Origin of the sequence: Actinoplanes sp. DH11 (assembly GCF_020873875.1) — a bacterium.
Taxonomy (GTDB): Bacteria; Actinomycetota; Actinomycetes; order Mycobacteriales; family Micromonosporaceae; genus Actinoplanes.
Map to the genome: position 1 here is coordinate 111,340 of NZ_JAHWGU010000022.1, position 52,687 is coordinate 164,026.

Here is a 52,687-nt window from a genome sequence, read left to right on the forward strand (position 1 = left end):
CACCCTGGATCTGCGGCTGCACACCCTTCGGGCCCTCATCCCGGATCTTCTTGCTGATCGCCTTGGCCTTGTCCGAGTCGATGCCCTCGACAACCTTGAGATCAATCTTGTACGTCTTGCCGGACTGCCGCGGCTCACCGGCATCCAGCGACTTCAGGGAGATGTTCCGCTTCACCAGCTTCTCCTTGAAGACGTCGAGCGCGGCCGTGGCCCGCTCCTCGGTCTCCGAGGTGATGGTGAACGCCTCCCCCGACTTGGCGACGACGGTGCCGGTGCCCCGGAAGTCGAACCGGGTGCTGAGCTCCTTCTCCGCCTGGTTGAAAGCGTTGTCGACCTCCTGCCGGTCGACCTTGCTGACGATGTCGAACGACGGGTTGGCTGCCATGATCAAACTCCTGCGGCTGGGCTCGTGTCCTCTTGATCCGGGGGCTCAACGTCCCCCGCGACATGCCGACCGTACCCGGTTGCGGGGGCCGCCTGCGGGACCGCTATCCTTATGTCCGCTGCTGCGGGAGACCGCGGTGGTTCCCAGGCGGGTTGCCCGAGCGGCCAATGGGAGCGGACTGTAAATCCGTCGCGAAAGCTACAGAGGTTCGAATCCTCTACCCGCCACAGGGAAATAGACGGCCCCGAGAGCTGCGGAAACGCGCTCCGGGGCCGTTCTCGTTGTGATCCGCTGAGCACAGCAGGATTGGCCGTCCAAGCGTCCTCCAAACTCCACACATGACTCGTGGATGGCTCTGCTGTGCCGGATGGGAGACAACCGCCTGGTTCGGGCGGGCGCGGTGGCGGAGGGTTGGCGGGAAGGGTCAGCCGTTGCGTCTGGAGGTGTCCTTGAGCGTCGCCGGGCCGTTGATCGCTCTTGCCGGGGTTGTTGTCGGCGCCGTGCTGTCGTATGCGTTCGCGCTGCTGGGGGAAAGCCGGCGGGAGCGGTGGGCGCTCGGCCGTGAGTGGCGGGAACGCCGTCTCCGGGCCTACGGGGATTTCCTTGCTGACGTGAAGCGGATGCGGAGCGTTGCCGCACGTATCGCTGCGGGGGTCGGCCTCGACGAGCATGCGCCTCCGCTGGCTCGGGACGAGGGGTTGGGCCTGCTGGCGGAGGCCAACATGGCGCGTGGCGGATCGTTCGAGGCACTGGCGCTGATGGCGGACCGTGATCTGGTCGAGGCGGCGCGGGCGCTGAATCGGGCGGTCTGGCGGCTGGAGTGGTTCGCCCGGGGGTTGCTGGATGACAGCGACGTCGAAGGCTGGCACGTCGGGGTTCGGGACTACTTCGAGGCGATCAACCGCTTTCACGAACTGGCCCGCGAGGAACTCGGGGTGACCGGGAGCTTTTCACCCCGCGAGGCTGAGGGGTCGCCCCGGGAGCTGTACGAGCGGGAGCGACAGGCCCGGACCGGGGGTTCACGGGCCGGTGGGTGAGAAATCGATACAACCTGTTCTCCTCGGTTCGCGTCTATCTGGTGACTGCGGACGGGGAACGGGATGGATGACGACTATCTGGCTTATGTGAACGGGCGGCTGCCGGCGCTGCGCAGGTTGGCGTTTCTGCTCAGTGGGGACCGGGACCAGGCGGACGACCTGGTGCAGGAGACGATCACGAAGTTGTATGCGCGCTGGCCCCGGATCTCGCGGGCGGAGAACGTGGACGCCTACGTGCACACGATGATCGTGCGGGCGTTCCTGGACGAGAAGCGGCGCGGGTGGTGGCGGGTCGGGTTGTTCGGGTCGGCGCCGGAACGGGCGGCCGCGGCGGGGCCGGCGGTGGAGGACCGGACCATGGTGCGGGCCGCGCTGTCGCGGGTGCCGCCCCGGCAGCAGGCGGTGCTGGTGCTGCGGTTCCTCTGTGATCGGCCGGTGGCGGAAGTGGCCCAGATCCTGGGGTGTTCCGAGGGCACGGTGAAGAGCCAGACGTCGCACGGCCTCACCGCACTGCGCCGCATCCTCGGCGAACCGGTGGCACTCAACCAACGAAGCGAAGGACCCGGCGGAGGGGGAGCTCGATGAACGACGAGGAGTACGGGGCCCTGCTGCTGCGTCCACTGGACAGCGGCACCCCGGACGGGCCCAGCGCGGTCGACGTGCGGAAGGCGATGCGGGACGGGCTGCGGGTTCGCCGGGTGCGGACGTGGTCGGCGGCGGCGACCGTCACCGCCGGGGTGGCCGCGGTCGTCACCGGCGGGGTGCTGGCGCTGGCGCCGCCCCGGACGCCGGACCGGCTGCCGCCGGTGCTGCCGGCGGACCCGGGGGTTCCGGCGGCCTGCACGCCCGCGGCGCTGCCCACCGGTGCGGCGGGTTCGGCGGGTGTCACCGGCGGCGACCCGACCGGGGTTTACCTGGTCGGGACCACCGAGCCGGTCGCCGGCGGCGCGCACGGTGTGCTGGTGTGGCGGGACGGGAAGCTGGTCGAGGAGATCGCGTCGACGAGTCCGAAGGTGTCGATGACGGACATCAACACGTCGGGGACAGCGGTCGGTGCCACCGTCGAGGGCACCACGACGCCGTTCGCGCTGCACGACGGGGCGGTGAAACGGATGAAGGGTACGGGCAGCGCGGTCGCGATCAACGAGGCCGGCACGATCGCCGGCGAGACGGAGTCACGCTCGGGAAGGCTTCCGCAGCGCTGGGCGTCGTGGGACGCCGAACCGCAGATGATGCCGATGCCGGACGGGATGACCGGGGGGCAGGCGTACGACATCACCGAGGACGGCACCGTGCTGACCTCGGTCGGCGACGGGACCCGCAACCGGGCATACCTGTGGCACGCCGACGGTTCGGTGGAACCGATCGACCCGCCAGACCTGGGGCCGGACCAGGAGTTCGTCCAGCCACTCGCGTTCCGTTTCGGCTGGGTCTACGCCCAGGTCAACACGCCGGCGGTGAGCCGCACCGGGCCGGGCGGCCTCGGTCAGTCGATCTACCGATACGAGCCGGGCAGCCGGACCTGGCAGCAGCTCACCACCGAGTCGTACGCCGTGCAGGTGTCCGGCCCGCACCGGATGGCGAACATGTTCATGCAGGACGAGCCGGCCGTCTACGTCGGCAAGGAGGTGCTTCGCCTGCCGCCGCTGAAGTTGCACGACGACGACTCGTTCAGCGTCACCGTGGTCAGCGACAACGCCCGTGTGGTGGCCGGGGCGAACCTGAGCGGCATCGCCGCCGAACGGCCGGTGCACCCGGTCATCTGGCGCTGCCGGTAGCCCGGGCCAGGCGCTTCTCGATCTCCCTGCGCGTCGACGGGGGCAGGGAGTCGGCGACCAGCAGCCGGGGCAGCCGGTCCTGGTCGTGCATGTAGATGTCGAACGCCTCGGCCACGGTGAGTCCGTGGCCGGGGCGGTCGGTCACGTCCACCCGGTCACCGGCGCGGATCTCGCCAGGTTCGAGGATCCGCAGGTAGGCGCCGGTGCGGTTGGCCTCGGCGAACCGGCGGACCCAGCGCGGCTCGCCCATCCGATGCTGGAACGTGGCGCACGGGATCCGGCCGAACGTGCACTCCAGGACCACGCCGGACGGGAAACGCCACCGTTCGCCGATCACCGCGCCGAGCAGGTCCAGCCCTTCGGTGGTCAGGTTCTCGCCGTAGGTGCCGTTCGGCAGCTCCCGGCCCAGCTCGGCCTCCCACCAGGTGTAGTCCTCACGGGAGTACGCGTAGACGGCCTGATCGTCGCCACCGTGGTTCTTGGTGTCGCCGATGTGGTCGCCGACGACGCCGCTGTGCAGGCCGGTCGTTTTCGGGCCGGGCGGCCGGACCGTGATCGGGCCGTCGACGGGCCGCTTGCCGATGCCCGTCGACGGGGCACCCTTGGCCGGGTTGGGTTCGGACGCGCCGACGTTGACGGTCAGGACGATGCCACTGCTCATGAGGAGAACTCCACCACCGCTCGGTCTTCGATCGGCCGGTAGCCCAGCCGCTGGTAAAGGGCATTGCTCGTCGGGTTGGCCACGTCGGTGAAGAGGGCCACGTCGGCGGCGCCGTCGGCCAGGGCGGCCCGGGTCGCCGCGGCCGTCACCGCGCCGCCGTAACCCTGCCGGCGGTGCTCGGGCGGGGTCCAGACATGCTGGATGCGGGCCATGCCGGCCCGGACCCGGGTGCGGGCGGCCATCGCGACGGGCACTCCCCCGGCCTCCCAGAGCGTGATGCCGCCGTAGGCGAGACGGGCACCCACGAAGTCACCGGCCGGTCGTTCCCCGATCGACTCGTGGAACGCCTCGACCCAGCCGGCGAGCAGGGAACGGTCGGCGTCGGTCGCGGTGCGGGCCGCGCCGGCCGCCGGGAGCGGGGTCAGCGCGGCGAGGCGGTGGAGCCGGGTCCGCATGCCGACGGTGAACGGACGGCCCGCGGTGAGCGCCGGCACGTCACGCTCCAGCAGGTTCACCGCGGCCGGCCGGCGATCGGCGAGGGCTTCGGTCAGGGCCGGGATCGCCTCGGCGGGGACCTCGCTGAGTATCAGCGGGTGCGGCGGTGTCCGCATCAGCACGCCGGAGACCTCGCCGGCGTCCGGGCCCCACCAGCCGAAGAACGGTTCGCTCCGCCCGTACACCTGGGGGCCCTGCAGGCGCAGGGTGTCGATCAGGGTGAGGAAGACGGTGTGCCGGACCGGGTCGGAGAGCAGGAAAGTCGCGGAGATCTCCGCGAATCGCTCGATGTCCGTGGTCAGGTGCCAGCGCATCCGGCCATCCTAGAGAGCCTTACCGCCCCCACGCCTTCGCAATTCGCGCCAGGCTGTCCTGCCGGGTCGCCGGGTCGTAGGCCGAGCCCGCCAGGATCAGCTCGTCCGCCCCGGTCCGCTCGACAAGGGCGTCCAGGCCGGCGACGACCTCCTCGGCGGTGCCGGCGAACTGGGTGCCGGGCAGCGACTCGAGCACGGCGCGATCCAGGTCGGTGAGCTCGCGGGCGGCGGCGGTCTCCGGGGAGACCATCGGGCCGAGCCGGCCGGTGCGCAGGCTGAGCGCCATCACCCGGCTCGGGCCGGCCAGGTGATCGGCCTCCTCGGTCGTCTCCGCGGCCAGCACCGAGGCGCTCACCATCAGGTGCGGCTCGGGGAAGCGCGGCGACGGCTTGAACCCGTCCCGGTAGAGCCGGACCGCGGTGTCCACGTCCGAGCTCGTCGCGAAGTGGTAGGCGTAGCAGAACGGCAGGCCCAGCGCGCCCGCGAGCTGCGCGCCGTAGGTCGACGAGCCCAGCACCCAGATCTCCGGGTGCGTCTCCGGCGCCGGGGTGGCCCGCAGCCGCGACGAGTCGGGCACCCGGGAGTCGCCGAGCAGGCCCATCACGGTCTGGAGGTGGTCGGGGAACTGCTCGACGGTGAGGTACGGCGAGACGCCCCGGAGCGCGGCCGCGGTGGCCTGGTCGGTGCCCGGCGCCCGGCCGATGCCGAGGTCGATGCGGTTCGGGTAGAGCGCCTCCAGCAGGGCGAACTGCTCGGCGACCACGAACGGCATGTGGTTGGGCAGCATCACACCGCCGGAACCGACCCGGATGGTGCGGGTGTTCGCGGCGACGGCGCCGATCAGCACGGGCGGGCTGGTGGAGGCGACGGCCGGCATGTTGTGGTGCTCGGCGACCCAGAACCGGGCGTACCCCAGCTCGTCCGCGGTCTTGGCGATCTCGATGGTGCCGCGCAGGGCGTCGGCGCTGCCGTGCCCCTCCCGGACCGTGGCGAGATCGAGGACGGAGAGGGGTACGCGGTTCGGAGCGCTCACGTCTCGAACCTAGCGCGACGGCCGTTCAGTGCGCATGTGACGCCACCAACTCCGCCGCGGCCCGGTCGGCACGCGCCATCGCACCCTCCGGAACCGCCGCCACCAGGGCCGCGACCGCCACCACGGCACCCGCGAAGGCGAACGCCCACGGCAGGCCACCCGGCTGGTCGACGATCACCCCGGCGAGCGCGCCACCGGCGGCGCTGCCGCTCACCGAGACGGTGACCATCCAGGTGTACGCCTCGTTCATCATCGCGGCCGGCGCGAGCCGTCCCACCAGGTTGTTCTCCACGGTGAGCGCGGGGGCGATCGCGGCGCCGCCGATCACCAGGGCGGCACCCAGCGACACCGGGCCCGGCATGAACGCCAGCACGCCGAAACTCGCCGCCACCCCGCCCAGCAGCCAGGCGAACTGCCGGGTCAGCGGCATCGCCGGACGTCGCGTGCCGAACCAGATCCCGCCGATCGCGCTGCCCACACCCCAGACGCCGAGGAGCACGCCGCCCAGGGCGTCGCCGCCGCCGTGCTCGGACGCGTACGCCGGGACGATCACGCCGGCCGCGCCGAACGCGACGCCGAGCGCGGTCACGCAGACCAGCAGCGTCGGGAAGCCACCGGCCCGCAGCGGGCCGAGTCCCTTGGTGACGTGCCCGGCACCGGCGCCGGCGCGGTGCCGCATCACCGGCAGCCGGGCGATCCACCCGGTGCCCACCAGCGTCGCCACCCCGGCACTGGCCAGCGCGGCGGCCGGCTCACCGGTGACCACCATGAACGCCGAGACAAGCATCGGGCCGAGCACGAAGACCAGTTCGAACAGCGACGTCTCGGCGGCCATCGCGGCGCCGCGCAACAGGTGCCTCCCGGTGCCGACGGCGGTCATGTCGGTCCAGGCCCGGCGGATCGCCGCGGTCAGCGGAGGGTACGTGGCACCGGCCGCCGCCGATGCCGCGAAGATCCACCCCAGGGCGCCCGCGCCGCCCCGGCTGGACAGGATCAGGGCACCGAGTGCGAGCGGGTGCAGGACGGCCGTGGCGAGCAGGATGGGTGCGGCCCCGATCCGGTCGGCCAGGCGGCCGGCGATCGGGCTCACCGCCGCGCCGGCCAGCGCGTAGACGCCGCCGGCGAGACCGGCTGCCGCGTACCGCCCGGTGGCCTGCTCGACCAGGAGCAGCAGGGCGAGCGGGGTCATGCCGATGCCGAGCCGGGCCAGGATGCCGACCACCAGCAGGGTGCGGCCGCCCGGCAGGTGCAACACGCCAAGGTACTGACGCAACGCGGTCACAGGCGGAACCTCCGGCAGCTTCGAGAACGGGCTCCACCCTGGCTCGGGTAATGAGCGGAACGCGTTCCGCTGGTGACAGACGGAACGCGTTTCGAGGCTAACGCCGGAGGTTCGTCAGCAGAACCGGATCAGGGCCGTGGTGGCACGGCTCACCGCCTGGTCAGGGACGCCTGCTCGTGCAGCCGGCGGATCCGCTCGGCCATCGGCGGGTGCGTGCTGAACAGCGCCGACAGGCCGCCGCCCGCGAACGGGTTGGCGATCATCAGGTGGGCGCTGCTCGTCAGTTGCCCGTCGGCCGGCAGGGGCAGCCGCTGCGTACCGTAGTGAATCTTCTCCAGGGCACTGGCCAGCGCCAGCGGGTCGCGGGTCAGCGTGGCGCCGGAGGCGTCCGCCTGGAACTCACGGTTGCGGCTGATCGCCAGCTGGATGATCGACGCGGCGAGCGGACCCAGGATCAGCATCAGCAGGGTGCCGGCCGGGTTCGGGCTGTCCTCGTCGTCGGACCCCAGGAAGGGCAGGAAGAACGACAGCTGGGCGAGCATCGTCACGATGCCGGCCAGACCGGCCGCCACACTGGAGATCAGGATGTCGCGGTTGTAGACGTGCGACAACTCGTGCCCGATCACGCCGCGCAGCTCACGCAGGGTCAGCAGGCGGGTGATGCCCACGGTCACCGCGACCGCCGCGTGCTCCGGGTTGCGCCCGGTCGCGAACGCGTTCGGCTGCATCGACGGCGAGACGTACAGGCGTGGCATCGGCTGTCCCGCCTCCGCGGCCAGCTCCCGGACCATCCGGTGGAGCTCAGGGAACTCGGCCTCGCTCACCGGCCGGGCACCCATCGACCGCAGGGCGATCTTGTCGGACCAGAAGTAACTGAAAGCGTTGGTGGCCAGCGAGACGAACACGGCGAGCACCAGGCCGCCGCTTCCACCCAGCCAGTAGCCCACGGCCAGGATGAGGCCGGTGAGCAGTCCCAGCAGAGCCGCCGTCTTCAGGCCGTTGTGATGGCTGGACAACGTTCACTCCTCACGTCGCGGACTCGTGATCCGCACCTGGAGGAACGCCGCCGGCCTGCGCTTTCATCCACTCACACCGGTGAGTTCGCTGTGCGCCAGCTGGGCGCGAGCTGGGCGTCAGGAGAATGCGTCGAACAGCACCTGAGGGGCGAAGCCCAGCACCACGGCCACCGCCACGGCACCCGCCAGAGCCACCGCCACCGCCCGCGGCACCGGCAGGCTCGGGTGCACGGCCTCGTCCAGCAGCACCGGGTCCGTCACCGAGATGCCGATCCGGGCCGGCAGGGTGTAGAGGGTCGCCGACACGCGCACGTAGTACGCCAGGGCGATCACTGCGTTCAGCACCACGACGCCGGCCAGCCAGATCCAGCCGGCGTCCACCAGGGCGTCGACCACCGACACCTTCGCGAACAGGCCGGCCAGACCCGGCGGCAGACCGGCCAGCCCGGCGAAGGCGAGCACCAGCGCGGCACCCAGCCACGGTTTGCGCCGACCGGCACCGCGGTAGTCGGCGATCTCACCGCCGTCCGCACCCGGCAGCCGCAGCGCCACCACCGCACCGAACGCGATCAGCTCGAGGACCACGAAGAAGGCGGCGTAGACCAGGGCCGCCGCGACACCGGGCTCGCCGGGCGCGAGCGCGGCCAGGATGTAACCGGCCTGCGCCACCGACGACCACGCGAGCAGCCGCACCATGCGGGTCTGCCGGAGCGCCACCAGGTTGCCGATGGTCATCGTCAGGACGGCGAGCACCACGACGACGGCCCGGGTGTCGAGACGGGACACCACTGCCGCCAGGGCGAGGACGCCGCCGAGCTTGGAGGCGGTCGACAGGTACGCGGCCACCGGCACCGGAGCACCGTCATAGGTGGCCGGCGCCCACGCGTGCAACGGCACCGCCGCCACCTTGAACGCCAGCCCGATCACCAGCAGCGCCGCACCCACCCCGGCCAGCTGGGCGAACGGTCCCGGCCCCGGCCCGAGCGACGCCAGGTGCACGGCACCGGTCGCCGCGTAGTTGAGCGCGACCCCCAGCAGGGCCACCGCCGTGGAGACCACACTGACCAGGAAGAACGTGACCGAGGCGGACGCACCGGCGGTGGTGACCCGTTCGCCCGGCGCGAAGCGGCGCAGGCCGACCAGCACGTACAGCGGCAGGGTGAGCGTCTCCAGGCCGACGATCAGGGTGATCAGGTCACCGGCGTAGGCGACTGTCACGCCGCCTGTCATCGAACAGGCCAGCAGGAAGCAGAACTCGCCGGCCGGTGCGATCCCGAGCCGCAGCGCCGGCAGCGAGAACGCGAGCACACCGGCGGTCAGGCCGGCGAAGAGCACGGCCGTCGTCGCGGCCGGCCAGCTGGGGATCCAGGAACAGCCGCCGGTCGCGCAGAACGTGGGGTCGGCGGACACGGCGACGAGCGCGGCGGCCGCGGTGGCGAGCGTGCCGAGCAGGGTGGCGCCGGCGATCACCGCGCGCCGGCCGGTGACGAGGTCGGCGAGCAGGGCGAGGATGGCGGTCCCGGCGGCGGCATAGAGCGGCAGGAGCGCGAGGTGCCCGACGGCCTGACTGCTCACGGACGGCCTCCGTCGCGAATGGCGTTCACCGGGAGCCGCCCAGCAGGTCGACGATCGGCAGGGCGGTCCCGGACAGGATCAGCGCCGGCGCCAGGCCGACGACCAGGGTGAGCAGCACCAGCGGCGCCCAGGCGAACCACTCGGCGGCGGCGATCGACGGGCGCATCGCGCGGACCACCGGGGTGGCCGGACCGTGCGTGACCCGGCGCAGCAGGCGCAGGAAGTAGGCGGCGGTGAGCGCACCACCGACGGCGGCGAGCGCCGCGCAGGTGAGCCAGAACGGCCCGCCGGCCTGGACCGCGGCCACCACGGCGAACGCCTCACCCCAGAACCCGGCCAGCCCGGGCAGGCCGAGCGACGCGACGGCGGCGAACCCGAGCAGGCCGGCCAGCCGCGGCGCCTGCTCGCGCAGGCCGCTGAGCTGGTCGATCGAGCCCGTACCGGTCCGGTCCTTGATCGTGCCGACCAGGAAGAACAGCAGGCCGGTGATGAGACCGTGCGCGACGTTGCCGATCAGGGCCGCCTGGATGCCGGTGACCGTGAGGGTGGCGATGCCGAGCAGCACGAAGCCCATGTGCCCGACACTGGAGTAGGCGATCAGCCGCTTCAGCTCGCGCTGCCGCAGACAGATCAGCGAACCGGCGAGGATCGCGACGACGGCGAGCACGCCGAGCACCGGCGCGGCCCACGCGGCGCCGTCCGGTGCGACGCCGACACCGACCCGGATCAGGCCGTACGTGCCCATCTTCAGCAGCACGCCGGCCAGGATCACCGAGCCCACCGTCGGCGCCTCGGTGTGCGCGTCCGGCAGCCAGGTGTGCAGCGGCCAGAGCGGCGCCTTCACCGCGAACGCGACCGCGAGCAGCGCGAACACCAGGCATTGCGTGCCACGGCTCAGCGGCGGCGAACCGGTGAGCACGATCAGGTCGCCGGTGCCCGCCCGGGACACCACGATGATCACGCCGAGCAGCAGCAGCACCGAGCCGGCGAGCGTGTAGAGCACGAACTTGCGCGCCGCCCGCCGCCGGTCCGGGCCGCCCCAGCCCGCGATCACCGCGAACATCGGCAGCAGGACGACCTCGAAGAAGACGAAGAAGAGGATCAGGTCGAGCGCCAGGAAGGTGCCGAGCACCCCCACTTCGAGGACCAGGAGCAACGCGGCCAGGGTGCGCCCGGCGCCGGCTTCCGGGACCTTCTTGACGGTGTACGCGCAACAGAGCAGCGTGAGCAGCCCGGTCAGCACGATCAACGGGTACGAGACCGCGTCCACGCCTAGGTGGAAGTCCAGCCCCAGGGCCGGCACCCACGGCAGATCCAGGTTGACCCACGGGATCAGTTGCGGCACGTCGCCGAACGCCGACCAGCCGCCGGCCCGGTCCCGGAAAAACACCGGCGCGATCGTCAGCAGGAACGTGACGGCGGCGAAGACCGTCGCGACGATCCTGGCCTGCCGGTCCCGGGACGCCGGGAGCAGCGCCACCACGACGGCGCCGAGGGCCGGGACGCCGAGGATCACGGCCAGCAGGAACGACCAGGAATCGGCTGTCGTGGTGAGGGTCATGCGGCGACTCCCAGCCACGCGACGACGCCGAGCACGAGAGCGCCCAGGCAGACCAGGACCACGGCGCCCGGCAGGGCCACCCGGTGCACGTCGGCGAAGTGCCCGCCGAGGCTGCGGGTGCCGGTTCCCGCGCCGGTCACGGCGGCGTCCACGACCCGCTCGTCGCCGGCCGTCACCCACCTGGCCAGGGATCGCACCGGCGTCACCACGAGGCGGTGCTGCACGGCGTCGAGGTGGAACCCGGCGGCGAACAGCGGGCGCGCCCGGCCCAGCGCGAGCGCCGGGTCGACGCCCGGCACCGCCCACCAGATCCACCAGGCGAACCCGGCGCCCGCCACGAGCAGGAGCATCGGCAGCGCCACGGCCACACCCAGGTGCGGGTCCTCGAGCTCCAGCGAGGTGCGGAACCCGGGCGCGTAGGCGGCCAAGCCCAGCAGCGCCGACGGGACCGCCAGCACGATCAGTGGCAGGCGCATCGGGGCCGGCGGGTCGTGCGGCGCGGCCGGCACCTGGTAGCGGCCGTCGTCGAAACCGACCTCCCAGTCCGGGCCGGCCGGTCCGTGCGCCCGGTACGCCCCGAAGAAGGCCCGGAGCAGGAGGCGGGTCGCGTACCAGGCGGTGATCCCGACCGCGAACAGCGCCGCCAGCCAGACCACCCACCCGGCCCAGACCGGCACCGGCTCGCCGCCCTCGGTGGCGTGCGCGGCGGCGGTCAGCACCGTCTCCTTGGACCAGAAACCCGCCAGCGGCGGCAGGCCGGCCAGCGCGCCCAGGCCGATCACGAACGACCAGAACGTGACAGGCATGTGCGCGCGCAGCCCGCCCATCCGGGACAGCAGGTTGGTGCCCACCGCGTGGATCACCGCACCCGCCGCGAGGAACAGCAGCGCCTTGAACGCGGCGTGGGTGAGCAGGTGGAACAGCGCGGCGGCGGGTGAACCGACCGCGAGCGCCGCCGTCATGTAACCGATCTGGGAGACCGTCGACCAGGCCAGCACCCGCTTCAGGTCGTCCTGCGCGGTCGCGGCCAGCGCACCCAGCAGGATCGTGATCGCGGCCAGCACCGCGAGCACGGCCAGGGCCACCGGCGACCGCGTGAAGAGCGGGTAGAGCCGGAAGACCACCCAGACGCCGGCCGCGACCATGGTGGCGGCGTGGATCAGCGCGGAGATCGGGGTGGGGCCGGCCATCGCGTCCGGCAGCCAGGTGTGCAGCGGGAACTGGGCGCTCTTGCCGGCCACACCGGCCAGGATCAGCAGCAACGCGGCGGTCAGCGTGGCCGGGTCGTAGGGGCTGTTCAGCACGACGTCCAGATGTGCGTCGCCGGCCTCGACCACCAGCACCGCGATGCCCAGCAGGAAGCCGACGTCACCGACCCGGGTGACGAGGAAGGCCTTCACCGCGGCGGCGGGCGCCTCCGGCAGCCGGCGATCGTGACCGATCAGCAGGTAGGAGCAGGCGCCCATCACCTCCCAGCCGATCAGCAGCACGATCAGGTCGTTCGACGTCACGACCAGGAGCATCGCGCCGGTGAAGAGGCTGACCTGGGCGGCGTACGGCGCGTACCGCGGATCGTCGTGCAGGTAGGTGATCGAGTAGATCTGCACGAGCAGCGCGACCAGGCTGACCGCGAGCGCCACATAGACCACTGCCGGGTTGATCGCCACCCCGAAGCCGACGGTGATCAGCGACTCGTCCGGCAGCCCGCCGAAACTGACGATCTCCAGCCCGGTCTCGAACGACGCGCCGTCCCACAGCAGCCGCAGTGACAGGAGCAGGGCCAGTGCGGCACCCGCCACACCGAGACCCGCCGCCAGGCGCCTGCGTGCCCGGCCACCGTCGCCCGGCGCGAGCAGGAGACCGAGCAGACCGGCAAGCAGCGGTACGAGGGGAAGCAGCGGCCCGGCGACGTCGACGCTCACCCGGCCACCCGTTCCCCGTCGGCGTCCAGCCGTTCCCTGCCGATGCCCGGCTCCTCCCCGTCGGCGTCCAGCCGCACCTCGTCGGTGATCACGGCGCGGCGCATCCGGTAGTACTGCAACACGATCGCGAGCCCGACACCCACCTCGGCGGCGGCCAGCACGATCACGAAGAGCGCGAAGACGCCGCCGGTGCCGGGAGCGGCCGCGCCGGGCCGGGCCCACGCCTCGATCGCGACACCCGTCAGCGCCGACCGCAGGCTCACGTCGGCGGTCACCAGGATCAGGTTCACCGCGTTCAGCATCAGCTCGACGGCCATCAGGACCAGGATCGCGTTGCGGCGGCGCAGCACGCCGTAGACGCCGAGGCCGAAGAGCAGCGCACCGACGACGTACGGGATGACCACGTGCATCAGGCCTTCACCTCGCCGCCGGCGGTCGCCGGATCCGGGTTCGCCTGGTCCGGGTCCGGCTGCTCCGGTGTGCTCCGGCGGGCGCCGATGTCCGGGCGGGACAGGACGATCGCACCGACGAGCGCGGAGAGCAGCAGGATCGACAGCACCTCGAACGGCAGCACCCAGGCCCCGAAGATCTGCTCACCGACCCGCTCGGCGGTGCCCGGCTCCGGTTCCGGGTAACGCACCCAGCGGAACGCGTCCGCGAAGAGCACGGCCAGGCCCAGGCCGGCGCCGCCACCGATCAGCACGGCCGGGAAGGCCGGGCGGTCCAGGCCGGCGGACGGGCCGATCGGGGCGCGGGTCAGCATCACCGCGAAAAGCAGCAGCACCACCACGGCACCGACATAGACCAGGATCTGCACCCACGCCACCAGTTCGGCGCCGAGGACCAGGTAGAGACCCGCGATCGCACCCAGGCTGACCACCAGGTAGAGGCCGGCGCGCACCAGGTGGCTGCTGGTCACGACGAGCGCGCCGGAACCGACCGCGAGGGCGCCCAGCGCGAGCAGCAGCACGTCCGCGACGGTCACCGCGCCGGCTCCCCGGGGCTGGAGCCGGCGGTGTCCTCCGGGTCCGCCGGCGGCGATGGCCGGGGCGGGACGGGCTGCGCTGCGGTTGGCGGCGGAGCAGCCCGTACAGCTGCCGGTCTTGCCGTCTTCGCCGCGGTGGCCGCGCCCGGGCCCGCCGCCTTGCGCGCCGCCGTGGCCTCCTCCTTGCTCGGCTCGCCGAGCACGTCGTGCGCCGGCGGCGGAGGCACCGTGCGCATCCACTCCCCCAGCCGGTCCTTGTCGTGCAGCAGGGAGAGGACGTCGGTCTCGGCGTACTCGAACTCGGGCGTCCAGTGCAGCGCGTCGAACGGGCAGACCTCGATGCAGATGCCGCAGTACATGCAGAGCGCGAAGTCGATGTCGAACTTGTCGAGCACGTTGCGCTGCCGGGGCCGCGCCGCGCCGGGGACGACGACCTCCTCCTTGTGCGAGTCGATGTAGATGCACCAGTCCGGGCACTCGCGCGCGCAGAGCATGCAGACCGTGCAGTTCTCCTCGGACAGCGCGATCACGCCGCGGGAGCGTGGGGGCAGGTCGGGCTCGACATCCGGGTACTGCTGGGTGGTGGAGCGCCGGGTCATCGTCTTGAAGGTGACCGCCAGCCCGTCGAGCAGCCCCTTGCCGGGCACGTCTCGCTCGCCGTTATCCGTCACAAGGGCCTATCCTGCCCGGTCCGGACGGGTGACGCGACCTCGGGCTCGCCGAAATCTGGGGTACCGTCGGTGCCACGGGTGACATGACCCTCTTCCGGAGGTTCGGATGACCGCTGCGATCGAGTTCTTTCCGCGCGCCAGCGGCTGGACTACCGATGATCTTGAAGACCTTCCCGACGACGGTTTGCGCCGAGAGTTACTCGATGGAGTGCTGCTCGTGTCGCCTTCCCCCACGGACATCCACCAGATCATCGCCATGCGTCTCGGCGTCGCGCTCGAGGAGACCTGCCCGAGCGACCTCCAGGTGACACAGGGCGTCGAGATCAGGATCAGTCCCACCCGGTCGTTCATCCCGGACGTGCTGGTGGCGACGGACGAGGCCGCTCGGCGCCGCGGGCGCTACTACACCCCCAAAGAGGTCGTGCTCGCCGTCGAGATCGTGTCGCCGACCTCGCTCGCCATGGACCGGGTGATGAAACCCGCGCTCTACGCGTCGGCGGGCATCCCGTACTACTGGCGGATCGAGACGACGAACGGCATCGCCGTGCACGCGCAGGAGCTGGATCCGGCGCTGGGCGTCTACCGGCCGGTTGAGCTCTTCGACGCCCGGATCCGCACCCTCGAACCGTGGCCGATCGACATCCCGGTCAAGCGGCTCACCCCTCGCCACATGCTCTAGGTCAGGGCCTTCACGGCGGCCGTCAGGACCAGTTGGGCCAGGGCGGTCGGGACCAGGACCAGCCAGCAGAGGCGTTGCAGCTGGTCCTCGCGCAGGCGGGGGTAACTCACCCGCAGCCAGATGATCACGAAGGACAGGGCGAAAATCTTCAGCAGGGTCCAGAGCCAGCCGAGCTGGTCGGGGTTGGGGCCGTGCCAGCCGCCCAGGAAGAGGACCGTGGTCAGGGCCGCGATCACGACGATGCCGACGTACTCCGCCAGCAGGAAGAACGCGAAGCGCAAGCCGGTGTACTCGGTCATGTAGCCGAACACCAGCTCCGAGTCGGCGATCGGCATGTCGAACGGCGGGCGGCGGATCTCGGCGAGGCCGGCGATGAAGAAGACGAGCGCGGCCGGGGCCTGCCAGATCAGCCACCACGGCTGCCACGCCTCGACGATGCCGGGCAGGCTGAGCGTGCCGGCGGCCATCGCGACACTCGCCGCCGACAAGACCAGCGGCAGCTCGTAGCCGAGCAGCTGCGCGGCGCCGCGGACGCCGCCGAGCAGGCTGTACTTGTTCGCCGACGACCAGGCGGACATCAGCACCGCCACCACGCCGATCCCCATCACGGCGAGGACCAGGAACAACCCGATGTCGAGACGCTGGGCGACGAGGCCGCCGGGTCCGAGCGGGATGGTCAGGAAGATGACGAGGTACGGGAAGAGGGCCACGATCGGGGCCAGCCGGAACACCGCCCGGTCCGCCTCCCGCGGGGTCACGTCCTCCTTCTGCACGAACTTCACGCCGTCCGCGACGAGCTGGGCCCAGCCGTGGAAGGCGCCCGCGTACATCGGGCCGAGCCGGCCCTGCATGTGCGCCATCACCTTGTGCTCGGCCTGCCCGACGACGAGCGGGAGCACCAGGAACGCGGCCATCACCGCGACGACCCGGATCAGCAGGTCCAGCCAGAGCGGCATCAGTCGGTCCCCTCACCGGTCCGCGGCGGGCGCTCGGTCGCGGGACGAGCCGGGCGCTCTGCGCGGGGCGGGCGGTCCGCGGCCGGGCGGGCTGGGCGTTCGCCGCGGGCCGGACGCTCCGGTGGCGGGACCTTGCCTTTCAGCGGGCCCCACTCGTTCGGGTCCGGCACGCCGGGCGGGCGCATCGGCGCACGTTTCGCGGCGCCGCCCTCCGACTCCCCCGGCTCCTTCGCGCCCGGCCACGGCTTGGCGACGCGCGAGGCCAGCACGAACTCCTTGCGCAGCGGATGCCCCTCGAACTCCGGCGGCAGCAGCAGCGGCCGCATGCCGGGGTGGCGGGCGAACGTGATGCCGAACATCTCGTACGTCTCCCGCTCGTGCCAGTCCGCGCCCGGATAGAGGTCCACCAGCGACTCGATCTCCGGGTCGGCGCGCGGCACCCGGGCGCGCAGCAGCACGCCGTGCCGGCGCCGGGTGGACCAGAGGTGCGCGATCACGGTGAAACCGTCGTCCAGCTCGTCCACCGCGGAGAGCCAGTCGAAGAAGTCGCAGCCGATCGCGCCCGGGTCGCGGGCCACCTCGGCGGCGTGCCACCATCGGGCCGGCGGCACGTCGACGACGGCGCGGGCGTGACCGGGGCCGCCCCCGGTGACACCTGTCGCGACGGCACCGGTCGCCGGGTCGTCCGTCGCCAGCAGCGCGGCCAGGCGGTCACCGACCTCTTCGGGCGTCATGCGCCACATCCTATGGGCCACCCGGGCCGCGCAACGTTCCGCCGGGCACGGACGTGTATTCCGCGTGACCGCCATCGCCGAACCGGAGACACCCATTCCCGCCCGAGACGAACCGCCCAGCTTCGACGAGGTCTACGCCGCTCACTACACCGATCTCGCCGTGCAGTTGTACGCGTACTTCGGCGATCGGCAGGAGGCCCAGGACGTGGCCCAGGAGGCGTTCTGCCGCGCGCTGGCCCGATGGAACACCCTCATCGGGTACGACGACCCGGTCGCCTGGATCCGCCGGGTCGCCGGGAACCTGGCGGTCAGCCGCTGGCGCCGGGCCCGGACCGCGATGAACTTCCTGCGCCGGCAACGCCCGGGCGAACCGCAGACCGACGGCCCGAACCCAAAACGGGTCGCCCTGCTCGCCGCGCTCGGCACCCTGCCGCCGGCACAGCGCCGGGCGATCGTGCTGCGGTACCTGGCGGACCTGCCGGTGGCGGAGATCGCCCGGCGGGAACGTGTCGCCGAGGGAACCGTCCGGCCGGGTGACCACCGCGGCAGCCGCGGCGGGCGCGGTGAAGGTTTTCCGGCGGCCTGCGCAACCGGCCGCCGGGTCCGGGCGTGTAGTGGCCGTGACAGCCATCGCCGGAGCCGGAACGGAGACGCGGATCGCCGTGCGCCACGAACCGCCGTCGTTCGACGAGGTCTACGCCGCGCACTACGCCGACCTCGTCGTGCAGCTCTACGCCTACTTCGGCGACCGCCAGGAGGCGCACGACGTGGTCCAGGAGGCGTTCTACCGGGCGCTCCTGCGGTGGAAGACCGTCACCGAGTACGACGACCCGGTCGCCTGGATCCGCCGGGTGGCCTGGAACCTGGCGGTCAGCCGGTGGCGCCGCGCGCGGACCGCGTTGAGCTTCCTGAGCCGGCAACGCCGGGTGGAGGCGCAGACCGAGGGGCCGGGCCCGGAACGGGTCGCGCTCGTCGACGCGCTCGCCACGCTGCCGGACACCCAGCGCCGGGCGCTGGTCCTGCATTACCTGGCGGATCTGCCGGTGGCCGAGATCGCCCGGCGGGAACGCGTCGCCGTCGGGACCGTGAAGTCCTGGCTGCACCGGGGCCGGGCCGCACTCGCGACCCGGCTCGACGTCACCGACAGCGCCGGAGGTGCGCGATGAGCGACAAGATCGAGCAACTCTTCGCGGATCTGCGGGCCGAGACGCTCACCACCGTGGTCCCGCCCGGCACCGGGCCGCTGCGCCGGGCCGCGCGGCGACGCCGGACGGTCCTCCCGGTCACCGCCGCGGCGGCCGTGCTGGCGGTGACCGGGCTCTCCCTGGTGGTCCGCCCGGGCGACTCCCCGGCACCGCCTGCCGCACCGGTCGGCGCCGGCCCTGGCCACGACAGCCGGACACTGGAGGAGGAGGTGTCCCGGAAGCTGGGTCTCGACCCCGCGTTGCGGACGCTGGGGAACGTCGCGGTCAGCACGGCGAACGGCCCGCAGGAGGAACGCCGCACCCTGCCCGGCGGCAGCTACGACGTGCGCCTGGCCTGTTTCGGCACCGGCTCGATGCACGTCACGGTGACCGCGGGGCGGCCTCCCGCCACGTCCCCGGCATCGGTGCCCTGCGACGACGCCGACCGGTCCACCGTGATCACGGTGCCGATCACCGTCCCCGGCGGCGGCGCCGTGACCGTGCGGGTCGTGCCGGAGGTGAGCGGACCGGGCCGGGCCGGCTTCGGGTACGCCATCGAGATGGCGCAGGCGGACCGGCTCCGCCTGCAGCTCCGCGCCCGGGACGCGCTCGCCGGCACCCCGCGGCACGCCTTCCTGGCGATGGAGGGCGGGATGGCGTACGAGGACCCGGGCGACGCCGACCGCCGGCGGATCCGGGCCGTCTGCGTGGGACTGGGCACCGCCACCCTCCGGGTCGGCGCCGCCGGGGGCGAGGCCGTCAGCGAGGCCCCGATCCGGTGCGCGACCGACAACCCGCCGGTGACCACGCTGGACTACGACCGGGCCGGGCCGCTCATCGCCGGTGTGGTGCCGGACGCCGAGACGATCGGGCGGGCGGCGGGGGCGCTCACCGTCGAGCCGTCCTGACCGGGCCGCCGGTGGATCACAGGCCGGGCAGGCGGCCGTTGCGGAACACGTCGACGAAGTCCTGGTGGTCCTCGCGGGCCTGGTCGCCGTACCGGTGCGCGAACTCCACCAGGTGCCGCACGAAACCGGCCTCGTCGGCGTCCACCACCGCGACGATCGCCTCCTCGGTGGAGAAGTCGACCAGGTCGTGACTGGACTCGTCGTCGGCGACCGAATGCATCCGGGCCACCGCGCGGCCCAGGTCGGCGACCACGCCGGTCAGGTCCTCCGGCTCGTTCACGTCCGACCAGTCCAGGTCGGCGGCGTACGGCGAGACCTCGGCGACCAGCTGGCCGACCCCGTCCAGTTCGGTGAAGCCCAGCCACGGGTCGGCGTGGGCCTGCAACGCCCGCTGCGACTCGGCGGTCCGGTGGCCCTGGTGCCGGAAGTACGACCGGACCCGTTCGTCGTCGATCCAGCGCGCCACCGCCGGCACCTGCGCCTGCTTCATGTAGATGATCACGTCGTTCTCGAGGGCCTCGGTGTGCCCTTCGAGCAGCAGGTTGTACGACGGAAGCCCGGCCGAACCGATCCCGACTCCCTTGCGCAGCTTGATGTCCTTGATGTTGGTGGAAATCGGCCGGCTGCGCCCGGGCACCGTGTCCAGGTAGTTGTCGAAGGCCGCCCGTACCACTGCCTCGGTGTCCGGGTCGACGTCGTGGACGCCGTCGCCGAGCGAGAACCGCCGCTCGAAGTCGTCGATCGTGGTCTGCGTCGCCAGCAGATCCACCCGGGTGTTCAGCCGCGCCCGCTGCAGCACCCGGCGCAGCACACCGTCCGCGTTCGCCAGGGTGATCGAGCCGATCGCGTCGTCGCCGCCGTGCGCGATCGCCCGCAACTCGGTCAGGTAGGCCCCGGCGAACGCCGTGACCAGCGCCGTGATGTTGTCGTCGGAGAGCGCCTTCGAGTAGCCGATCAGGGCCACGCTCGCCGAGAACCGCTTGAGGTCCCAGCTGAACGGGCCCACATACGCCTCGTCGAAGTCGTTGACGTTGAAGACCAGGTGGCCGGACGAGTTCATGTAGGTGCCGAAGTTCTCGGCGTGCAGGTCACCGTGGATCCACACCCGGCTGGTCCGCTCGTCGAGGAAACTGTCGTCGCGGTACCCGCCGGTCAGATCCGCGTAGAACAGCGAGGCGCTGCCCCGGTAGAACGCGAACGGCGACGCCGCCATCTTCCGGAACTTGCGGCGGAACGCGGCCGGGTCGACCGCCATCAGCGCACCGAACTCCCGTGTGAGCACGTCGACGATGACATCGGCACGGGACTCGGAGGCCATGTCGATCACGCTACTCACCCGTCGCACCCCGGGTCGGTCATCCGCTCGGAGCAGAACCGCTACCCTTTCCGCTATGTCCGCTTCACGCTTGCTGCGTATCGGCACCCGTTCCTCACCGATGGCCCTCGCCCAGGTCGAACGGGTGCGCCGGATGCTCGCCGAGCGCCGGCCGGAAGTGACCGTCGAGGTGCTGCCGCTCTCCACCAGCGGCGACCGGTGGCAGGGCTCGCTCGCCGACCTCGGCGGCAAGGGGGCCTTCACCAAGGAGGTCGACCAGGCGCTGCTGGCCGGCCGGGTCGACCTGGCCGTGCACTGCGTCAAGGACGTCCCCGGCGACCGGCCCGCGCCCGCCGGCACGGTGCTCGCCGCCTACCTGGCCCGCGACGACGTGCGCGACTGCCTGATCTCACCGAGCGGCCGGCGGCTCGACGAGTTGCCCGCCGGGGCCCGGGTGGGCACGTCGGCCGTACGCCGGGTCGCTCAGCTCGCCCTGCACTTCCCGCACCTGACCGCGGTGCCGATCCGCGGCAACGCCAACTCCCGGCTGGCCAAACTCGACGCCGGCGAGTACGACGCACTGCTCCTCGCCGTCTCCGGCCTGCACCGGATCGGCGCGCCGGAGCGGATGACACACCCGATCGACGTGGACACCTTCGTGCCGGCGGTCGGCTCCGGCACCCTGGTTCTCCAGTGCCGCGACGACGACCCGGCGACCCGGGAACTGGCCGAGGCCCTCGGCGACCGCGCGGCCGGCCGGGAGACCGAGGCCGAGCGCACGATGCTGCACATCCTGCAGGGCAGCTGTCATTCGCCGATCGCCGGTTACGCCCGCACCGAACCCGACGGCCGGATCGGGTTGCGCGCCCGGGTGCTCAGCCTGGACGGCAAGACCGTCCTGGACGCCCACGAATGGGCGACCGACCCGGTCGTGCTCGGCACCTCGGTCGCCGCGGCCCTGCTCCGGCAGGGCGCCCGCGACATCCTGGCCGGCTTCGGCCGCTGACCCCACGACGCGCCGACGTCTGGTCGTGGACAAACCGCCCACGGGAACTCCGCGCGGCCGTGTTGATCTGCTAGCGGTGCGAAATCGCGGTTTTGGCCCCTTGATCACAGCGTTTTCGTAGCGCTGGCAGATCAACATTTTGCCGGGGCGGGCACGCCGGGCGTAGCTCGTGCGTCAGGACGCCGGCGGCTTCACGATGGGGGCGGTCAGGGCGAGGGCGTCGGGACGGGAGACGCCGCCCACGCCGGACTGCTCGGCGGCGATTTTTTCCTGGAGGCGCAGGATGCCGTGCAGCAGGGCCTCCGGGCGGGGCGGGCAGCCGGGCACGTAGACGTCGACCGGGATGATCTGGTCGACGCCCTTGGTGACCGAGTACGAGTCCCAGTAGGGGCCGCCGCAGTTGGAGCACGAACCGAACGAGATGACGTATTTCGGCTCGGGCATCTGGTCGTACAGCCGCTTGATCGCCGGGGCCATCTTGTCGGTGACCGTGCCCGAGACGACCATCAGGTCCGCTTGGCGTGGGCCGTGCGCGAACGGGATGACGCCGAGGCGCATGAAGTCGTGCCGGGCCATGCTGGACGCGATGAACTCGATCGCGCAGCAGGCCAGACCGAAGTTGAACACCCACAGGGAATAGCGGCGCCCCCAGTTCAGCACGAACCGGATGGGTTCACCGAGCACACCGGGGAGGGCCATCAGGTCAACTTAACCCATCCGGATAGGGCGCGGTCAGCGTCATCGGCGCGCGTGCCACTTCGAGCACCCGCTCCGGGAACCGCGAGCCTTCTTTGTAGAAGCGCGCCCGGGTTCTGCCCACCGGCTCCAGCAGATCCGCGGCGGCCAGGTCGCGCAGGTCGCGCTGCGCCTGCTGAAGGGTCAACCCTTCGGCCTGTTCATATCGGGCACGGCGGATTCGCCCGACCATCGCGACGTCGTGCAGTGCGGAGGCCATCCGCTCGTCCAAACCGGCGGCGCGGAGGAAAGGAAGGAGAAGTTCCCACACCGCTACCGACTGGTTCGTCCGTGCACGCACGGATTGCGCTTGTTGGTGGTAAGCGGTCAGATTGAAGCGAATCCAACTCGACACATCCTGGTCGGGCTGATATTCCGCGCCCCTGCGTTGAAGCTCTCGGTAGTAATCCCAGGTGTTACCGGGCTCTCCCAACCAAGCTTCGATCGAAGAGAACTCCGGGGAGAGCACGCCCTCACGCGCGATCATCAGCGTCTGGAGCGAGCGGGACATCCGGCCGTTGCCGTCAGCCCAAGGGTGAATGGAGACCAAGTGCAGATGTGCCATGGCCGCGCGAACCAACGGATGCTCACCGTCCTCGGCGTTGAGCCAGTCCACCAGCTCACCGATCAAGTCCGGCACATCTGACGCATCGGGCGCCGTGTAAGCAACGAGCCGCGGATTGCGGACGCTTGTGACGTACACCGGGCCGCCCCGCCACTGCCCGGCTGGTTTGCGGCGACTGTGGCGATGCCCCTGCAGCATCCAGTGCAGGCCGTTGAGCATGCCCTTGCTGTAGGCGAAGTCAGGAGCGTCGTGCAAGGTCTGCACGTAGGTCATCATTCGCTGATAGGCGAGGGTTTCTTCGCGATTCTCCTCCGAGACATCGACGTCTCGCTCGCCATCCATCAGGTCCTGGACGTCCTCCGTCGAAACCTTGAAACCCTCGATGGAGTTCGACGCGGCCACGGCATCAGCCGTCAGGAACTTCCGCAACCCGAGCGTCCACTTGGCGGGATTGCCCTGGATCTGGTTCCGCAATCGCTGGCGCATGTCGTCGATGCCGATCAGTACATCCTGGTCGATTGCTCTCAGACGCGGGGACGGGTACAGCATGGGCCAACGCTACTCTTAATGACGCAAAAATTGCGTCATCGTTTGGGTGGACGTTGCAGGTGGCTCAGGAAGCCGGTCAGCAGGGCTTCCCGCAGGGCCGGCGGCGCCGCGTTCAGCACCGTGTTCACCACGGCCATCCGGGAGAAGTCGCCGCCACCGAGACCCAGGCCCTGGGCCAGGCCGGCGATCAGCTCGGGCGTGATCATCTCCGGGGTGAGCGGCGGCAGTTCCGGCACCTCGACCGGGCCCCGGGCCTGCGCCGCCGCCACGGCCTCGGCCAGGTCCGCGGCGAACGCGGGGGCGGTCGGGCGCACGGAGGCCGTCACGGTGAGGTGGATGGTGGGCGGGAGGTCGCCGTACGCCATCTGCGGCTGGGTGTGCCAGTCGCGCGCGGCGAGTTCGTCGGCGAGCACGAACAGGTCCACCCCGTCCGAGGCCAGGCAGACCACGCTTGTGGTCGCGGGCGCATACAGGCGGACCCCGTCGGTTTCGGTCACCGCCGCGGCGAGAATTTCCACGGCTTCCCGGGTACGGGCGGCCAGGTCCAGATAGCCCGCATCGCCGATCGAGCGCATCGTGGCGACCGCCGCCGCGATCGGCCCGCCCGAACGCGTCGACGAGATGACCGGATTGATCATCGTGTAGCCGGGCCAGTCCGCATAGGCGAAGTACTGCGGCCGGCGCAGCGCCTCGTCGCGGTGCAGCAGGACCGAGACGCCCTTCGGCGTGTAGGCGTATTTGTGCAGGTCGGCCGAGATGCTGGTGACGCCCGGTACGGAGAGGTCGAAAGCGGGCAGGTCGGCGCCGAGCCGCCGCAGGTAGGGCAGGATCCAGCCGCCGAAGCAGGCGTCGACGTGGAGACGCACGCCGCGTGCGGCCGCTGCCGCGGCGAGCTCGGGGATCGGGTCGATCACGCCGTGCGCGTACGACGGTGCCGAGGCCGCGACCAGGACCGTGTCCGGACCGATCGCCGCGGCCATCGCGGGCGGGTCCGCGGTGAGCCCTTTCGTCGGTACGACGTCGAGCTCGACCCGCAGATAGTGCGCGGCCTTGGCGAACGCGGCATGTGCCGTGGACGGGACCACCAGGCGCGGGCGCGTGATCTCAGGGTGGGCGTCGCGGGCCGCCTTCACCGCGAGGATCAGTGACTCGGTGCCGCCGCTGGTGACGCTGCCGACGGTGTCCGCGTCGCCGCCGAGCAGCCGGGCGGCCGCGCCGACGAGCGCGTTCTCCATGGCGAGCAGGGACGGGAACGCGGTCGGGTCGAGGCCGTTGACCGAGGCGGAGACGGCGTGCGCGGCGCGGGCCAGCTCGTCCAGGCCGTCCACGGCCGGGTCGTAGACGTACGCGAACAGGCGCCCGCCATGTGTCGGCAGGTCGGCCCCGCGCAGTTCCCGCAGCTCGGCGAGGACCTGTTCGGCGGGCACACCCTTCTCCGGCAGCGCATCGATCACGACGGAACCTCCGATCGGGTCAGTTCCCGGTAGCCGCGGAGCAGCACCAGCGCGGCGCCGACCAGGACGGCCGGTACGACGGTGAAGCCGAGCAGCACGCCGAGCCGGGCGGTGCCGGTCTGTGCCGCGGACTCGCCGGTGGCCGAGGAGGCGTACCCGGTGAGCTGCAGCATCACGGCGTAGATGCCGGGGCCGAGCGCCAGGCCGAAGGTCTCCCCCGCGGTCCACAGGCCGGTGAAGACGCCGGCCTGGCGGCGGCGGGTGCGCTCGGTGTCGTACGCGATGCAGTCCGGGAGCATCGACAGCGCGAAGACTTGCTGGCCCGCGTAGCCGGCGCCGATCACCGCGACGATCAGGTAGACCGCGACCGGTGGCAGGGCCGGCGCCGAGAGCAGGACGAGAGCGCCCGCCGCGAAGAGCAGTGACGAGGCGATCAGGGAACGGAGCTTGCCGTACCGGTTGCCGACCGCCGTCCACAGGGGCATCACGAGCAGCGCCGGTCCGACGAACGCGGCGAACAGGAAGGTCGCGCCGGAGGGTTGTGCGAGCACGTGATCGGCGAAGTACTGGACGCCGGCCAGCATGGTGCCGATGCCGGCGGCCTGCACCACGAAACAGATCAGCAGGGCGCGGAACGGGCGGTTGCCGGAAGCCACGCGCAGCTGCGCGCGGAGGCTGGGCTCGGACTCCGCCGCGGTGCGGGCGCCGGCGTTGCGCGTACCCCAGAAGGTCGCGAGCGTGCCCACGACGATGAGCGCGCCGACGAAGGCGCCGGACCACCGGTGTCCCTCGCGGCCGCCGCCGGTCAGGTCGACGACGAGGGGCGCGAGGGCGCCGGAGACCAGGATCGCGCACGCCAGGACGGCGACCCGCCAGGTCATCAGGCGGGTGCGTTCGGCGTAGCCGTCGGTCAGCTCGGCCGGCATCGCGACGTAGGGGACCTGGAAGAACGCGTAGGCGGTGGCGGCCGCGAGGAACGCGACGGCGACGTAGGCGCCGGAGGCCGCGCCGCCGCCGAACGGCGCCGCGAAGATGGCGGCGAAGAGCACGCCCAGCAGCAGGCCGGCGACCAGCAGGAACGGCCGGCGGGAACCGCGCGCGTCGGAGATCCGGCCGGCCACCGGATTGACCAGGACGTCCCACGCCTTCGGCAGCAGCACCAGGAGCCCGGCGACACCTGCCGCCACACCGAGCGTGTCGGTCAGATACGGCAGAAGAAGCAAACCGGGCACTGCCCCGAAGGCGCCGGTGACCAGAGAACCCAGCGCATATCCAGCCAGAACTCCGCGGGGCAGGGCGCCCGTCCGGGGTACCACTGGAGAGGGACCAGGCATCGTCATCGACGCGCATCGTAACCATGATCGGGCCCTGCCGCCTACGCTCGGCCGCATGAAAAGCGTTGCGTCCGGCGTCGCCGCAAGCCACCCGGCGACCGCTCGCGCCGGCGTCCGGATCCTGGAAGCCGGCGGCACCGCGGCGGACGCCGCGGTCGCGGCCGTGCTGGCCTGCTGCGTCGCCGAGACCGTCTACACCGGCCTGGGCGGTGGCGGGTTCGCCACCTACTTCGACGCCGGCACCGGCGAGGTCACCTGCCTCGACTTCTTCGTCGCGGTGCCCGGCCTGGACGGCGACCGCAAGGCCGAGCCGATGGTCGCCGTCGACGTCTTCTTCGGCGGGCTGCCACAGATCTACTCGATCGGCGGGGCGAGCGTCGCGGTGCCCGGTGTGCCGGCCGGTCTCGGCGAGGTGCACCGGCGGTGGGGACGGCTGCCGTGGGCCGAGGTGGTCGCGCCGGCCGCCGGGCTGGCGCGGACCGGGGTGCTGCTGCCGGCGGCGCACGCGCGCACGCTGGAGTCGTGCGCGCCGGCGCTCGCGTACGGCGAGGGCGCCGAGCCCTACCAGCCGGGTGGCCGGCTGCTCCAGGGCGATGAGTTGCTCTTCCATCCCGGCCTGGCCACCGCGATGGACGTCCTCGGCGAGCGCGGGCCGGACGTCTTCTACACCGGCGCGTACGCGGACGTGCTCGTCGACACGGTTCGGGCCGCCGGTGGCGCGCTCGGCCCGGCCGACCTGGCGAGCTACCGGGTCGAGTCGACCGCTGTGGACCGCGCGATGCTGGCCGGGCACCGCGTCTACGCCCGGCACGACCTGAACCGGACGATCGACACCATCGCGGCCCTGCCCGACGACCTGTCCCGGCCGAAACGGGCGCCCGCGGTCGCGGCCGCGCTGCGTAACCGGGGGGCGCAGCGGCTCGGGGACACCACGAACGTCTCGGTGGTGGACGCCGACGGGAACGCCTGCGTGGTCACCACGACGCTGGGGCTGGGTGCCGGGGTCTGGCTGCCCGGGCTCGGGATCAACCTGAACTCGATGCTGGGCGAGGGTGAGCTGCTCACCGAGGAGTTGCTCCCGGGCCGGCGGATGGCGTCCTACATGTGCCCGCTCGTGGTGATCGCCCCGGACGGCGGCCTGGCGGTGGCGGCCGGTTCGGCGGGAGCGTCGCGGATCCGGACCGCCCTGGTGGACACGCTGCTCGGCCTGCTCGTCGACGACCTGACCGTGCCGGAGGCGATCGCCCGGCCGCGCTGTCACGTGGTGGAGGACACCGTGCACGCCGAGGCCGGGTGCCCGCCGGACGAGCTGGCGGCCCTCGTCGACGCGGGATGGCAGGTGGTGGAGTGGCCGGAACTCAACCACTACTTCGGCGGGGTGACCGCGGTGGGCCGGGCCGGCGCCGCCGGGGACCCCCGCCGCGGCGGGGTCGGCATCCTGATCTGAGCGCTGTCACATGGTGCGGGCCGCGGTCTCGTCGGCGGCGGCCGCGGTTTCGCGCAGGGCCACGTCCAGGTCGGTGGGCGCCAGGCCGAAGGTGCGCTCGGTGAGCGAGCTGTCCATCACGAAGGGCGCGTAGAACTGGTAGTCCATCTCGGCCAGCTCGCGGGCGATCGGGACGACCAGGCCGGCCGTGCGCATCACGAACCGGGGCAGGCTGTGCACCGTGAGCCGCGGCTGGCCGGTGAGCGCGCAGTAGCGCTCGGCCATCTCGCGGATGGTGAGCGGCGGGGGCGACGGGACGTGCCAGGGCTTGCCGAACGACCTGTCGTCGCGGGCCAGCGTGACAAGCGTGCGGGCCATGTCGCCGGTGTACGTGAACGTGTGCGGCACGTCCATCCGGGCCGGACCCCAGGCGGCGCGGCCCTTCCGGATGGCGGGCAGCAGCACCGTCGAGAAGATCCCGGCGGTGCCGGCGCCGACGTAGTCCGAACCGCGGGCCTCGAACGTGCGGACCCCGCTGTCGAGCGCGTCCTGCCACATCCGGTTGCGGATCCGCCCCTTGCGGCCGGTGGCGGCGAGCGGGCTGGACTCGGTCATCCGGCCGCCGGGCTGGGGGCCGTACCCGTACAGGTTTCCGGTGATCGCGTAGACCGCGCCGGCCGACCTCGCCGCGGCGATCATCGCGTTGTTCAGCGGGAACCAGAGCTTCGCCCACTCGGTGTACTTCGGGTTGGCGCAGTTGTAGAGGACCTCGGCGCCCTCGGTGAGCTCGGTGAGCCGGCGGGCGTCGGAGGCGTCGGCCGCGACGCGCTCGACGAGCGGGTGCTCCGGGCCGCTCCCGCTGCGGGTCACGATCCGGACGGTCTCGCCCCGCTCGGCCAGGAGACCGGCGACCTTCGAACCGATCGGGCCGGAGCCGACGACGACATGCTTTGCCATGGTGTTCTCCTTTGCGAGCAGCGCTCTCTTACAGGAACAACCGTCGCACAACGATGCGGCGCTTGCAAGAGCAGTGCTCTCGTTGTGACACACTGGGCGCATGAGTGCCGCGAACCTGCGGGCCCGGGTTCGGGCCGAGATGACCGAAGAGATCAAGAAGGTGGCCCGCCGACACCTCGCCACCGACGGCGCCGACCTCTCCCTGCGCGCGGTCGCCCGCGACCTCAAGATGGCCTCGTCCGCCGTCTACCGGTACTTCGCGAGCCGGGACGAGCTGCTCACCGCGCTGATCATCGACGCGTACAACGAGGTGGGCCACTCCGCGGAACAGGCCGCGGCCTCGGCGGCGGCCCCGATCGACCGGTGGCTGGCGGCCTGCCACGCGGTCCGCGACTGGGCCCTGGACAACCCGCACCAATGGGCGCTCATCTACGGCAGCCCGGTGCCCGGCTACCAGGCGCCGAAGGACACCGTCATGCCGGCCACCCGAGTCCTGCTGCTGCTGGGCGGGACGCTTGCGGACGCGTACCAGAAAGGGCTCGTCCCGCGGCGGGAACCGCTCACCGGTGGCTTCGCCGACGAGCTGGTGCCGGTCGCCGAGACATTCCTGCCGGACCTGCCGCCGCGGGTGGTAGCCGACACCATGGCCGCGTTCTTCCAGCTCTGCGGCGCGGTCAGCGCCGAACTCTTCGGCCAGCTCAACAACACGGTGGAGCGGGACCGGCGCGGCTTCTTCGAATACCAGATGCGGTCGGCCGCGACCCTCGCCGGGCTGGCCTGAACCCTCAGGGCCGCTCCGGCGGAACGGAACCGCCGGGCACCCATCCGGCCTCGCTGATCAGCACCCGGTCACCCCGCAGCGGTACGCCCTCGGCCAGCAACCGGGCCCGCGCCTCCCGCTCGTGACCGGGCGGCAACCGGCCGCTGCTGCTCACCACCCGATGCCAGGGCACACCGCCGCCGTGCCTGGCCATGATCGTGCCCACCTGACGCGGCGAATTACGGCCGGCGCGGTCGGCGAGCACGTCGGCGATCGCCCCGTACGACATGACCCGGCCCTCCGGGATGCTCTCCACCAGCGTGAGGACCTCTTCGACGTACTCCTGGAGTGTCATCGGTCGCCACCATATGGGATCTGGCCGCGATCGACGGCGCCCGGCCGAGCAGAATGGGCCGAGTGCGAGAAGTGGTGACCGGTGCGCGCCGGATCGTGGTGAAGGTGGGCTCGTCCTCCCTCACCACCGCGACGGGCGGCATCGACGAGCAGCGGGTCGACGCCCTCGTCGACACCCTCGCCGGCCTGGCCGCGGCCGGGCGCGAGGTGGTCCTGGTCTCCAGCGGCGCGATCGCCGCCGGACTGGCCCCGCTGCGACTGCGCCGCCGGCCGCGCGACCTCGCCACCCAGCAGGCCGCCGCGTCGGTGGGCCAGGGCCTGCTGATCGGGCGGTACACGACGGGCTTCGCCCGGCACGGGCTGACCGTCGGCCAGGTGCTGCTCACCGTTGACGACGTGACGCGGCGGGTGCACTACCGGAACGCGTACCGGACGTTGCGGAAACTGCTCGACCTCGGCGCGGTGCCGGTCGTCAACGAGAACGACACGGTCGCCACCGAGGAGATCCGGTTCGGCGACAACGACCGGCTGGCCGCCCTCGTCGCCGCCCTCGCCGACGCCGACCTGCTCGTCCTGCTCTCCGACGTGGACGCCCTCTACACCGGCAGCCCGGCGGACCCGGCGTCACGGCGGATCGGCTTCGTCGGCGACGAATCGGACCTGGCCGGCATCAGCATCACGACACCCAGCAGATCCGGGGTCGGCACCGGCGGCATGGTCACCAAGGTGGAGGCCGCCCGGATCGCCACCGGGTTCGGCATCCCCGTGGTGCTCACCGCCGCGCCGCTCGCCGCACCGGCACTGGCCGGCGAGGACGTCGGCACCCTCTTCCAGGCGGCCGCCACCCGGCCGGCCGCCCGGCTCTTCTGGCTGGCGCACGCCACCGCGCCGCGCGGCCGCCTGCACCTGGATGCCGGGGCGGTCGCCGCGGTGGTGGCCCGGCGCAAGTCGCTGCTGCCGGCCGGGATCACCGCGGTCGACGGCTCGTTCGCGGCCGGGGACCCGGTCGACCTGGTTGACGCCGGGTCCGGGGCATCGGTGGCGCGCGGCCTGGTCAACTACGACGCGGTGGAGTTGCCGGCGCTTCTCGGGCGGTCCACACCGGAGTTGGCCGCGGCACTCGGCCCGGGCTATGAACGAGAGGTCGTCCACCGGGATGACCTGGTGCTGCTGTAGTCGTACCACCCAATGTTCTTGATCTGGAAAGGTGTGCCATGAGCGTGCTGGAGCAGGCGGCCGCGGCGCGGGTCGCCGCCATCGACCTCGCGGGAGCCACCCGCGCCGAGAAGGACGCGGCCCTGCTGCTGATGGCCGATCGCCTGGTCGAGCGGGCCGACGACATCGTCGCGGCGAACGCGGTGGACATCGCGAACGGCCGGGAGAACGGCCTCTCCGACGCGATGATCGACCGGCTCACCCTCACCGAGGAGCGGATCGCCGCGATGGCCGACGGGCTGCGCCAGCTCGCCGCGCTGCCCGACCCGATCGGTGACGTGGTACGTGGCTCCACCCTCGCCAACGGCCTCGAACTACGCCAGATCCGGGTGCCCTTCGGCGTCGTCGGGATGATCTACGAGGGACGGCCGAACGTGACCGCCGACGCCGCCGGCATCTGCCTCAAATCCGGCAACGCGGCCCTGCTGCGCGGCTCCGGCTCGGCGTTCTCGTCCAACGCGGCGATCGTCGCGGTGCTGCGCAAGGCGGTCGCCGACGCCGGCCTGCCGGCCAACACCGTCCAGCTGCTCGACGCCACCACCCGCGACTCCGTGAAGGAACTGATGCGGGCCCGCGGTCTGGTGGACGTGCTGATCCCGCGCGGTGGCGCCGCCCTGATCAAGACGGTGGTCGAGCAGTCCACGGTTCCGGTGATCGAGACCGGCGTGGGCAACTGCCACGTCTACATCGACGCTGCCGCCGACGTGGAGAAGGCCCTGGCGGTCACGGTGAACTCGAAGACGCAGCGGTACTCCACCTGCAACACCGCCGAGTCCCTGCTGGTGCACGCCGAGATCGCGGACGCGGTCCTGCCGCTGCTGCTGGAGGAGTTCGCCATCAAGGGCGTGACCGTGCACGGCGACGCACGGGTGGCCGGTTACAGCGACGACGTGGTCGCGGCGACCGACGAGGACTGGGGCACCGAATACCTGTCCGCCGACATCGCGGTGGCCGTCGTGGACTCGCTCGACGACGCGCTCGAGCACATCCGCCGCTACGGCACCGGGCACACCGAGGCGATCGTCAGCGAGTCGGTCACCGCGACCCGGCGGTTCGTGGCGGGTGTGGACGCGGCGGCCGTGATGGTGAACGCGTCCACCCGGTTCACCGACGGCGGGGAGTTCGGGTTCGGCGCGGAGATCGGCATCAGCACGCAGAAGCTGCACGCCCGCGGGCCGATGGGCCTGCCGGAGCTGACGTCGACGAAATACGTGGTCACCGGGAACGGGCACACCCGCTGAGGTCGCGGCTCCGGGCTTCAGAGCCGCGCCGGCCGCGGCGCGGCTCTGTGAGCGCCTGCCGCCGCGCGGTTCGCTGCGCGCGCCTGCCGGTCAGCGGCAGGCGCGCAACGCCGTCAGGGTGGTGTTGACGTCGAAGAGCGGGCCCTCGTTGCTGTCCCAGCCACCGTCCGCCCGCTGCGTCTCGGCGAGACGTTTCCGCGCGTTCTGCAGCAGCCAGTCGTCGCCCAGGTTGACCCGGCGCAACGCCGCCGCCATCGACGCCACGTCGGCCGGTGACATGTCCGGCAGCCGCTCGCCGAGCATCATCTGCACGCGCGCCGACTCGTAGAAGTACTGCCTCTGGTGCAGCAGGCCGGCGGCGTGCCAGCCGCACGCCAGGAACGACGGCCACGACCCGTCCGGGCGCAGCTGCGAGACGACCCAGCCGGCGGCCCGGGCCAGCGGCTCCGCGAACGGCGACCGGGTCTGGTAGGGGTCGGCCTCGACGGCGGCGGCGGTCAGCCAGAACCCGGCCACCGAGGTCAGGTAGAGGGTGGCCTCCGGGTCGCCGGGCAACGCCCACGCCGGGGCCTCACCGGCCAGCGACTCGTGCTCCTGCCAGGTGCCGTCACCCCGCTGCGCCACGGCCAGCCAGTTCAGCGCGCGCTCCACCACCGGGCCGCGCAGGCTGCCGAGGTCGTCGAGCTCGGCGAGCCGGAAACAGGTGGCGTCGATCGACGGCACGCCGCCCTCCGCCGAGGCCGGCCAGCCACCCTCCAGCATCTGCCCGGCAGCGATCCGCTCGACCACCTCGTCCGGTGCCGGTTGACCGGTCCGCAGGTACGACAGACGGGCGCGCTCGACCGGGTCACCGTGCGCGACAACGTACCCGATGGCGCTGTCTATATCGACCACTGTGGTGACGCTACAGTCCGGGTCCGGGTTTCGCTGTGCCGATTCGACATCTGTGACGTTCGTCCGTTTCAGTCAGCCAATGATCACTCTGAGGAGTTGCCGAAACAACTCCTCAGAGTGACACCCGTCAGTACGACGGCAACGACGGGTCGACCGTGTTGACCCACGAGACGATGCCGCCCTGCACGTGCACCGCGTCCTTGAAACCGGCGGCCTTCAGCGCGGCGAGCGCCTCGGCCGAGCGGACACCGGACTTGCAGTGCAGCACGATCTGCCGGTCCTGCGGGAACTGCGCCAGGGCCGCGCCGGAGAGGATGTCGCCCTTCGGGATCAGGGTCGCACCCGGAATCCGGTTGATCTCCCACTCGGCGGGCTCGCGGACGTCGACCAGGAAGATGTCCTTGCCGCTGTCCTGCCAGTCCTTCAGCTCCCGGGCCGTGATGGTCGCGTTGAAGGTGGCCTCCTGCGCCTCGACCGAGACGGCGCCGCAGAAGTCCTCGTAGTCCTCCATCAGGTCGGTGAGCGTGGGGTTCTCACCGCAGAGCACGCAGTTCGGGTCCTTCCGGACCTTGATCTTGCGGTACTCCATCTCCAGGGCGTCGTAGACCATCAGACGCCCGACGAGCGGCTCACCGATGCCGGTGATCAGCTTGATCGCCTCGTTCACCTGGATCGAGCCGATCGACGCGCAGAGCACGCCCAGGACACCGCCCTCGGCGCAGCTCGGCACCATGCCGGGCGGCGGGGGCTCCGGGTAGAGGCAGCGGTAGCAGGGCCCGTGCTCCTCCCAGAACACCGAGGCCTGGCCGTCGAAGCGATAGATCGAGCCCCAGACGTACGGCTTGCCGAGCAGCACCGCGGCGTCGTTCACCATGTAGCGCGTCGCGAAGTTGTCCGTGCCGTCGACGATCAGGTCGTACTGGCTGAAGATCTCTTTGACGTTGTCCCGGTCCAGCGCGGTGTTGTGGATGACCACGTTCACCAGCGGGTTGACCTCGGCGATGCTCCGGGCGGCGGACTCCGCCTTCGGCGTGCCGATGTCCGAGACACCGTGAATGATCTGACGCTGGAGATTGGACTCGTCGACCGTGTCGAAGTCGATGATGCCGAGCGTGCCCACACCGGCCGCGGCCAGGTAGAGCAACGTCGGCGAACCGAGGCCGCCCGCACCCACGGCGAGGACCTTGGCGTTCTTCAGCCGCTTCTGCCCGTCCATCCCGACATCGGGGATGATCAGGTGACGCGAATAGCGGCGGATCTCGTCGACGCTCAGCTCGGCGGCCGGCTCGACGAGCGGGGGCAGAGCCACAATTCACTCCCCGGGTTCGGTGGTAAGGATCGCCGACCATTGTTGCTCGTCGAACCGCAACACGCCCATGACGAGGGACACGGGCCCGACATACGGGATGCCGGAATAATCAGAGGGTCGGGTCGCCGGCGTACCGCTTGCCGTCCAGATAGGGCCAGGCGTTCCGGGTGCAACCCTTCAGCCCGTACGTCTGCTGCATCATCACCGGCGCCTTCTCGCCCTGCCCCGGGCAGGCCTCGTGGCCGTGCCCCAGCTCGTGACCGACCTCGTGGTTGATCATGTACCGCCGATACTCGTCGATGCGGCCCGCATAATCCGGCACCGCGTCCGCCCAGCGATCCACGTTCATGATCACCTTTCCGGGCACCCGGCACGACGTGAAGCCTTCCGTCCGCAGCCCACCGGCCGCACACATCCGCTCCGAGGTGCCCGCCGACGCCAGATAGATCGTGAAGTCCGCCTTGGCACCGCTCGCCACCCGGCGCATCCGCAGGCGGCCGTCGTTCACCCAGCTCCGCTCGTCACCGAGGGTCCGGTCGATCACGTCGGCGAACTCCGCCGGGTCGGTGCCGTCCACGGTCTTCTCCACCGCCACCCGGAAACGCCGCAACTGACCGGCCGTTCCCAGCATCGGGCCGCGGCTCGTCTCGTACCGGAACTCCCCCGCCCCCGCCGCCGGCTCGCTCACCGGCTCCCGCGGGATGTGCGCCAGACCGCCCGGGTTCTCCGGAGCGACACCCTGCGTCGCCGCCGGGACCTGCGCGGCACCCTCGCCCGGGCCCGCCGGTTCGGCCACGCTCCGCGCGGCCTCCCGATCCTGTTCCCGCAACTCATGCCCGGCGACCAGCACGCCCGCGACAACCAGGAGGTACGCGAGAAGCACCACCCGCCGTCGGCGGCGAATCGTCCGCCGGACCTCGGGCTCCGGCGCCGCGTGGCGAGCCACTGTCGAACTGCGCTCCGACGGCGGCAGGTCGTCGGCGTCGCTCTCGCCGCGCGCCAGGACATCCGGGAGGAAGCCCAGGTCGTGACCGGTGGACTGACCGGCGTGCGGGGCCAGGCGCTGCTCCGGAGTGGTGCCCTCGGAGAGCGGGGGTGGCTCGTGGCGGGCGGGCGGGGGCACGTAGATCCGCTCGGCCGTGGTCTCCGCGGCCATGCCCTCCACGGCCGCTCGCTCCGCGGCCAGGGACTCCGCGACCGTGATCTCCGTCGTGGTCGTCCGATCGGTCGCGGCCGTCGCCGCTTCCGCCAGGCCGGTCGCTCCGGTCGCTTCCGCCGGCCTCGTCGCTCCGGCCACTGCCGCCGAGCCGGTCGCTTGCGGCGCTTCCGCCGGGCCGGTAGCCGCCGCTGGTTCCTCGGTCGGTGCGCCCCACGGGTCGGCACTGGGGCTGGTGGCCGGGCCGGCAAGGCCACTCCGGCCGGCGTAGGCGGTCTCCGCGGCCTCGGGTTGCGGCAAGCCGGCGGGCGACCACAGGCCGCTCGGGAGTTCGGCCGGGAGGCGGAGGCTGGCCGGAAGACCCGCCGGCGGGCGGTGGGCGGGCTCGGCGTACCGGTCCTCCTGGTGGAGCTCGCCGGCTGCCGGCCACTGGCCCGGCTGCGGCCATGCCGTGCCGGCCGCCCGGGTCGTCGCGCGGCGGGCGAGTGACGATCCGGGTCGGGCGGCCTCCAGGTCCGTGCCGGGTTCCGTGGTGTCCGCCGCTCGGGAAATGCCCGTTCGGCTCGAGCGTGCTGCCGGCCCCGTGCGGGACCGTGGCGGTTCCGCGTCCGGGCGGGGTTCCGTCGTCGCCGGCCGGGAGGCAGCCAGCCGCTCGGCAGCCAGTTCGACGATGCCCCTGGTCATTCCGGTGGGTTCCGGCGCGGGCTCGGGCGTCTGGTCGGCGGCTGCCGCGGTGGCCCGGACGCGTCGGGGCCGCACCGGTTCGTCTGCTACCGGCTCGGGCTCGGTCGGGTGCTGGCCGGTCGGATGCTGGCCGGTCGGGTGCTGGGCCGGGGAACGCTTGGCGGTGGACGCACGCTTGGCGGTGGGCGCACGCTTTGCCGCGGCTTCGGTCGGGGCTGCGGGCTCGGTGGGGTGCGGGTCGGCGGGCCGCTTGGTGGCGGTCGCGCGGGCGGTTGTGGATACGGCTGTGGCGGGCTCTTTCGTGCGGCGGGACTTGGTCGAGGCGCTGGTCCTGGCTTCCAGCGCGGCCTCCACCGAACGCACCCGGGCGGGGGTGGCGCGGTTCTCCGGCACGTCCTTGACCGGGGCGGACAGGGCGGCTCGGGCGGCAGCGCTACGGGCCGAGGGCTTCGAGGTCTCCGGCGCGGCCTTCGCCTGCGCCCGCGTGGTCTCGGCGCGGCCCTCCGCGCGGGTTGATGCGGTGTGGGCCTCCTCGCGGGTTGACGCGGTCTTGGCCTCCGCGTGGGTTGATGCGGTCTTGGCCCGGCCCCGCGCCACCGGCTTCGTAGCGACGCTGTCGGGTTCCTGGGCCGCTTTGCCGGCTGAGCGGCGGGTACGGTCCTCGTCCCGCACCTCCGCCTCCTCGCCGGCCCGGCCGGCCGCACGTCGGATGGTCTTGACCGGCGTCGCCGCGGGTTCGGCCGGAGCCGCTGTGCTCTTGCGGACGGCAGCCCGGCCGGTAGCGGTCCTGCCGGCAGCACTCCCGCCGGCAGCGGTCTTGCCGGCGGCGGTCTTGCCGGCAGCGGTTCCGGTGGCAGCGGTCCGGCCGGCAGCGCTCTCAGTGGTATCGGTCCGGCCGGCAGCGGTCTTGCCGGTGCCCTTGCCGGCCGCGGTGCCACGGGCTGCGGCCTGCGCTGCCGACGTCGAGTGCGCCGACTTGACCGGGCCCGACTTGGCCGGCGCGGCGTTCGCCGAGGTCGACTTGACCGGGGTCGAGCCGGTGGCGGACGGCTTCGCGGCCCGGGAACGTGCCGGCTTCGGCGTCTCGGCGTCCGGGTCGGGGTGCGGTGCCGCCTTCGCGGTCTTGCGCGCCGGTTCGGCCGCGGCCGTCACCACGATGCGGGGCGGTGTCGCCGTGGCGGCGATCGTACGGCTGCGTTCGGGCATCTCGTCCGGTTCCGGGTCGGCGCGATGCGCTCCTACCCGGGCCGGTGGCAGGCCGGCCAACAGCGCGGCCTCGGCCCGGGAGCGCTCGGCTGGGGAACGCCGGCCGGAGGGAACACCGGGATCAACGGAACCATTTGTCGCGTTTGCCATAGCAAGCGCCAGCCTGCCACGAGTCGCCGCTTGTCACAGGACTTTCGCGTTTCCGACCCGAAGATCCGGGATCGCGTCGGCCAGTTCCGCCGGAAAGCCGCCCACGCACGCACAGCGCCGGCCGCGCCCGGCAGAAAGCCGTCAGATCGCCGGACCGGTGAAGCTGCGGTTGTCGCGGCGAGGCCAGGCATAGGGGACGCAACCCCGCAGGGTCAGGGTCTGCTGGACCATCACCGGGGCGGGACCGCCGGCCTTGGGGCAGTTCTGGTGGCCGTGGCCGAGTTCGTGGCCGACCTCGTGGTTGATGACGTACTTGCGGTACGTGTCCAGGCCGATCTTCGCGTCCATGTAGGGCTTGGCGGAGACCCGCCAGCGGTCCAGGTTGATGACGGCTTTGCCGGGGGTGCGGCACGAGGTGTACGGGACACCGCCGACCCGGATATTGGTGCCACCGCGGGCGCACATCTGGCCGGCGGTGTCGCGGGTGGCGAGGTAGACGGTGAAGTCGGACCGGTCGGCGCCGGTGACCATCTGGAGGCGGACGTTGTCGTTGCCGATCCAGCTGCGCTTGTCACCGAGGATGGACCGCACCTGGGCGCCGAAGGACTCGACGTCCTCGTTGCTGCCCTTCTCCACGGCCACCCGGAAGCGGCGCAACTGCCCTTTGTCGCCGAGGACGGGACTGCGCTTCGACCCGTACAAGAATTGGCCCGAACCGTGCGTGGGCACCTTGCCGGGCAGTCGCAGCAGGCCTGCCTCCGGGAAGATGCCGGAGGCCGAAGGCGAGGCTTCCAGCGCCCGGGAGGCCGACGGCGACGGGGTGGCCGACGCGGAGTCAGCGGGCGAGGCGAAGACGAAGGTGGGTGACGCGGCCGCGGCGGCGTTCCCGGCAGGCTCCGGGCCGGCGACGATCCGGTTGCCGATCATGACGGCGATGATCAGCACGAGGATCACGCCCAGGATCACCAGCCAGGACTGGCGCCACCGGTCGGTCGGGGCAGAGTTCCGCGGGCCGGCGGGCGGCGAGGCTGGAGACATCATGGGTTTTCCAGGTTGGCACATGCCGTCGAAGCGGGTGCACCGAGTTGATCGAGTGCGGCGCGCGACACATCTCAGCGTTTCGCGGTCGCCGCCACCTCGTCGAGCAGTCCGGCGATGCCCCGGGCCACCAGGCGGGGGACCTCCATCTGGGCGACGTGGCCGACGCCCGGCAGCACCAGCAGCCGGCTGTCCGGGATCGCGCGCGCCACCTGCGTGGGCACCCGCGGGTCGACCAGCTTGTCGTTGAGGCCGCCGATCACCAGCGTGGGCGCCTGCACCCGGGCGGCGAGGCGCCACTGCGAGTTGTCGCCCGGCAGGTAGGCCCGCAGGAAGCTGCCGACCAGACCGCGCAGCGTGCCCAGGTAGGCCTTCGGGTAGTGCGCCACCGTGTAGCGCAGCTGGATCTCCTCCATCGCCTCGGCGCGGCGTTGCGGATGCACCTTCGTGGTGTCGCCGAAGCAGGCCGCGAGCACCTGCTCGGCCATCTGCTCGGCGGTGACCCGGGTCAGCGCCCACGCCATCAGCCGTTCCGCCCCGGGCAGGGCGAGCAGCGGCAGCACCGGGCCCTGCGCCGTGCGGCGCGGGTTGAGGAACGGCATGGCCGGTGAGATGAGCGTGAGGGTACGCACCAGGTCGGGCCGCAGGGCCGCGACGCGCACCGAGATGGAACCGCCCAGCGAGTTGCCGATCAGGTGGACCGGGCCGCGGCCGGAGTGGTCCAGGTAGTCGATCAGGGTGGCCGCGAAGGCCGGGATCGAGTATTTCGGGATGGCGTCGCTGTAGCCGAAACCGGGCAGGTCGACAGCCTGCCCGTCGAGCCGGTCGGCAAGCAGGCCGGCCAGGTCGGTGAAGTTCTGCGAGGAGCCGCCGAGGCCGTGCACGTAGACGGCCGGCTCGGCGCCGGGGTGCCCGGGAGTGTCCCGGACGTGCAGCATCGCGTCGCCGACCGTGACCCGGCGAGCGGGCCAGGGCGGTGGGATCTCGTCCGCCGGCAACAGCGCGCTGTCGTCGGCCAGTACCGCGCCTCTCATCAAGCCAAGAGTGCCTCAAGCCGCCGGTTGACTGCCGCAAGTGTGGCGCGGACCATGGCGTGCCGGTCGTCGCCGGTCACCACGGCCGAACCGGCCAGCTGCTCCACCCAGCCGCCCTCGCAGGAGAGCAGCAGCACCACGACCGCCACCTGCATCGAGCCGAACGACACCGCGGCGGCGTGTTCGACGAAGCAGCGGGCCGGGCCGTGTTCGTGCTGGGACGTGGCGAGCAGTTCGTCGACCGCGCCGGCGGTGGCCGTGGCGCAGAGCCGCAGCAGGTATCCGTCGACGGCCGGGCCGGTCGCGACGCCGGAGGCGGACCGGCCGCCGGCGCGCAGACGGACCTCGACGCTGGCGTCCGCGCCGAACGTGTTGACGTGCACGTTCTCGATGACCACGCGCGGACCCGGGGTGTCGCCCGGGTCGAGTGGGCGCGGCCTGCTCGCGTCGGCCGGCACCAGGGAGGTGCGCTGCTCGACGGGCGGGGCGGCCACCTGCCGAGTTCGCTGGACCGGGGCCGGACTGCTGCCGTAGGGGGCCGGGGCGAGGCCGCTGCCGTAGCCGGTCGGCGCCGAGGCCGGGCCGCTGCCGTAGCCGGCCGGCGCCGCGGAGATCGGGTCGGGTCCTGCCGGTGGCACCGGGACCGGCGGCTCCGCCGGCGCCGGGACCCGGGACTCGGGTAGCGCCGCGGCCTGGGTGAACGAGCCGAGGGACGCCGAAGCCTGGGTGAACGTGTTCGGGGACGCCGAGGCCTGGGTGAACGTGTTCGGAGACGCCGAGACCGGGCCGGGAGAGCGTGGCGGCGCCGAGACGGGCGCCGGCGAACGCGGCGGCGCCGACACCGGGGCGGACGACCGTGGCGGCGCCGAGACCGGCGCGGACGCGCGCGGAGGAGCTGACACCGGGGCGGCGGTGACCGGCGCGGCCGGTGCGGGCGGGAACGACGCGGCCTCGGTGGCGGCGGCCGGCGCCGGGGGTGCCGAGGCCGGGGCGGACGAGACCGGTGCCGGGACCGAGGCGCGGCCGGGGCGGGACTGGCCGGGCAGGAACGGGGCGACCGGGCTGTCCCCCGGCATTGCCGCGTCCAGGCCCATCCGCTCCTGGAGCAGCCTGGCCACCTGACGGCTCACCTCGGCCGGGTCGGCGCCGTCGGCCAGGTCCAGCCGCAGGCTGTGCGCCCCGGCGGGGGTGGCCCGCAGCGACGCGTCCCGCACACCGCCGACCTCACGGACGGCGGCCAGGATGTCCTGAACGTCGAAACCCTCCTGCCGCTCCTGTGCCGGCACGACGTCGCCGCGACGCAGGTGCGTCGCGATGCGCGCCAGGGCGGGCGCCTCGGCCGATGGCTCCACGGAGGGCGGCTCCGGAACTCTGGGGACGTCAGGCTGGGCCGGCACCCGCTGCGGCAGCGCGCCGCTGGGCTCGGTCATCGCGGCGACGAGTGCGCTTTCCGGCTCCTCGGCCGGAGGGGCGGCGGGGTACGGGTTGACGTCCTCGGTGGCTGGGGGGAAGGCGACCGGCGCCGGCTCGTAACGACGCCCGAAGCCGCCCGCATCGTACGACGGCCGGGCCACCACGGCACTGTTGTCGACCGGCCGCCGGTCGCTCATCGTCGCCGGCTCGACCTGCGGGAGGCCCTGCGCCAGGGTGTCAGTGAGCAGCGCGTGCCGCGATCGCTCCGGCGGGGCGGCCGGTGACGCGGGCGCGGTTGCCGGTGACGCGCTTGCGGCGGCCGGTGACGTGGTTGCGGTGGCCGGCACCCAGTCGGGGCGGGCCGGCGGCACGGCGGCACGAGGGGCCGGCGGCGCCGCGTAGGTGTCGTCGAGGTCACCCTCGTACGGGTATGGCGGGGCGCTGCTCGGCAGCGGAGGCGCGCCGAAGCCGCCGCCCGAGGTGGGTCCGGGTGCCTCCGGGGGCTTGCCGGCGCCGGGCGTGCGGCGGTGCCCGAGGATCTCGGCGAGCCGGCTGCGCTCACCGGGCCACGGTGAGGGCGGCTCGGTTGCCCCGGACGGGGGAATTTCGGCGGGAGTCTGCGCGGGCACCGCGGAGGACGGCGCGGACCCGAACGGGTTCTCCGGCGGGAACTGCTGCCGCCCGAACGGGCGACCTTCCGACGGGCGACGCCACGACGGCACATCCGCCTCCTGCTCCGGCGCCGCGCCCGCGGTAGACCACGGACTCTCGGCGTTGGCCCATCCGTTCACTCGACTGCGGTCACGCGAGTCGGCACCGTTGCCGCTCCCTGTGGCTCCGGCGTCTCCGGAATGCCCTGATTCATCCACCGCGTGCTCCTCGCTCGCCCCAGCTGAGGCTACCGTGTGGTTGCAGTGGCGATAAGTTGCAGCGTCGCGACAATTGCCCGCACGACCGCGACGAGCGCCGATCCGGGCAATCAACGACGTACAAACCGCGGGGACCGACCCCCTGGAGGTTGAAGAGATATGACCGCTGCGTCCGGCGGGGCACAGACCGCCCGACCCACCCGCCTGCCACGTTCGGCCCGCCGCAAGCAGCTGCTGGCCGCCGCGCAGCAGGTCTTTGTCGCGCATGGCTATCACGCCGCGGCGATGGACGACATCGCGGAGCGGGCGGGTGTCTCGAAACCCGTCCTCTACCAGCACTTCCCCGGCAAGCTGGAGCTCTATCTGGCCCTTCTCGACACGCATTGCGACGCGATAATCGCCAAGGTGCGGGGCGCCATGCTCGCGACCCCCGACAACAAGGAGCGCGTCAAGGGCGCGGTCCGGGCGTACTTCGACTTCATGGATCACGAGAGCGAGGCGTTCCGGCTCGTCTTCGAGTCGGACCTGCGCAACGACCCGCAGGTGCGCCAGCGGGTGGAACGCGTCGAGCAGGGCTGCATCGCCGCTGTGACGGACACCATCATCTCGGACACCGGGCTCCGGCCCGACCAGGCCGAGCTGCTCGCCTCCGGCCTCGCCGGGGCGGCCGGGCAGGCCGCACAGTTCTGGCTCGCGAACGGACGGCGTACGCCCAAAGCTGAAGCCGAAGCGCTCGTAGCTGCACTGATCTGGCGCGGCATCGCCAGCTTCCCGCTGCAGGGCGGCTCAACGGCCGGAACCGCGCCGGAAATCGGATAGCCTCACTGGCGGTAGACGGTTGACAGAGGAGGGCCCCGTGGAGGTCAAGATCGGCGTGCAACATTCGCCGCGTGAGCTGGTGCTGGAGAGCGCGCAGACCCCGGCGGAGGTCGAGCAGGCGGTGTCCGAGGCGCTCGCCAAGGACAGCGTCCTGACGCTCACGGACGAGAAGGGCCGCAAGGTGATCATTCCGATCGCCAAGGTGGCCTACGTGGAGATCGCCGAGGCGTCGCACCGCCCGTTCGGTTTCACCACGCGCTGACGTCTGGAAGTACTACGGGAGGGCACCCTGATCGCAGGGTTCCCTCCCGTAACTTTGCTCATCCGTGCGTGCGGCTCCTGGTCGGGTAGACTTGCGCCGTCGCCGTCCTCGTCGATTCGTCAGATCGACCCGGTCCGGGCCCGCCTGCACCACAACACAGGGCCCGTGATGCACGGCGATCGCGCGTGCGGCCCGCTTATTTTGCGTGTGGCCCGCGCCAAAACGAGACCGCGCCCCAGACATCCGACGGGCGCACCACGAGAGGGCACCCGTAAAACTTCATGACCGACATTGAGCAAGCTCTAGTACCCGTCACCACCCGTGCGCCGGTCCGCCCGGACAGCCCCACCTTCGCCGACCTCGGCGTCCGCGCCGAGACCGTGGAGGCGCTGTCCTCGGCGGGCATCACCCACGCGTTCGCGATCCAGGAGTACGCGCTGCCGATCGCCCTGCGCGGCACCGACCTCATCGGCCAGGCGCCCACCGGCACCGGCAAGACCCTCGGATTCGGCCTGCCCCTGCTCGAGCGCGTCCTGGCCCCGTCCGAGGGCGCCGACGGCCAGCCGCAGGCCCTCGTCGTCGTGCCCACCCGCGAGCTCGGCCTCCAGGTCGCCCGGGACCTCGCGGCGGCGGGCAGCACCCGGGGCGTCCGGGTCCTGCCGATCTACGGCGGCGTGGCGTACGAACCACAGGTCGACACCCTGAAGAAGGGCGTCGAGATCCTGGTCGGCACTCCCGGCCGGCTGCTCGACCTGGCCAAGCAGAAGCAGCTGAAGCTCGGCTCCGTCCGCGCCCTGGTGCTCGACGAGGCCGACCGGATGCTGGACCTCGGCTTCCTGGAGGACGTCGAGAAGATCCTGTCGATGCTGCCCGAGAAGCGGCAGACGATGCTTTTCTCGGCCACCATGCCCGACCCGATCGTGGCGCTGTCCCGCCGGTTCCTGCACAACCCGGTCACCATCCACGCCGGCCACACCACGGAGAGCGCCGCCTCACCGCTGACCAAGCAGGTCGTCTACCGCACCCACCCGCTGAACAAGCTGGAGATGGTCGCGCGGATCCTGCAGGCCCGCGGCCGCAGCCTCACGATGATCTTCACGCGCACCAAGCGGGCCGCCGACCGGGTCGCCGAGGACCTCGACTTCCGCGGTTTCGCGGTCGCAGCCGTGCACGGCGACCTGGGTCAGGGCGCGCGCGAGCGGGCCCTGCGGGCGTTCCGCACCGGCAAGATCGATGTGCTCGTCGCGACCGACGTCGCGGCCCGTGGCCTCGATGTCTCCGGCGTCACACACGTGATCAACTACGACTGCCCGGAAGACCCGGAGACCTACACCCACCGCATCGGCCGGACCGGCCGGGCGGGCGCCACCGGTAACGCGATCACGTTCGTGGACTGGGAGGACATGCCGCGCTGGGTGCTGATCGACAAGTCGCTCGGCCTGGGCATGCCGCAACCGCCGGAGACGTACCACACCAGCCCGGCGCTCTACGCCGACCTGGACATCCCGACCGACATCTCCGGCACCCTGCCGACCGCCGACCGCAGCCGCGCCGGCCTCTCCGCCGAGGTCGAGGAGGACCTGGGTGGCGTCGGCCGCCGCCAGGGTGGCCGGGGCCGCGACCGTGATCGCGACCGCGACCGCGGACGTGGCGGGCGTTCCCGGGGCGGCTCCGCGCCGGCCGTCGAGAGCGCCGCTCCCACCGAGGACGCGACCGAGCGGCCCAAGCGCCAGCGCCGCCGCCGCCGGGTCGCCGACACCGAGCCGGCGACCACGGGTTCCCCGGCCCCCGAGTCGGTGACCACCGGTTCCCCTGCCGCCGACACCGAGCCGGCGACCACGGGTTCCCCTGCCGCCGACACGGTGACCACCGGTTCCCCTGCGACGGCTTCGGTGGCCACTGAGATCCCGGCCGCCGAGCAGGCGACCGCGGTGGCTCCGGCCGACGGTGACGGGGCCGCCGCTCCGCGAGCCCGGACGCGTCGCCGCCGCACCACCGCGGCACCGGCCGTCGCCTTCTCCGAGGGCGCCGCACCCGACGGCACCGCAGCTCAGGGCACCGCAGCTCCGAGCACCGCAGCTCCGGACGTCGCAGCTCAGGGCGTCGCGGCCGAGCGTGCGGCCGTCGAGCACGCCGCGGCCGGTGGCGCCGCTGTCGAGAGCAACGCCGTCGAAGGCGCCGCAGCCGCGATCGCGGGCACCCCGCCCGAGACGACGGCTCCTCGCCGGCGCCGGCGTCGCCCTGCCGCCAGCACCGCCGAAACCGCGGACGCCGGCATGTCCGGCGGCTCCGAGGCCGGCGTCGGCACCGCCGAGGCCTGACGGCCAGGCCCGGTCCGGCGGCGCCCGACACCGGGCGCTGACCGGCCGCATCCGGCGCCGAGCGCCGATCGGCCACATCTGGCGCCAGGCGCCGATCGGCTGCACCGAAGCACGGGACCACGGACGGTCCCGTGCCGCCGGGCTCAGCGCGGCGTGCTTCGCTTCAACCGGCGTTGCACGAGCTCAGCCCGGCGCACGCCGGCTCGGCCCGGTCCGGCATCCCCCAACCCGGGTCCGGCACTCGTCCGGCTCGATCCGGCATACCCAAACCGGCCCCGCATCCCCAAGCCCGGTCCGGCACTCTTCCGGCTCCATCCGGCATCCCCGAGCCCGGCCCGGCAGCGCCCCGGCTGGGCGTGGGGTTGCTCAGGTCAGGTCCAGCGGTCCTCCAGCTCGGCCAGCAGCGTGAGGTTGAGCCGGTAGGCCGCCGCCACCTCGTCGAGGAAGGCGTCCTGCTCGGTGTGGGTCCAGGGCACGGCGTTGAGCTGATCGCGGTACCGGCCTCGGAACAGCGGCGGGTCGACGCCCTCGAAGACGAAGAAGCGGTAACCGTCGCGGCGGAAACCGTACGCCTCGACCAGCCGGTGGCCCAGCCATTGGCCGCCGGAGAGGTCGCCGAGGTAGCGGGTGCAGTGATGTGCCACATAGCCGGTGGCCCGGTCGAAGGCCGCGCTGCGGATGCGGGTGCAGTACGTGGTGGTGGCGGGGAGGGCGGCGATCCGGCTCTGCCACCGGGCGCCGTACAGGAAACGCAGGTCGGTCTCGAGCGCCGGGAGCCGGAACAGTTCCGGGTAGACGAAGTGCCGGGCGATCGGGTCGTCGGTCATCGCGGCCGCGGCCAGTTCCAGCGACTCGTAGACGAACCAGTGCTGGGCGGCGAGTTCCGCATACGCCGCCAGGGGCAGCCGCCCGGTGGCGAGCCCTTCGACGAACCGGCTGCGCCGCGCGACGGCCCGGCCCTCCCGGGTGACCTCACGCAGCCTGGAGGTGAGCGCGCCCGCCATCAGCGACACGGCGGCACCTCCCTTCACCGCAGCTCAACCTAACCGGGTCACGCCAGCTCCACGACCCCTCGGGGAGTTCCGGCGGCCCGGGCAGAATGGAAGACATGCCAGTACCGCTCGATCAAGCACTTGCCGAGGTCCGCGAGCTGCTGCTCGCCCCGGGTCTGACGCGGGCCGTCGCCGCCGGCCGACGCCGCGGCCACACACCGTCGGTGACCCGCGCGCAGGTGCGGCCCGTGACGCTCAAGTCCGGGACGAAACTACAGATCGTCACCGATGACGGCGCCCGCCCGTTCACCCGTAACGTCGCGCCCGGCGACGAGGCGGCCGCCGCGCTCGACGAGCTGCTCGCCGAGCCGTTCGGCAACTGGCACGTGGAGACCGATTCCGCCACCATCCAGGTGCGGATCACCAAGAAGGGCGACGCCCAGGTGCACCGGGCCGCCACGACCGCCGCCCGGCCGGCGCCGGAGCAGGGCCACGACCGGACGAAGCAGTGGCTGCTCGACCCGGGCGACCCGCTCTTCGAGGTGATCGGTGGCAACGCCGCGAAACGCCGTCAGATCGACGCGTTCCTGCGCGCGCTCGCCGCGACGCTGCCCGAGCAGCTGCCGGAACCGTTGCGCGTCGTGGACCTGGGCTGCGGAAACGCGTACCTCACCTTCGCCGCCTATCGCTATCTGGCCGCGCGCGGCGCGCAGGTCCAGGTGGTGGGCGTCGATGTCCGCGAGGACCAGAGGGTACGCAACACCGCCGTCGCGGAGCGGCTGGGCTGCGCCGAGCAGGTGACGTTCGTGGCCGGGACGATCGAGGACGCCGAGCTGCCGTTCGCGCCGGACCTGGTGCTCGCGCTGCACGCCTGCGACACCGCGACCGATCAGGCGCTGGCCCGGGCGGTGCGCTGGGAGGCCCGCTGGGTGCTGGCGGCGCCCTGCTGCCACCACGACATCGCGGCGCAGCTGAAGAACGCCAAGACCCCGTTCCCGTACGGGGAGACGACCCGGCACGCCATCCTCCGGGAACGGTTCGCCGACGTCCTGACCGACTCGTTGCGTGCCGGCCTGCTGCGGCTCAACGGGTACCGCGTCGACGTCGTGGAGTTCGTGGACTCCGCGCACACCCCGCGCAACCTGCTGCTCCGGGCCCGCCGCACGGGTGCCGCGCCGACCCCCGAGCAGCAGGCGGAGTACGACGAGATGACCGGCCAGTGGGGTGTGACGCCCGCGCTGGCGACGATGCTCGTCAGCTGACGACGACCGTCCAGGCCGCCGTGGAGACCTTCCCGGCGACCTGGAAGTCGAAGAACATCCGGTAGGTGCCGGGGCTCGGCGCGGCCAGCCAGAACTTGACCCGCCCGTCGACCAGCTGGTTCTCCGGGTGCACGTGGACGTAGGCCAGGTCGTTCTCGCGCAGCACGACCAGATGTCCGAACGCGCCCAGGTACGGCTCGACGGTCACCGGCTTGCCGGCGGTGTCCGTGACGGTCATCAGAAGGGGCTGGGTGGACTCGGTTCCGGGCGTCCCCTCGTACGCGATCTGGTGACCCGCCGTGGTCGCGGTCCGCGCCGGATCCGGCAGGGTGACCGGAACGTAGTTGCCGGCGACCGTCAGATCGCTACCCAGGGTGGTGGCGATCTGGGTGCCGCCGACGAGCGCCGTGAAGTCGGCGATCATGCGGTAGCTGCCCGGCTCGGTCAGCGTGAGATCGATCGTCCAGGTCCCGTCGGCGGCCATCTCCGGGTGCAGGTGCTGGAAGCCGCTGAGGTCACGGCGGATCACGATGAGGTGCAACGGCTTGTCGTGGACGACGGCGTACGTCGTGATCGGGGCGCCGCCCGGCCCGTGCACGGTGAACTCGAGCTTCTGCGGCCGCCCGGCCGTGAACACCGTGGTCACCGGCACCAGCGTCAGACCGGACGCGCTGAGCGACAGCCCGCCGACCGCCGCCCCCGCGGCCGCACCCCCCGCACCGGGGGCGGGGGTCGCGGGGCCGTGCACGTGCGGCTGACTCTCGTCGACGACCGTGGCGGTCGCCGCGGGCGTGGCGGCCGCAGTACCGGTGCCGGTGCCGGTGCCGGTCGTGCCGGCTGCCGTCCCGCCGTTGAGCCGGCCCAGCCCGTAACCGGCGAAGAGCACGACGATCAGCAACGCCCCGAAGGCGGCGAACCGGAAGCCGGCGCTCGGCGACCCCGACGGGGAGCGGCCCAGGCTGCCCAGGACCGGGGCGTCGTCGGTCTCAGCCCGCGCCTCCGGGGCCGGGTGGGCTTCGGCGTCCGGCGTGCGCGAGGCGGTCGGGTCCGGCGTCCGTGAAGCTGTCGGGTCAGGCATCCGCGAGCTCGTAGCCGGCCTCGTCGACGGCCGCGCGCACGTCGTCGGCGGCGAGCGGTGTCTCGCTTGTCACTGTCACGCCGCCGGAGGCGAGGTCGACCTGGACGTCGGAGACTCCGGGCAGCGCCGAAATCTCGGTGGTCACCGCCTGGACGCAGTGCGCGCACGTCATGCCGCTCACCTGGTAGGTGCTGGTCACCGCCATCGTGGGCCCTCCTGGAGACTCGGCCGGATCCATCGATCATACCCCCCACCCGTATGAACGACTTCTGCCCTGAGAGTTGGTCGCGCCCACCCGCCGCCGAGTTCCCGGGGTCCGTGCCGTTCGGTAGATTCCGCCGCGTGACGGAGCGCAGGCGTGGACAGTACGTGCTGACCGAGGACCGGGACCGGGTCGACCTGGATCGGGTGCACCGGTGGTTGTCGGACGAGTCCTACTGGGCAGCGGGCCGGGAACGCGACGTCGTGGCCCGGTCGATCGACGGCTCCCTGCCGTTCTCGGTCCTGCTCGGCGAGGAACAGGTCGGGTTCGCCCGCGTGGTGACCGACGGCGCCACGTTCGCGTGGATCTGCGACGTGTTCGTGGACCCGGCGCATCGCGGACACGGCCTCGGCACCTGGCTGGTCGACAGCATCGTGGCGAGCCTCACCGACCGGGGGATCCTGCGCCTGCTGCTGGCCACCCGCGACGCGCACGAGGTGTACCGGCGGTCCGGGTTCGAGCCGCTGGCGGGGGCCCAGCGGTTCATGGAGCTCGACCGCAGACCCACGCGCAACGCGATCCTCGGCTTCCTGGCCGCCGATCCGGCCGGTCCCGTCGCCGGCTCCCCGGCCGATGAGCCCCCGGCCGGTTCCCAGGCGGGTGAGCCCTCGGCCGGTTCTCAGGCCGGTTCCTCAGCCGGCAACGGCCAGGGCGAGGGGCAGGACGGCGTCGGCACCGGCACGGCGTAGCGCGCGGCCGGCCAGCGTCATCGTCCAGCCCGAGTCGACCAGGTCGTCGACGAGCAGCAGCGGGCCGCTGTGGTCCGCCAGGCCGGCGGCCAGTTCCGGTGGGACGGTGAAGGCCTCGTGCAATGCCCGTACGCGCTGGGCGCTGTTGCCCCGCGCCAGCTCCTCCCCCGCGTGCTCGCTGCTCAGAGCACCGAGAAGCGGCAGCCGGCCGACCTTCGCGATGTGCTCGGCGAGGCTGTGGACAAGTTGTGGACGACGGTGTGAACCGACCGCCACCACCGCCACCGGGCGCTCCTGCCAGGCGTCGTCGCCGTGCGCCCAGGACTTGAGCACCTCCACCACCGCGGCGGCCAGTTCGGCCGGGATCGGGGCGTCCGGTGAGTCCGCGCCGACCAGCGCGCGCAGCCGGCTGCCCCAGCCCAGGTCGGAGAGGCGGCCGACCGCACGGCCCGGTTCGATCTGCTCGCCCGGCGGGATCTTGCCCTTCAACCCGACACCGACGGCGGCCAGTCCGGTCGGCCACATCTTCTTCGGCGTGACCTCGACACCCGGCCGGCCCAGGAAGCCGTCCGCGGCGGTCAGGGCGGCCGGGGAGATCTCGGTGTCGAAAAGCGGGCCGGCACAGTTGTCGCAGCGGCCGCAGGGCTTCGCTTCCGGGTCGTCGAGACAGGTGCGGAGGAATTCCATCCGGCAGGTGCTCGTACGCGCGTACTCGATCATGGTCTGTTGTTCCGCGGAGCGTGCCTCCGCGACGCGCCGCAACCGCACGCCGTCATAGGTCCACGGCTCGCCGGTGGCCAGCCAGCCACCGCGCGTGCGCCGCACCGCGCCGTCCACATCCAGCACCTTGAGCATCAGCTCCAGGCGGGTGCGGCGCAGGTCGACGAGGGGTTCCAGGGCCTGGGTGGAGATCGGCTGATCCGGGGAGAGGCGGGACAGCACCTGCCGCACCTGGTCCTCGGGCGGGAACGCGAGGGAGGCGAAGTACCGCCAGATCGCGGCGTCCTCCGGGCCCGGCAGCAGCACCACCTCGGCGTGCTCGACCGCGCGACCGGCCCGGCCCACCTGCTGGTAGTAGGCGATCGGCGACGGCGGTGCGCCCAGGTGCACGACGAACCCGAGGTCCGGCTTGTCGAAGCCCATCCCCAGCGCGGACGTCGCCACCAACGCCTTGATCTTGTTGTCCAGCAGGTCCTGCTCGGCCGCCCGGCGGTCCGCGTCCTCGACCTGGCCGGTGTACGACGCCACGGCGAACCCCCGCGACCGCAGGAACTCCGCCGTCTCGGTCGCCGCCGCCACCGTCAGCGTGTAGACGATCCCCGAACCCGGCAGCCGGTCCAGGTGGTCGGCGAGCCAGGCCAGCCGGTGCGCCGGATCGGCGAGATCGAGCACCGCGAGCCGCAGCGAATCCCGGTCCAGCGGGCCGCGCAGCACCAACGCGTCACCGAGCTGGTCGGCGACGTCCGCGGTGACCCGGGCGTTCGCGGTGGCCGTCGTCGCCAGCACCGGCGTCTGCGACGGCAGACCCGCCAGGAACGTCCGCAACCGCCGGTAGTCGGGCCGGAAGTCGTGCCCCCAGTCCGACACGCAGTGTGCCTCGTCCACCACGAGCAACCCCGTGCTCGACGCCAAACCGGGCAGCACATTGTCCCGGAAGTCCGGGTTGTTCAGCCGCTCCGGGCTGATCAGCAGCACGTCGACCTCACCGGCACGGACCTCGGCCTCGATCAGCGACCACTCGTCCAGGTTCGCCGAGTTGATCGTCCGCGCCCGGATGCCGGCCCGGGCGGCCGCGTCGACCTGGTTACGCATCAGCGCCAGCAGCGGCGACACGATCACCGTGGGGCCGGTGTTGCCGGCCGCCCGCAGCAGGGCCGTGGCCACGAAATAGACGGCCGATTTCCCCCAGCCGGTGCGCTGCACGCAGAGCACCCGCCGCCGGTCCACGGTGAGTGCCTCGATCGCGCGCCACTGGTCCTCACGGAGGCGCGCGCCCTCCCCGGCCAGGCGGCGCAGCACCTCCTCGGCGCGCTCCCGAACGGCGGCCCGGTCCTGCGTTGTCTCAGTCACCCGGCATGTCTATCAGCCGGCACGGGCAGACCCCGAGTTATCCACAGCCGCGGCCCGTTTGTCCACAGTCGCGGCGCGGTTACGGCACGGGATCGCGGCGCACGGTCACGGCACGGGATCGCGGCGCACGGTCACGGCACGGGATCGCGGCGCACGGTTACGGCACGGGATCGCGGCGCACGGTCGCGGCACGGGATCGCGGCGCGGCGGCAGAGGCGGCTGGCGTTGTTGATCTGCTAGCGCTACGAAATCGCTGTGATCAAGGGGTTGAAACCGCGATTTCGCGTCGCTAGCGACTCTGTTGCCCATTGTGGTTAGGGGGTGGGTTGTAGGCGTGCGAGGTGGCTGGTGTGTGGGGTTTGGAGGTGGTGGCCGGTCCAGTAGGCGTAGAGGCGGATGAGGTTGAGGGCGGTGGCTTTGAAGGCGTGTTCGAGGGTGGTTTTGCGTATGCCGTGGTAGCGGGCGTGGCGGGTGTCGGTGGTTTTGACGGATTGGGCGATGGTGGCTTCGATGCCGGCGCGGTGGGCGTAGGTGGCCTGCCATTGTTTGGTGGTTTGTTGGGTGCGGGCGTTGTCGAGGGCTTGTTGGATGGGTTGAGGGCGGATGGTGAGGTAGCGGCGGCTGGCGGTGGTGCAGCGGGTTTTGGCGGGGCAGGGGCGGCAGACGGTGGTGGTGAAGGCGATCGAGATGATGTCGGTGTCGCCTCGGCGGCCGGGGATCCAGGTGGAGGTGGTGTGGCCTTGCGGGCAGGTCGCCTGCTGCTGGTCGTAGTCGATGGTGAACGCGGTGCGGTCGTAGCCGCCGGGGGTGGTGGCTTGGGTGCAGGTGTCGGCCAGGACCGGGGTGATCAGGGTGATCCCGAAGGTGGTGTGGCTGGAGACCAGCAGGTCGGCTGAGGGGTAGCCGGAGTCGAGGTAGTGCTCGGCGGGGAGCAGGTCGCGGCGGGCCAGTTGCTGGTGGATGGATTCGGTCATCGTGGTGTCCGCGGTGGTGGCGTCAGTGGTGGCGATGTTGGTGATCAGGTTCGGTGGCGGTGGGGTGCCGGTGGTGCCGGGTTCGCCCGGTGTGGCGTCGCAGGTTTCGCTGATGTGC

At 72.3% G+C, this 52,687-nt stretch carries 47 protein-coding genes, 1 tRNA gene and 2 pseudogenes (1 of these 50 cut by a window edge); 18 read left to right on the plus strand and 32 right to left on the minus strand.

Annotated features, from left to right (window positions below; translation table 11 throughout):
- A protein-coding gene (locus tag LPA41_RS28550) for a YajQ family cyclic di-GMP-binding protein (protein WP_229073985.1) crosses the window boundary here: on the minus strand, window positions 1-385 show its 5' portion. It extends 107 nt beyond the left edge of the window; the window shows 385 of its 492 coding nt (coding positions 1-385); its start codon is at window positions 383-385; its stop codon lies off the left edge, out of view.
- 146 nt (window positions 386-531) lie between these two features.
- On the opposite strand from LPA41_RS28550, the gene LPA41_RS28555 reads away from it, so the two are divergent.
- From LPA41_RS28555 to LPA41_RS28570, 4 genes are all read left to right on the plus strand, one after another.
- A tRNA-Tyr gene (locus tag LPA41_RS28555) sits at window positions 532-612 on the plus strand.
- Between the two features lie 204 nt (window positions 613-816).
- Entirely contained in the window at window positions 817-1,422 is a 606-nt protein-coding gene (locus tag LPA41_RS28560; protein ID WP_229073986.1) for a hypothetical protein, read from the plus strand.
- Between the two features lie 63 nt (window positions 1,423-1,485).
- A complete protein-coding gene (locus tag LPA41_RS28565; RefSeq protein ID WP_229073987.1) occupies window positions 1,486-2,007 on the plus strand; it encodes a SigE family RNA polymerase sigma factor in 522 nt (173 codons plus the stop codon).
- Window positions 2,004-3,200: a hypothetical protein gene (locus LPA41_RS28570; protein WP_229073988.1), complete on the plus strand. Its 1,197-nt coding sequence runs from the start codon at window positions 2,004-2,006 to the stop codon at window positions 3,198-3,200. Before LPA41_RS28565 ends, LPA41_RS28570 begins: the two co-directional genes overlap by 4 nt.
- On the opposite strand, the gene LPA41_RS28575 is transcribed toward LPA41_RS28570, so the two are convergent.
- From LPA41_RS28575 to LPA41_RS28625, 11 genes are all read right to left on the minus strand, one after another.
- Entirely contained in the window at window positions 3,181-3,861 is a 681-nt protein-coding gene (locus tag LPA41_RS28575; protein WP_229073989.1) for an MOSC domain-containing protein, read from the minus strand. The genes LPA41_RS28570 and LPA41_RS28575 overlap by 20 nt on opposite strands.
- On the minus strand, window positions 3,858-4,670 hold the full coding sequence (locus LPA41_RS28580) for a GNAT family N-acetyltransferase (protein WP_229073990.1): 813 nt from the start codon (window positions 4,668-4,670) through the stop codon (window positions 3,858-3,860). Before LPA41_RS28580 ends, LPA41_RS28575 begins: the two co-directional genes overlap by 4 nt.
- 19 nt (window positions 4,671-4,689) lie before the next feature.
- Window positions 4,690-5,703, minus strand: a complete 1,014-nt coding sequence (locus tag LPA41_RS28585; protein ID WP_229073991.1) for an LLM class flavin-dependent oxidoreductase — start codon at window positions 5,701-5,703, stop codon at window positions 4,690-4,692.
- A gap of 25 nt (window positions 5,704-5,728) precedes the next feature.
- Complete coding sequence (locus tag LPA41_RS28590; protein ID WP_229073992.1) at window positions 5,729-6,985, minus strand: MFS transporter; 1,257 nt, start codon at window positions 6,983-6,985, stop codon at window positions 5,729-5,731.
- Between the two features lie 149 nt (window positions 6,986-7,134).
- Complete coding sequence (gene htpX, locus LPA41_RS28595; RefSeq protein WP_229073993.1) at window positions 7,135-8,001, minus strand: zinc metalloprotease HtpX; 867 nt, start codon at window positions 7,999-8,001, stop codon at window positions 7,135-7,137.
- 117 nt (window positions 8,002-8,118) lie between these two features.
- The gene (locus LPA41_RS28600; RefSeq protein WP_229073994.1) at window positions 8,119-9,576 is read right to left on the minus strand and encodes a proton-conducting transporter membrane subunit; all 1,458 of its coding nucleotides are present in this window, start codon (window positions 9,574-9,576) and stop codon (window positions 8,119-8,121) included.
- Between the two features lie 25 nt (window positions 9,577-9,601).
- Complete coding sequence (locus LPA41_RS28605; RefSeq protein ID WP_229073995.1) at window positions 9,602-11,137, minus strand: NuoM family protein; 1,536 nt, start codon at window positions 11,135-11,137, stop codon at window positions 9,602-9,604.
- Window positions 11,134-13,059 (minus strand): NADH-quinone oxidoreductase subunit L, encoded by a 1,926-nt coding sequence (locus LPA41_RS28610; RefSeq protein ID WP_229073996.1) that lies wholly within the window; start codon window positions 13,057-13,059, stop codon window positions 11,134-11,136. The genes LPA41_RS28605 and LPA41_RS28610 overlap by 4 nt, the downstream gene beginning before the upstream one ends.
- Window positions 13,056-13,469 carry an NADH-quinone oxidoreductase subunit NuoK gene (gene nuoK / locus LPA41_RS28615; protein ID WP_229073997.1) on the minus strand — a complete coding sequence of 138 codons (414 nt, stop codon included), beginning with the start codon at window positions 13,467-13,469 and terminating at the stop codon, window positions 13,056-13,058. Before nuoK ends, LPA41_RS28610 begins: the two co-directional genes overlap by 4 nt.
- A complete protein-coding gene (locus tag LPA41_RS28620; protein WP_229073998.1) occupies window positions 13,469-14,044 on the minus strand; it encodes an NADH-quinone oxidoreductase subunit J in 576 nt (191 codons plus the stop codon). The genes nuoK and LPA41_RS28620 overlap by 1 nt, the downstream gene beginning before the upstream one ends.
- Window positions 14,041-14,715, minus strand: coding sequence for an NADH-quinone oxidoreductase subunit I (locus tag LPA41_RS28625; protein WP_229073999.1), 675 nt, complete (start codon window positions 14,713-14,715; stop codon window positions 14,041-14,043). The genes LPA41_RS28620 and LPA41_RS28625 overlap by 4 nt, the downstream gene beginning before the upstream one ends.
- Window positions 14,716-14,821: 106 nt before the next feature.
- Between LPA41_RS28625 and LPA41_RS28630 the strand changes: the two genes are divergently transcribed.
- Window positions 14,822-15,394 (plus strand): Uma2 family endonuclease, encoded by a 573-nt coding sequence (locus LPA41_RS28630; RefSeq protein WP_229074000.1) that lies wholly within the window; start codon window positions 14,822-14,824, stop codon window positions 15,392-15,394.
- On the opposite strand, the gene LPA41_RS28635 is transcribed toward LPA41_RS28630, so the two are convergent.
- Both LPA41_RS28635 and LPA41_RS28640 read right to left on the minus strand, forming a co-directional pair.
- On the minus strand, window positions 15,391-16,350 hold the full coding sequence (locus LPA41_RS28635) for a complex I subunit 1 family protein (protein ID WP_229074001.1): 960 nt from the start codon (window positions 16,348-16,350) through the stop codon (window positions 15,391-15,393). The genes LPA41_RS28630 and LPA41_RS28635 overlap by 4 nt on opposite strands.
- Window positions 16,350-17,084, minus strand: a complete 735-nt coding sequence (locus LPA41_RS28640; RefSeq protein ID WP_229074002.1) for an NADH-quinone oxidoreductase subunit C — start codon at window positions 17,082-17,084, stop codon at window positions 16,350-16,352. Before LPA41_RS28640 ends, LPA41_RS28635 begins: the two co-directional genes overlap by 1 nt.
- On the opposite strand from LPA41_RS28640, the pseudogene LPA41_RS42755 reads away from it, so the two are divergent.
- The 3 genes and pseudogenes from LPA41_RS42755 to LPA41_RS28655 form a co-directional block, all read left to right on the plus strand.
- Window positions 17,083-17,559 (plus strand): annotated as a pseudogene (locus LPA41_RS42755) (sigma factor); the annotation flags it as partial. The gene LPA41_RS28640 and the pseudogene LPA41_RS42755 overlap by 2 nt on opposite strands.
- A gap of 139 nt (window positions 17,560-17,698) precedes the next feature.
- Complete coding sequence (locus LPA41_RS28650) at window positions 17,699-18,250, plus strand: RNA polymerase sigma factor (RefSeq protein ID WP_374238221.1); 552 nt, start codon at window positions 17,699-17,701, stop codon at window positions 18,248-18,250.
- The gene (locus tag LPA41_RS28655; RefSeq protein ID WP_229074036.1) at window positions 18,247-19,176 is read left to right on the plus strand and encodes a hypothetical protein; all 930 of its coding nucleotides are present in this window, start codon (window positions 18,247-18,249) and stop codon (window positions 19,174-19,176) included. The genes LPA41_RS28650 and LPA41_RS28655 overlap by 4 nt, the downstream gene beginning before the upstream one ends.
- A 16-nt stretch (window positions 19,177-19,192) precedes the next feature.
- On the opposite strand, the gene LPA41_RS28660 is transcribed toward LPA41_RS28655, so the two are convergent.
- A complete protein-coding gene (locus LPA41_RS28660; RefSeq protein ID WP_229074035.1) occupies window positions 19,193-20,494 on the minus strand; it encodes a DUF2252 domain-containing protein in 1,302 nt (433 codons plus the stop codon).
- A 73-nt stretch (window positions 20,495-20,567) separates the two neighbouring features.
- Here LPA41_RS28660 and hemC point away from each other — a divergent pair, with 73 nt between their 5' ends.
- Window positions 20,568-21,497 (plus strand): hydroxymethylbilane synthase, encoded by a 930-nt coding sequence (gene hemC, locus LPA41_RS28665; protein ID WP_229074003.1) that lies wholly within the window; start codon window positions 20,568-20,570, stop codon window positions 21,495-21,497.
- Between the two features lie 174 nt (window positions 21,498-21,671).
- Here the strand turns inward: hemC and LPA41_RS28670 are convergent, their stop codons facing one another.
- Genes LPA41_RS28670 through LPA41_RS28685 form a run of 4 tightly spaced genes read right to left on the minus strand, consistent with a single transcriptional unit; the run spans window position 21,672 to window position 26,140 of the window.
- Window positions 21,672-22,196 (minus strand): NADH-quinone oxidoreductase subunit B, encoded by a 525-nt coding sequence (locus LPA41_RS28670; RefSeq protein ID WP_229074004.1) that lies wholly within the window; start codon window positions 22,194-22,196, stop codon window positions 21,672-21,674.
- A gap of 4 nt (window positions 22,197-22,200) precedes the next feature.
- Window positions 22,201-23,346 carry a Fic family protein gene (locus tag LPA41_RS28675; RefSeq protein ID WP_229074005.1) on the minus strand — a complete coding sequence of 382 codons (1,146 nt, stop codon included), beginning with the start codon at window positions 23,344-23,346 and terminating at the stop codon, window positions 22,201-22,203.
- A gap of 35 nt (window positions 23,347-23,381) precedes the next feature.
- A complete protein-coding gene (locus LPA41_RS28680; RefSeq protein ID WP_229074006.1) occupies window positions 23,382-24,800 on the minus strand; it encodes an aminotransferase class V-fold PLP-dependent enzyme in 1,419 nt (472 codons plus the stop codon).
- Window positions 24,797-26,140: an MFS transporter gene (locus LPA41_RS28685; protein ID WP_229074007.1), complete on the minus strand. Its 1,344-nt coding sequence runs from the start codon at window positions 26,138-26,140 to the stop codon at window positions 24,797-24,799. Before LPA41_RS28685 ends, LPA41_RS28680 begins: the two co-directional genes overlap by 4 nt.
- A 49-nt stretch (window positions 26,141-26,189) precedes the next feature.
- On the opposite strand from LPA41_RS28685, the gene LPA41_RS28690 reads away from it, so the two are divergent.
- A complete protein-coding gene (locus LPA41_RS28690) occupies window positions 26,190-27,581 on the plus strand; it encodes a gamma-glutamyltransferase (protein ID WP_229074008.1) in 1,392 nt (463 codons plus the stop codon).
- A gap of 6 nt (window positions 27,582-27,587) precedes the next feature.
- On the opposite strand, the gene LPA41_RS28695 is transcribed toward LPA41_RS28690, so the two are convergent.
- Window positions 27,588-28,517 (minus strand): NAD-dependent epimerase/dehydratase family protein, encoded by a 930-nt coding sequence (locus LPA41_RS28695; protein WP_229074009.1) that lies wholly within the window; start codon window positions 28,515-28,517, stop codon window positions 27,588-27,590.
- 100 nt (window positions 28,518-28,617) lie between these two features.
- On the opposite strand from LPA41_RS28695, the gene LPA41_RS28700 reads away from it, so the two are divergent.
- The gene (locus tag LPA41_RS28700; RefSeq protein ID WP_229074010.1) at window positions 28,618-29,298 is read left to right on the plus strand and encodes a TetR/AcrR family transcriptional regulator; all 681 of its coding nucleotides are present in this window, start codon (window positions 28,618-28,620) and stop codon (window positions 29,296-29,298) included.
- Between the two features lie 4 nt (window positions 29,299-29,302).
- Here LPA41_RS28700 and LPA41_RS28705 read toward each other — a convergent pair whose 3' ends face one another.
- Complete coding sequence (locus tag LPA41_RS28705) at window positions 29,303-29,632, minus strand: MGMT family protein (protein ID WP_229074011.1); 330 nt, start codon at window positions 29,630-29,632, stop codon at window positions 29,303-29,305.
- A 62-nt stretch (window positions 29,633-29,694) separates the two neighbouring features.
- On the opposite strand from LPA41_RS28705, the gene proB reads away from it, so the two are divergent.
- Together proB and LPA41_RS28715 are read left to right on the plus strand one after the other, a co-directional pair.
- Window positions 29,695-30,807 carry a glutamate 5-kinase gene (gene proB / locus LPA41_RS28710; protein ID WP_229074012.1) on the plus strand — a complete coding sequence of 371 codons (1,113 nt, stop codon included), beginning with the start codon at window positions 29,695-29,697 and terminating at the stop codon, window positions 30,805-30,807.
- Window positions 30,808-30,845: 38 nt separating this feature from the next.
- A complete protein-coding gene (locus tag LPA41_RS28715; RefSeq protein WP_229074013.1) occupies window positions 30,846-32,087 on the plus strand; it encodes a glutamate-5-semialdehyde dehydrogenase in 1,242 nt (413 codons plus the stop codon).
- Between the two features lie 90 nt (window positions 32,088-32,177).
- On the opposite strand, the gene LPA41_RS28720 is transcribed toward LPA41_RS28715, so the two are convergent.
- From LPA41_RS28720 to LPA41_RS28745, 6 genes are all read right to left on the minus strand, one after another.
- The gene (locus tag LPA41_RS28720) at window positions 32,178-32,981 is read right to left on the minus strand and encodes a prenyltransferase/squalene oxidase repeat-containing protein (RefSeq protein WP_229074014.1); all 804 of its coding nucleotides are present in this window, start codon (window positions 32,979-32,981) and stop codon (window positions 32,178-32,180) included.
- A gap of 127 nt (window positions 32,982-33,108) precedes the next feature.
- Window positions 33,109-34,290, minus strand: a complete 1,182-nt coding sequence (gene moeZ, locus LPA41_RS28725) for an adenylyltransferase/sulfurtransferase MoeZ (RefSeq protein WP_229074015.1) — start codon at window positions 34,288-34,290, stop codon at window positions 33,109-33,111.
- A gap of 109 nt (window positions 34,291-34,399) precedes the next feature.
- A complete protein-coding gene (locus LPA41_RS28730) occupies window positions 34,400-37,336 on the minus strand; it encodes a DUF3152 domain-containing protein (protein WP_229074016.1) in 2,937 nt (978 codons plus the stop codon).
- Between the two features lie 291 nt (window positions 37,337-37,627).
- Entirely contained in the window at window positions 37,628-38,527 is a 900-nt protein-coding gene (locus LPA41_RS28735) for a DUF3152 domain-containing protein (protein WP_229074017.1), read from the minus strand.
- A gap of 71 nt (window positions 38,528-38,598) precedes the next feature.
- Complete coding sequence (locus LPA41_RS28740; protein WP_229074018.1) at window positions 38,599-39,558, minus strand: alpha/beta fold hydrolase; 960 nt, start codon at window positions 39,556-39,558, stop codon at window positions 38,599-38,601.
- Window positions 39,558-41,693, minus strand: a complete 2,136-nt coding sequence (locus LPA41_RS28745) for a Daple (RefSeq protein WP_229074019.1) — start codon at window positions 41,691-41,693, stop codon at window positions 39,558-39,560. Before LPA41_RS28745 ends, LPA41_RS28740 begins: the two co-directional genes overlap by 1 nt.
- A 306-nt stretch (window positions 41,694-41,999) precedes the next feature.
- Here LPA41_RS28745 and LPA41_RS28750 point away from each other — a divergent pair, with 306 nt between their 5' ends.
- From LPA41_RS28750 to LPA41_RS28760, 3 genes are all read left to right on the plus strand, one after another.
- The gene (locus tag LPA41_RS28750; RefSeq protein WP_229074020.1) at window positions 42,000-42,659 is read left to right on the plus strand and encodes a TetR/AcrR family transcriptional regulator; all 660 of its coding nucleotides are present in this window, start codon (window positions 42,000-42,002) and stop codon (window positions 42,657-42,659) included.
- A gap of 37 nt (window positions 42,660-42,696) precedes the next feature.
- Entirely contained in the window at window positions 42,697-42,921 is a 225-nt protein-coding gene (locus tag LPA41_RS28755) for a DUF3107 domain-containing protein (protein WP_229074021.1), read from the plus strand.
- Window positions 42,922-43,202: 281 nt separating this feature from the next.
- A complete protein-coding gene (locus tag LPA41_RS28760; protein ID WP_229074022.1) occupies window positions 43,203-45,242 on the plus strand; it encodes a DEAD/DEAH box helicase in 2,040 nt (679 codons plus the stop codon).
- A 371-nt stretch (window positions 45,243-45,613) separates the two neighbouring features.
- On the opposite strand, the gene LPA41_RS28765 is transcribed toward LPA41_RS28760, so the two are convergent.
- Window positions 45,614-46,273 (minus strand): heme oxygenase (biliverdin-producing), encoded by a 660-nt coding sequence (locus LPA41_RS28765; protein ID WP_229074023.1) that lies wholly within the window; start codon window positions 46,271-46,273, stop codon window positions 45,614-45,616.
- A 77-nt stretch (window positions 46,274-46,350) separates the two neighbouring features.
- Between LPA41_RS28765 and LPA41_RS28770 the strand changes: the two genes are divergently transcribed.
- Window positions 46,351-47,496 carry an SAM-dependent methyltransferase gene (locus tag LPA41_RS28770; protein ID WP_229074024.1) on the plus strand — a complete coding sequence of 382 codons (1,146 nt, stop codon included), beginning with the start codon at window positions 46,351-46,353 and terminating at the stop codon, window positions 47,494-47,496.
- On the opposite strand, the gene LPA41_RS28775 is transcribed toward LPA41_RS28770, so the two are convergent.
- A complete protein-coding gene (locus LPA41_RS28775; RefSeq protein ID WP_229074025.1) occupies window positions 47,489-48,574 on the minus strand; it encodes a hypothetical protein in 1,086 nt (361 codons plus the stop codon). The two genes, LPA41_RS28770 and LPA41_RS28775, sit on opposite strands and share 8 nt — an antisense overlap.
- Window positions 48,567-48,779 carry a heavy-metal-associated domain-containing protein gene (locus tag LPA41_RS28780; RefSeq protein ID WP_229074026.1) on the minus strand — a complete coding sequence of 71 codons (213 nt, stop codon included), beginning with the start codon at window positions 48,777-48,779 and terminating at the stop codon, window positions 48,567-48,569. The genes LPA41_RS28775 and LPA41_RS28780 overlap by 8 nt, the downstream gene beginning before the upstream one ends.
- Before the next feature lie 137 nt (window positions 48,780-48,916).
- Between LPA41_RS28780 and LPA41_RS28785 the strand changes: the two are divergent.
- Window positions 48,917-49,339 (plus strand): annotated as a pseudogene (locus tag LPA41_RS28785) (GNAT family N-acetyltransferase); the annotation flags it as partial.
- A 129-nt stretch (window positions 49,340-49,468) separates the two neighbouring features.
- Here LPA41_RS28785 and LPA41_RS28790 read toward each other — a convergent pair.
- Window positions 49,469-51,595 (minus strand): RecQ family ATP-dependent DNA helicase, encoded by a 2,127-nt coding sequence (locus LPA41_RS28790; RefSeq protein ID WP_229074027.1) that lies wholly within the window; start codon window positions 51,593-51,595, stop codon window positions 49,469-49,471.
- 314 nt (window positions 51,596-51,909) lie between these two features.
- On the minus strand, window positions 51,910-52,687 hold a 778-nt coding region (locus LPA41_RS28795), incomplete at its 5' end, for a transposase (protein WP_229074028.1).

Bases quoted from the DNA above. Each gene is read 5' to 3' on its own strand.
- LPA41_RS28760 (WP_229074022.1), top strand. From the start codon at position 43,203: ATGACCGACATTGAGCAAGCTCTAGTACCCGTCACCACCCGTGCGCCG.
- LPA41_RS28575 (WP_229073989.1), bottom strand. From the start codon at position 3,861: ATGAGCAGTGGCATCGTCCTGACCGTCAACGTCGGCGCGTCCGAACCC.
- LPA41_RS28565 (WP_229073987.1), top strand. From the start codon at position 1,486: ATGGATGACGACTATCTGGCTTATGTGAACGGGCGGCTGCCGGCGCTG.
- LPA41_RS28730 (WP_229074016.1), bottom strand. From the start codon at position 37,336: ATGCCCGAACGCAGCCGTACGATCGCCGCCACGGCGACACCGCCCCGC.
- nuoK (WP_229073997.1), bottom strand. From the start codon at position 13,469: ATGCACGTGGTCATCCCGTACGTCGTCGGTGCGCTGCTCTTCGGCCTC.
- LPA41_RS28640 (WP_229074002.1), bottom strand. From the start codon at position 17,084: ATGACGCCCGAAGAGGTCGGTGACCGCCTGGCCGCGCTGCTGGCGACG.
- LPA41_RS28685 (WP_229074007.1), bottom strand. From the start codon at position 26,140: ATGACGATGCCTGGTCCCTCTCCAGTGGTACCCCGGACGGGCGCCCTG.
- LPA41_RS28630 (WP_229074000.1), top strand. From the start codon at position 14,822: ATGACCGCTGCGATCGAGTTCTTTCCGCGCGCCAGCGGCTGGACTACC.
- LPA41_RS28735 (WP_229074017.1), bottom strand. From the start codon at position 38,527: ATGATGTCTCCAGCCTCGCCGCCCGCCGGCCCGCGGAACTCTGCCCCG.
- LPA41_RS28635 (WP_229074001.1), bottom strand. From the start codon at position 16,350: ATGCCGCTCTGGCTGGACCTGCTGATCCGGGTCGTCGCGGTGATGGCC.
- LPA41_RS28700 (WP_229074010.1), top strand. From the start codon at position 28,618: ATGAGTGCCGCGAACCTGCGGGCCCGGGTTCGGGCCGAGATGACCGAA.
- LPA41_RS28655 (WP_229074036.1), top strand. From the start codon at position 18,247: ATGAGCGACAAGATCGAGCAACTCTTCGCGGATCTGCGGGCCGAGACG.
- LPA41_RS28695 (WP_229074009.1), bottom strand. From the start codon at position 28,517: ATGGCAAAGCATGTCGTCGTCGGCTCCGGCCCGATCGGTTCGAAGGTC.
- LPA41_RS28750 (WP_229074020.1), top strand. From the start codon at position 42,000: ATGACCGCTGCGTCCGGCGGGGCACAGACCGCCCGACCCACCCGCCTG.
- LPA41_RS28580 (WP_229073990.1), bottom strand. From the start codon at position 4,670: ATGCGCTGGCACCTGACCACGGACATCGAGCGATTCGCGGAGATCTCC.
- LPA41_RS28770 (WP_229074024.1), top strand. From the start codon at position 46,351: ATGCCAGTACCGCTCGATCAAGCACTTGCCGAGGTCCGCGAGCTGCTG.
- LPA41_RS28570 (WP_229073988.1), top strand. From the start codon at position 2,004: ATGAACGACGAGGAGTACGGGGCCCTGCTGCTGCGTCCACTGGACAGC.
- LPA41_RS28660 (WP_229074035.1), bottom strand. From the start codon at position 20,494: ATGGCCTCCGAGTCCCGTGCCGATGTCATCGTCGACGTGCTCACACGG.
- LPA41_RS28690 (WP_229074008.1), top strand. From the start codon at position 26,190: ATGAAAAGCGTTGCGTCCGGCGTCGCCGCAAGCCACCCGGCGACCGCT.
- hemC (WP_229074003.1), top strand. From the start codon at position 20,568: ATGTCCGCTTCACGCTTGCTGCGTATCGGCACCCGTTCCTCACCGATG.
- LPA41_RS28605 (WP_229073995.1), bottom strand. From the start codon at position 11,137: ATGACCCTCACCACGACAGCCGATTCCTGGTCGTTCCTGCTGGCCGTG.
- LPA41_RS28675 (WP_229074005.1), bottom strand. From the start codon at position 23,346: ATGCTGTACCCGTCCCCGCGTCTGAGAGCAATCGACCAGGATGTACTG.
- LPA41_RS28715 (WP_229074013.1), top strand. From the start codon at position 30,846: ATGAGCGTGCTGGAGCAGGCGGCCGCGGCGCGGGTCGCCGCCATCGAC.
- LPA41_RS28775 (WP_229074025.1), bottom strand. From the start codon at position 48,574: ATGCCTGACCCGACAGCTTCACGGACGCCGGACCCGACCGCCTCGCGC.
- LPA41_RS28705 (WP_229074011.1), bottom strand. From the start codon at position 29,632: ATGACACTCCAGGAGTACGTCGAAGAGGTCCTCACGCTGGTGGAGAGC.
- LPA41_RS28780 (WP_229074026.1), bottom strand. From the start codon at position 48,779: ATGGCGGTGACCAGCACCTACCAGGTGAGCGGCATGACGTGCGCGCAC.
- LPA41_RS28740 (WP_229074018.1), bottom strand. From the start codon at position 39,558: ATGAGAGGCGCGGTACTGGCCGACGACAGCGCGCTGTTGCCGGCGGAC.
- LPA41_RS28670 (WP_229074004.1), bottom strand. From the start codon at position 22,196: ATGGCCCTCCCCGGTGTGCTCGGTGAACCCATCCGGTTCGTGCTGAAC.